13 protein-coding genes, 1 tRNA gene and 1 pseudogene are annotated in these 47,969 nt (G+C 73.0%); 1 reads left to right on the forward strand and 14 read right to left on the reverse strand.

The window, feature by feature from the left end:
- From ACFPZN_RS44200 to ACFPZN_RS44260, 13 genes are all read right to left on the reverse strand, one after another.
- Positions 1–8,353, reverse strand: an 8,353-nt coding sequence (locus tag ACFPZN_RS44200; protein ID WP_378288864.1) for a non-ribosomal peptide synthetase, incomplete at its 3' end; no start/stop codon positions are given.
- Positions 8,350–13,014: an amino acid adenylation domain-containing protein gene (locus tag ACFPZN_RS44205; protein ID WP_378288866.1), complete on the reverse strand. Its 4,665-nt coding sequence runs from the start codon at positions 13,012–13,014 to the stop codon at positions 8,350–8,352. The genes ACFPZN_RS44200 and ACFPZN_RS44205, both read right to left, overlap by 4 nt.
- 5 nt (positions 13,015–13,019) lie before the next feature.
- Complete coding sequence (locus tag ACFPZN_RS44210) at positions 13,020–31,418, reverse strand: non-ribosomal peptide synthase/polyketide synthase (protein ID WP_378288868.1); 18,399 nt, start codon at positions 31,416–31,418, stop codon at positions 13,020–13,022.
- Between the two features lie 14 nt (positions 31,419–31,432).
- Entirely contained in the window at positions 31,433–33,496 is a 2,064-nt protein-coding gene (locus tag ACFPZN_RS44215; RefSeq protein WP_378288871.1) for an ABC transporter ATP-binding protein, read from the reverse strand.
- Positions 33,497–33,543: 47 nt separating this feature from the next.
- On the reverse strand, positions 33,544–33,768 hold the full coding sequence (locus ACFPZN_RS44220) for an MbtH family protein (protein WP_378288873.1): 225 nt from the start codon (positions 33,766–33,768) through the stop codon (positions 33,544–33,546).
- 198 nt (positions 33,769–33,966) lie between these two features.
- The gene (locus ACFPZN_RS44225) at positions 33,967–34,251 is read right to left on the reverse strand and encodes a hypothetical protein (protein ID WP_378288876.1); all 285 of its coding nucleotides are present in this window, start codon (positions 34,249–34,251) and stop codon (positions 33,967–33,969) included.
- A gap of 11 nt (positions 34,252–34,262) precedes the next feature.
- Positions 34,263–35,093: an enoyl-CoA-hydratase DpgD gene (gene dpgD, locus ACFPZN_RS44230; protein WP_378288878.1), complete on the reverse strand. Its 831-nt coding sequence runs from the start codon at positions 35,091–35,093 to the stop codon at positions 34,263–34,265.
- Complete coding sequence (gene dpgC / locus ACFPZN_RS44235) at positions 35,090–36,391, reverse strand: (3,5-dihydroxyphenyl)acetyl-CoA 1,2-dioxygenase DpgC (protein ID WP_378288880.1); 1,302 nt, start codon at positions 36,389–36,391, stop codon at positions 35,090–35,092. Before dpgC ends, dpgD begins: the two co-directional genes overlap by 4 nt.
- 59 nt (positions 36,392–36,450) lie before the next feature.
- On the reverse strand, positions 36,451–37,197 hold the full coding sequence (gene dpgB, locus ACFPZN_RS44240) for an enoyl-CoA-hydratase DpgB (RefSeq protein WP_378288882.1): 747 nt from the start codon (positions 37,195–37,197) through the stop codon (positions 36,451–36,453).
- Between the two features lie 9 nt (positions 37,198–37,206).
- Positions 37,207–38,397, reverse strand: coding sequence for a 3,5-dihydroxyphenylacetyl-CoA synthase DpgA (gene dpgA / locus ACFPZN_RS44245; protein WP_378288884.1), 1,191 nt, complete (start codon positions 38,395–38,397; stop codon positions 37,207–37,209).
- 144 nt (positions 38,398–38,541) lie between these two features.
- Positions 38,542–40,827: an aminotransferase class I/II-fold pyridoxal phosphate-dependent enzyme gene (locus ACFPZN_RS44250; RefSeq protein ID WP_378288886.1), complete on the reverse strand. Its 2,286-nt coding sequence runs from the start codon at positions 40,825–40,827 to the stop codon at positions 38,542–38,544.
- Between the two features lie 417 nt (positions 40,828–41,244).
- Positions 41,245–41,319, reverse strand: a tRNA-Leu gene (locus ACFPZN_RS44255).
- Between the two features lie 95 nt (positions 41,320–41,414).
- The gene (locus tag ACFPZN_RS44260; RefSeq protein WP_378288888.1) at positions 41,415–44,234 is read right to left on the reverse strand and encodes a helix-turn-helix transcriptional regulator; all 2,820 of its coding nucleotides are present in this window, start codon (positions 44,232–44,234) and stop codon (positions 41,415–41,417) included.
- A 734-nt stretch (positions 44,235–44,968) separates the two neighbouring features.
- Here ACFPZN_RS44260 and ACFPZN_RS44265 point away from each other — a divergent pair.
- Entirely contained in the window at positions 44,969–47,638 is a 2,670-nt protein-coding gene (locus ACFPZN_RS44265; RefSeq protein ID WP_378288890.1) for an AAA family ATPase, read from the forward strand.
- Between the two features lie 64 nt (positions 47,639–47,702).
- Here ACFPZN_RS44265 and ACFPZN_RS44270 read toward each other — a convergent pair.
- Positions 47,703–47,969: pseudogene (locus ACFPZN_RS44270) on the reverse strand (hypothetical protein); the annotation flags it as partial.

Genomic DNA, 47,969 nt, shown 5'->3' on the forward strand with positions numbered 1-47,969 from the left:
CCACCACCACGCCCGCACCCACGATCAACGGCCAGAACAGCTCCCACACCGAGACGTCGAACCCCAGCGGAGTCTTCTGCACCGACCGGTCATCGGCCGCGAGCCCGTACCGGCCCTGCATCCAGAGCAGCTGGTTGACGACCGCCGCATGACCGACCGCGACTCCCTTGGGACGTCCCGTCGAGCCCGAGGTGTAGATCACGTACGCGAGGGCGTCGGCGTGCAGCGGCACGGACGGCGCGGTCGCCGGACGGTCCGCCACAGGCGAGTCGTCCAGCACCAGCAACTCTTGCCCCGCCGCTCCGGGCAGCAGTTCCCGGGTCGCGGTCGTGCACACCGTCACGCCCGGCGACGCGTCCTCGATCACGTAGGCGATGCGGTCGGCCGGATACTCCGGGTCGATCGGAACGTACGCGGCGCCCGCCTTCATGACCCCCAGCAGCACCGCCGGAAGATCCGCCGACCGGTCCAGCATGACGCCGACCAGGCCGCCCGGTCCGGCGCCGCGCGCGATCAGCTCGTGCGCCATCCGGTTCGCCCGCGCGTCCAGCTCCGCGTACGACCAGGGCTCCCCCTCGTACACCACCGCCACCGCATCGGGGGAACGCGCGACCTGCGCCTCGAACAAGCCCGCCAGCGAATCGCGCGGCACCTCCCGGGCCGTGTCGTTCCACTCCTCGACGACACGGCGCCGCTCCTCGCCGGACAGGACGTCCAGGTCGCCCAGGCCGGTCTCCGGGTCGGCGGCCACCTGCTCCAGGACCCGCACCAGCCGTCCGGCCAGCTCCCGGACGGTGCCCTCGTCGAACAGGTCGACGGCGTACTCGATCTCACCGCCGATACCGGCCGGAGAGCCGTCCTCGTCCCGGTGCTCCTCCAGCGTCACCGAGAGGTCGAACTTGGCCGACATCGATCCGCCGGGCATGGGGGCCACCTGCGCGCCCGGGAAGTCCCAGTCCACCGGCGGGATGTTGTGGACGGCCAGCATCACCTGGAACAGCGGGTGCCGGCTCATCGAGCGGGCGGGGTTGAGGTCCTCGACCAGCCGCTCGAACGGCAGGTCCTGGTGCGCGTACGCCGCCAGGTCGGTCTCGCGCACCCGCTCCAGCACCTCGGTGAACGACGGGTCGCCGCTCACGTCCGTCCGCAGCACCAGCGTGTTCACGAAGAAGCCCGCCAGGTTCTCCAGGGCCGCGTCGCCGCGTCCGGCCACCACCGTCCCCACCGGGATGTCGGTGCCGGCACCGACCCGGGCCAGCAGCATCGCCAGCGCCGCCTGCGCCACCATGAACATCGTGACGCCCCTCTGCCGGGCCACCTCCACCAGCAGCGCGTGCAGGCGTGCGTCGAGTTCGACGGGGACGGTCCCTGCCTCGTACGAGGCCACCGCCGGACGCGGCCGGTCCCAGGGCAGCACCAGTTCCTCCGGCGCCCCTCGCAGGGCCCGCCGCCAGTAGTCGAGCTGCCCCGAGATGAGGCTGCCGGAGTCGTCGGGGTCGCCCAGGGTCTCGCGCTGCCACAGCGCATAGTCGATGTACTGCACCGGCAGCGGTTCCCACCCCGGCGCCCTCCCGGACCGGCGGGCCGCGTACGCGGCGCCCAGGTCGCGGGCCAGCACGCCCATCGACCAGCCGTCCACCGCGATGTGGTGCGCGACCATGACCAGGACGAACTCGGACGGTGACACGACGAGCAGCCGGACCCGCCACGGCGGCCGCCGGGCCAGGTCGAAGCCCCCGGTCATCTCGGCGCCGATCACCTCCCGCAGATCCCGCTCGGCCACCTTCCCGACCACCAGGCGCGGCCGCCCCGCCGCGCCCGTCAGGACCTCCTGGCGGGGCACGCCGCCGGCGTCCGGGAACAGGGTGCGCAGGCTCTCGTGCCGGTCGGCCACATCGCCGAGCGCCGCCTCCAGCGCCGCGACGTCCAGATCGCCGATCAGCCTCAACGCCATCGGCACGTTGTAGGCGGCGACCGCGAGGGGGTCTCCGTCCTCCTCCAGCCGGTTGAGGAACCACATGCGCTGCTGCGCGTACGACAGCGGCACGGTCTCCGGCCGCTGCCGCGCCACCAGCTCGGCCCGCGCGCCCTCGGGGTCGCCGGCCACCAGCCGCGCGACGCCCGCGACCGAGGGCGCGGCGAACAGCTCGCGAATGCCGATCTCGGCGCCCAGCACCGCCCGGACCCGCGCGATCAGCCGCATCGCCAGCAGCGAGTCGCCGCCGAGCGCGAAGAACGACGCCTGCGCGCCGACCCGCTCCAGCCCCAGGACCTCGGCGAACAGCCCGCACAGCACTTCCTCGACCGGCGTCGCCGGGCCCCGGCCGCTCGCCGCGCCCGCGAAGTCGGGGGCGGGCAGCGCGGCCTTGTCCAGCTTCCCGTTCACGGTCACCGGCAGCGTGTCCCGCATCACCACCGCGGCCGGGACCATGTGCTCGGGCAGCCGCGCCGCCGCGTACTCCCGCAGCGCCGGTCCGTCGACGCCGCCGGCCACCGCGTACGCGACCAGGCGCGTGACGCCGGGCCGGTCCTCGCGGGCGACCACCGCGACCTGGGAGACCCTCGGGTGCGCGGCCAGGACGGACTCGATCTCGCCCGGCTCGACCCGGAAGCCGCGCAGCTGGATCTGCTGGTCGGCGCGGCCGAGGTGCTCGAGCGTGCCGTCCGGGCGCCGCCGCGCCAGGTCGCCGGACCGGTACATGCGGGCGCCTCCGGAGCCGCCCGGCTCCGCGACGAACCGCGCGGCGGTCAGCTCCGGGCGGCCCAGGTAGCCGCGGGCGAGCCCGCGACCCGCCACGTAGATCTCGCCGGTCACTCCGGGCGGCACGGGCCGCAGCCAGTCGTCCAGGACGTGCACCCGCAGGTCCGGGATCGGCACGCCGATGACGCTCGCCCTCTCCTCCGCGCAGGTCCGCGCGTCCAGCGGCGCGTGGGTGACGTGCACGGTGGTCTCGGTGATGCCGTACATGTTCACCGGCACCGCCTCGGGGCGCCGGGCGCACCAGCCCGCCAGCCGCGCCGGTTCCAGTGCCTCGCCGCCGAACACCACGAACCGCAGCGCCAGACCGGCCGCGGGCGCCTCCGTGTCGGCCGCCATGAGCTGGTAGAACGCCGACGGCGTCTGGTTCAGCACGGTGACGCGCTCGGCGGCCAGCAACGCCAGGAAGTCGCGCGGCGACCGCGACACCGGATAGGGCACCACGACCAGCCGCCCGCCGTACGCCAGCGCCCCCCACAGCTCCCACACCGAGAAGTCGAAGGCGTAGGAGTGGAACAGCGTCCACACGTCGTCGGGCCCGAACCCGAACCAGTGCTCCGTCTCGGTCAGCAGCCGGACCACGCCGGCGTGCGGGACCACCACGCCCTTGGGCCGGCCGGTCGAGCCCGACGTGTAGATCACGTAGGCCGGGTGCCCGGGGCGCGGCGCCACGGCCCGGCCGGCATCGGCGGGCGGCGTGCCGGGACGTGCGGCGAGCGCCGCGGCGACCGCGGGATCATCCAGCACCAGCCGCCCGTCCCCGCCACCGCCGGCCGCCGCCGCGCCCGCGGTCGCGTTCGTGCACACGACGACGGCGGGAGCCGCGTCGGCCAGCATGTAGGCGATGCGGCCGTCCGGATATCCGGGGTCGACCGGAACGTAGGCGGCGCCCGCCTTCACCACGGCGAGCACCGTCATGACCAGCTCGGCCGAACGCTCCAGGACGACGCCCACCAGCGTCTCCGGCCCCGCGCCGCGATCGATCAGCTCGTGCGCGAGCCGGTTCGCCCGCTCGTCCAGTTCCGCGTACGTCCAGGAGACCTCACCGGACACCACCGCCACCGCGTCAGGGGTCTCGGCCGCGCGCCGCTCGAACAACTCGGGCAGCGTCACCTCCGGCGCCGGCCGGTCCGAAACGGCGGCCTGGTGCGCGGCGAGCCGCCGCCGTTCGGCCTCGTCGAGCAGGTCGAGCTGGCCGACGCGCAGCTTCGGGTCCGCAGCGACCTGCTCGAAGACCCGTTCCAGCCGCTCGGCGAGCGCCCGCGCCGTCGGCTCGTCGAACAGGTCGGTGGCGTACTGGATGTCCCCGGTGATCCCGGCGGGGGCGCCCGCCTCGTCCCGCTGCTCGGCCAGCGCGAGCGACAGGTCGAACTTGGCCGTCACCGTCTCCTCCAGCGGCGGCAGGGGCCGTACGCGCACGCCGGGAAGGTCCCACGGGGTCCGGGCCTGCGGGATGTTGTGGAAGGCCAGCATCACCTGGAACAGCGGATGCCGCGCCAGGGAACGGACCGGGTTGAGGTCCTCGACCAGCCGCTCGAACGGCAGCTCCCGATGCGCGTACGCGGCCAGGTCGGTCTCCCGTACGCGCGCCAGCAGCTCGGTGAAGGTCGGGTCGCCGCTCACGTCGGTGCGCAGCACGAGCGTGTTGGTGAAGAACCCGGCCAGGTCCTCAAGCGCCGCGTCGCCGCGCCCGGCCACCACCGCCCCCACCGGGACGTCGGTGCCCGCGCCCATCCGGGCCAGCAGCGCCGCCAGCGCGGCCTGGGCCACCATGAACGTCGTGGTCCTGGTCCGCTGCGCCACCTCCACCAGCCGGGCGTGCACCCGCGGCCCCACGCGCACCGGCACCGAGGCCCCGTCGAACGACGCCTCCGCGGGCCGCGGGCGATCCGCCGGGAGGGCGATCTCCTCGGGGACGCCGGCCAGAGCCGCGCGCCAGTACGCGAGCTGAGCCGAGAGCAGGCTGCCGGAGTCATCGGCGTCGCCCAGGACCTCGCGCTCCCACAGCGCGTAGTCGGCGTACTGCACCGGCAGCGGCTCCCACCCGGGCGCGCTCCCGGACCGCCGTGCCGCGTACGCGGTGCTCAGATCGCGGGCCAGCACGCCCATCGACCACCCGTCCACCGCGATGTGGTGCGCGACCACGACCAGGACGTGGTCCGTCGGCGACAACGCCAGCAGCGTGGTCCGCCAGGGCAGATCCCGGGCCAGGTCGAAGCCCCGGCGCATCTCGGCGGCCAGCGCCTCCGGCAGCCCGTCCTCGGCGATCTCGGAGACGGCGAGCCGGGGACGGCCGACCGCGCCTTCCAGGATCTCCTGGTGCGGGACGCCGTGCACGGCCGGAAAGATCGTCCGCAGGCTCTCGTGCCGGTCGGCGACGTCGCCGAGCGCGGCCTCCAGCGCGGCGATGTCCAGGTCACCCGTCAGCCGCAGCGGAAGGGGGATGTTGTAGGCGGCTCCGGCTCCCGCCGCCTCCAGCCGGTTCACGAACCACATGCGCTGCTGCGCGTACGACAGCGGCAGAACCTCCGGCCGCTCCCGCACCACCAGTTCCGCGCGCGCGCCGCCGGGCCGCTCCCCGTCGATGAGCCCGGCCATACCGGCGACCGTCGGGGCGGCGAACATCTGCCTGATGCTCACCTCCGCCTCCAGCACCGCCCGCACGCGGGCGACCAGCCGCATGGCCAGCAGCGAGTCACCGCCGAGCTCGAAGAACGAGGACTCGGCGCCCACCGTCTCCAGGCCGAGGACCTCGGCGAACAGCCCGCACAGCACCTCTTCGGTCGGCGTCGCGGGGCCCCGGCCGTCGCGCGGCCCGGCGAGGTCGGGCGCGGGCAGAGCCGCCCGGTCGAGTTTGCCGTTGACCGTGACAGGAAGCCGGTCCAGCGCCACGACGGCCGCCGGGACCAGGTACTCCGGCAGCCCTTCCGCCATGTACTCGCGCAGGACGCCCTCATCGCACCTGCCGTTGGCGGGGACGACGTAGGCGACCAGCCGCTTCACGCCCGGCTGATCCTCACGAGCGATCACCGCGACCTGGCCGACCTGCTCGTGGGCGGCGAGGAACGCCTCGATCTCGCCGGGCTCGATCCGGAACCCCCGGATCTTGACCTGCTCATCGAGCCGGCCGGCGAACTCCAGGACTCCGGCGAAGTTCCACCGCGCCAGATCACCCGTCCGATACATGCGTCCGGAGGAGAAAGGGCACGCCACGAACCGCTCGGCCGTCAGACCGGCCCGGCCCACATAGCCGCGCGCCAGCCCCGCGCCCGCGAGGTAGAGCTCCCCGACCACACCCGGCGGGACAGGCCGCAGGAACTCGTCCAGGACATACGCCCGGGTGTTGTCCATCGGCACACCGATCGGTACCGAGGCGGGAACCGACTCGGCGTCAGTGAACGCGAGTTGGGTGGTGAACGCGGTGTTCTCCGTCGGGCCATAGGTGGTCCGCACCACCATGCCCGGGTGCTCTTGCAGCAGCGCCCGGATCGCGGCGGACGAGACCACGTCGCCGCCGGTCGAGACCTCCCGGACCCCGGCGAAGATCTCCGGAGACTGCTCGGCCAGCACCCGGAACAACCCGGCCGTGGCATGCACGTTGGTCACCCCGTGCTCAGCGATCAACCGACCACGCTCGACCGCATCCACCTCACCCGGAGGAACGACCACCAGCCGCCCGCCCCGCAGCAACGGCACCCACAGCTCATAGGTCGAGGCGTCAAAGGCGTGGTTGGCCTGGACCAGGACCCGCTCGACCACCTCATCGGTCCAGCTTCCGTCCTCGCAGAACGCGACCACATTGGCGTGAGTGACGGCGACGCCCTTCGGCACACCGGTCGACCCCGACGTGTACATCACATACGCCAGGGAGTCCGCCGAGACGTGCACGTCCGGGCCGTCCGGACGCGGCTCCTCGATCAAGTCCTCGCCGGTCAGGACCACCGAGACGCCCGTTTCGGCGGCGACCGCCCGCCGCCGTTCCTCCAGTGGCACATACGCCGCACCGGCCTTCAACACCGCCAGCAACGCGACGATCAGATCGGCCGACCGCTCCATGAGCACACCGACCAGATCCCCGGGCCGCACACCCCGCCGGACCAGCGCATGCGCCAGACCGTTGGCCCGGTCGTTGAGCTCGGCATAGGTCAGTTCCACATCCCCGGACACCACCGCGACCGCGTCCGGAGACTCCGCCGCACGCCGCTCGAACAACCCCGCCACCGACACATCCGGCAGCGGACGAGCCGTGTCGTTCCACTCCACCAGGACCTGGTGACGCTCGGCCTCGCCGAGCACCTCCAGATCGCCCACCCGGACCTCCGGGTCGGCGGCCATCTGGGCCAGGACGCGCGTCAGACGACCGGCCAGGGCCTGTGCCGTGGCCGCGTCGAACATGTCGGGCCGGTAGTCGATCTGCAGTTCGAGCCGGTCGCCCGGGGTGGCCACCAGCGTGAGCGGATAGTGGGAGGCGTCCACGCTGCCGGCTCCGCCGAGCTCGACGTCACCGAGCCTCGGCGGGCCGTCCGGGCTGCGCGGATAGCTCTCATAGACCACGAGGGTGTCGAACGTGGCGCCGGGACCGGCCGCGCGCTGGATGTCGGCCAGCCCCAGGTACTGGTGGTCGAACAGCTCGGCCTGCCGGATCTGGACCTCGGCCAGCATCTCCGCCACCGGCCGTGACGGGTCCAGCCCGACCCGTACGGGCACGGTGTTGATGAACAGGCCGAGCATGTGCTCCACACCGGGCAGATCCGCCGGCCGTCCGGCCACCGTCGCGCCGAAGACGACGTCGCGGCGGCCCGCGAGCAGGCCCACCAGGACCGCCCACGCGCCCTGGACCACCGTGTTCAACGTCAACGCGTGCCTGCGGGCGGTCTCGCGCAGCGCCTCGGTCAGGGCGGCGTCGACCGGCGCGATGACGTGGTGGGGCAGAACCGGCTCCCGCCCGGGGTCGGCCGGGGCGACCAGGGTCGGCCCGGTCACGCCCGCGAGCTCCTCGCTCCAGGCCCGCCGCGCCGCGTCCTTGTCCTGGCGGGCCAGCCACGCCAGGTAGTCCCGGTACGGCGTGACCGGCGGCAGGCCGCCCGCGTCACCGCCCGCCGCGTAGACTTGGGTGAGCTCCCTGACCAGGACGGGCATCGACCAGCCGTCCATCACCAGATGGTGCGTGGTGATCACCAGCCGGTGCCGCCGGGGTCCGAAGCCGATGAGCAGCAACCGCAGCAGCGGTGGCGCCGCGAGATCGAAGCGCCGGTCCCGCTCCTCCGCGGCGAGCCGCCGGGCCTCCCGTTCGGCGGCCTCCTCGTCCAGGTCCGACAGGTCCTCCGCCCGCCACGGCAGGGCCACGCCCCGGACGACGACCTGGACGGGGACGCCCGAGCCGCGGCGCTGGAAACCCGCGCGCAGGCTCGCGTGCCGGTCCAGCAGCGCCTCCCACGAAGCCCGCAGTACGGCGGCGTCCAGGGGGCCGGTCAGGTCGAGCGCCCGCTGCCCCACATAGACGTCGCGGGCGCCCTCGTCGTACCGGGCGTGGAACAGCAGCCCTTCCTGTAACGGCGACAGCGGCCAGACCTCGGCCAGCGCGGAACCTGTCACGACGCGATCCCCCTTTGCCCCAGGTCTTCCGCCAGTGCCGCGAACTCGTCGAGCTCGTCCTGGCTGATCTCCGTCAGCGGGACGTCGGAAGGGGTGAGGCCGCCGCCGCCCGTCCGGGTGACGTGGGCGGCGATGCCGTGCAGCATGGCCGCCCATCCGGCCGTCAGCTCCTGGAGCTCGCCGGCGTCCAGCAGACCGGCCGGGCAGGTCAGCGACACTTCCAGCTCGGGCCCGCCGGGCAGGTCCCGTACCAGCGCGGACGCCGCCAGCGCGTGCGTGGCGGCCATCCGCGGGTCGGGGGCCCCACCGAGGACCGCCTCCCCCGCGGGCCGCCAGCCGTCTCCGGCGGCGGACGAGGAGGCGGTGAAGCGGCCCAGGTAGTTGAAGGCGATCTGAGGCACCGGCAGCGCGGCGAGGGCGGGCGCCGTGGCCTCGTTGACGTGGCGGAGCAACCCGTAGCCCAGCCCGTCGCCGGGAACCGCCCGCAGCTGCTCCTTGATCCGTTTGACCAGCAGCCCGGCCCCCGGGCCTCCGGCCCGCACGTCGGCGTAGCCGGTTCCGCCGGGGTCCAGCCGTACCGGGTGCTGCGCGGTGAACCAGCCGACCGTCCGGGTCAGGTCCATGCCCTCGGCCAGCGGCTCACGGCCGTGGCCCTCCACATCGACCAGCATTCCGCCGGGCGCGCGGCGGCCCTGGCGGCGGCGCCGTTCGTCCACCGCCGCGACCAGTCCGGCCAGGAGGGCGTCGTCGACCCCCGCGTTGAACGCCGCCGGAACACCGGTCAGCAGCGCCGAGGTCACCTCGCCCTTGAGGCGTAGCGCCTCGCGCCGGGTTTCCGCGGCGGTGTCCGTCTCCTTATCCAGGGGCCGCCCGCCGAGCAGCGGGTCGGGCCCGGCCAGCATCCGGGTCCACTGCGGCAGCTCTCCGACGCGCTCCTGACCGACCGCCTGCTCCGCGAGCGCGATCGCCCACCGCCGGAAGGACGTCCGGACCGGCTCCAGCGCGTTCCCCGCATACGCCGCCGCCAGATCGGGCATCAGCACGCGCCACGAGACCCCGTCCACGGCCAGGTGGTGGGCCACCACCAGCAGCCGCCCCGGCACCTCCGGACCGGCGTCGAACCACACCGCCTGCACCAGCACGCCGCCGGACGGGTCCAGGCGGGCGACCGCGTCGCGTCGATGCCCGGCCACGGTTTCGGCCAGCGCTTCATCCCGCAGCCCGACGGCGTCGACCCGCCGCACGCAGGCCCGCGCGGAGAGCGCCTCGGCGGCGCCGGGCGGCGGCACCACCAGGCACCGGGCGTCCGCGTCCAGCCGGGCCCGCAGCGCGTCGTGGTGGTCGAGGACGGTCTGAAAGGCGGTGATCAGGGGCTCCAGTCGTGTCCCCGACGGGACGGAGACGAGCATCGACTGGCAGAACCGGCCCGTGAGCGCGGCCGGACCCGCGCGTTCGGCCAGTTCGCGCATCACGGGGGTCAGCGGTACCCGTCCAGTGGCCACGTCCTCGGCCGCTTCGGATGCGGAGGCGTCAGCGTCGGCGACCGTCTCGGCCACGCGCGCCAGCCCCGCGGGGGTGCGTTCCTGGAAGATCTGCCGCGCGCTGATGACCACCCCGGCCCGGCGGGCCCGGGACACCACCAGCATCGACATGATCGAGTCGCCGCCGAGCTCGAAGAACGAGTCCTCGGCGCCCACCCGCTCCAGCCCGAGGACGTCGGCGAACAGGCCGCACAGCAGTTCCTCGGTGGCGGTGGCGGGGGCGCGCCCGGTGACCGCCCCCGCGAAGTCGGGTACGGGCAGCGCGGCCCTGTCGAGCTTGCCGTTCACCGTGACCGGTAACGCGTCCAGCACGACCACCGCGGCCGGGACCATGTGATCGGGAAGGCGGGCCGCGACGTGCTCCCGCAACGCCCGCCCGTCGACTCTGGAGGGCTGGTCGGCGGGGACGGCGTAAGCGACCAGCCGCTTGACGCCGGGCCGGTCCTCGCGGGCGATCACCACCGCCTGGCCGACCCGCTCGTGGGCGGTCAGGACCGCCTCGATCTCGCCGGGCTCGATCCGGAATCCGCGGATCTTCACCTGGTCGTCGGCGCGGCCCGCGAACACCAGTTCCCCGGCCCCGGTCCACCGCGCACGGTCGCCGGTCCGGTACATGCGCTCGCCGCCACCGGTGAACGGGCACGCCACGAACCGCTCGGCCGTCAGACCGGCCCGGCCTGCATACCCGCGTGCCAGCCCTGCGCCGGCGACGTACAGCTCCCCGGTCACACCCGGCGGGACGGGCCGCAGGAAGTCGTCCAGCACGAATACCCGCATGTTCCAGATCGGCTCGCCGATCGGGACCGTGCCGCCGTCCACGGCCCCGGGTGCCAGGGGCGGGCTCATCGTGGCGCACACGGTCGTCTCGGTCGGCCCGTACGCATTGATCATCCGGCGCCCGGCCGACCACCGCTCCACCAGCGCCGGAGGACACGCCTCACCCGCCACCACGACGGTCCGCAGCCCCTCCGGCAGCGACTCGGCCGCGCCCAGCACGGACGGCGGCAGCGTCACGTGCGTCACGCCGAACTCGGCGACGAGGTCCTCGAGGGCGCCCTGCGGCGGCAGGCGGTCGGCGGCGGCGAGCACCAGCCCGGCCCCGGCGAGCAGCGCCGTGCACAGCTCGGAAACGGAGGCGTCGAAGCTCAGCGCCGCGAACTGCAGCACGCGGGACTCCGGCCCCACCGCGAACCGGTCGATCTGCGCCGCGGCCAGATTCCCGATCCCCCGGTGCGGGACCGCCACGCCCTTGGGCGTCCCGGTCGAACCGGACGTGTAGATCACATAGGCCGGGTGGCCGGGACGCAGCGGCGCCGCCCGATCGGCGTCGGTCGGCGGGGTGGCGGGACGGGCCGCGAGCAGGGCGGACGTCGCGGGATCGTCCCACACCAACCGGCCGACCCCGGCATCATCGCCCACCAGGCCCGCGGTCGTGCTCGTGCACACGATCAGGGCCGGACGGGCGTCGGCGAGCATGAACCCGATCCGCTCCGCCGGGTACTCGGGATCGACGGGCAGGTAGGCGGCGCCCGCCTTCGTGATCCCCAGGAGCACCACCGGCGACTCGGCCGACCGTTCCATGACGACGCCGACCAGGTCCTCCGGGCCCAGTCCCCTGGCGATCAGCTCGTGCGCGAACCGGTTGGCCCGCTCGTCCAGCTCCGCATAGCTCAACTCCACCCCGTCGCCCACCACCGCGACGGCGTCCGGGGTCCGCGCCGCCTGCGCCTCGAACAGTTCCGGCAGGGGCCTGTCCGCCACGGCCCGGGTCGTGGTGTTCCACCCGGTCACCACCTGCCGCCGTTCCTCGCCGGACAGGAGGTCCAGGTCGCGGACGCTCAGCTCCGGGTCGGCGGCGACGCGATCGAGGACCCGCGCCAGCCGGTGCAGGAGCGCCCGCGCGTCCTCCTCGCCGAACAGGTCGGGGCGGTGGTCCAGGCGCAGTTCGAGACCGTCGTCCGGGGTCGGGGTCACGATCAGCGTGAGCGGGTAGTGGGAGGCGTCCTCGCTGTGGCCGCCGGTGACCGTCACCCCGCCGAACCGCAGCGGCCCGGACGGGTCGCGCGGGAAGTTCTGGTAGACCAGCAGGGTGTCGAAGGAGGCGCCCGCCCCGGCGACGCGCCGGATCTCCGCGAGCCCGAGGTGCTGGTGATCGATCAGCGCCGTCCGCTGGTCCTGGAGCTCCGCCAGCATCCGCGCGAACGGCTTCGACGGGTCGAGCACGACCCGTACCGGGACGGTGTTGATGAACAGGCCCAGCATCCGCTCCACGCCGGGCAACTCGGCCGGACGGCCCGCGACCGTGGTGCCGAACACAGTGTCGGAGCGGCCCGCCAGCAGGCCGACCAGCACCGCCCACGCGCCCTGCACCACCGTGTTCACGGTCAGGCCCCGCGCGCGGGCCGTCGCCGCGAGCGCGCGTGCCGCGTCCGCACCCGTCGTCACGATCACGTGGCCGGGCTTCGCCGGGTCGTCGTCGGCCGGGCCCGCGGGGGCCACGAGCGTGGGTTCGTCCGCGCCCGCCAGCGCCTCGCGCCATGCCGTCCGCGCCGCGTCCCTGTCTTGACGGTCCACCCATGCCAGATAGTCCCGGTACGGAGTCACCGGCGGCAGGCCGCCCGCGTCGCCGCCCGCCGCGTACACCTCGGACAGTTCCTCCAGGAGCACCGACAGCGACCAGCCGTCCAGCGCGATGTGGTGCGAGGCGAACACCATGCGGTGCCGCGCCTCGCCCATCCTGATCAGCGTCAGCCGCAGCAGCGGCGGTGCCGCCAGGTCGAACCGCCGGGCGCGGTCGCGCTCCACCAGCCGCCGGGCCTCCGCCTCGGCCTCCGGCCCGGCCAGGCCGGACAGGTCCTCCTCCCGCCACGGCAGCGGCACGCCTTCGGCGATCACCTGGACCGGCGCGCCCGAGGCGCGGTGCTGGAAACTCGCGCGCAGGCTCGCGTGGCGGGCCAGCAGCGCCTCCCAGGACGCGCGCAGCACCGCCACGTCCAGCGTCCCGGTCAGCTCCACCACGCCCTGGACCACGTACAGGTCCTGGGCGTCCCCGTCGTATCCGGCGTGGAACAACAGCCCTTCCTGCAGCGGGGACAGCGGCCACACGTCCTCGATCCGCATCTGGGTCACCGTGTTCGCCTCTCGTCTGCGAGCCTGATCTCGAATTCGTCGATCTCGTCCTGGGCGAGCGTCACCAGGGTGAAGTCGGACGGGGTGCGGCCGCCGCTGCCGGGTTCTGCGGTGTGGGCGGCCAGTCCGCCGAGCATGGCGGCCCAGCTCTCGGCCAGCCCGTCCAGCGCGGCCTCCTCCAGCAGTCCGGCCGGAGACATCAGGGTCACCGTCAGCTCCGGCCCCTCGGGCAGGTCCCGCACCAGGCCGCCCGCCTCGATCAGGTGCGCGGCCGCCATCTCCGGGTCGGCCGCGCCTCCCACGGCGGTCTCCCCGGCGGGCTCCCAGAGCGCGAGGGCCGTACCGTCCGCCGGCGAGGGCGCGGGGAAGCGTCCCAGGTAGTTGAACCCGATCTGCGGCACGGGCAGTGCGGCCAGGGCCGCCGCGGTGCCGGGGTTGAGGTGGCGCAGCATCCCGAAGCCCAGCCCGTCACCGGGTACGACACGGAGCCGCTCCTTGACGCGTTTGACCGCCCGGCCGGCGGCGGGCCCGCCGGAGCGCAGCTCGGCGAAGTCCGTCTCGCCGGGGTCGAGCCGCACCGGATACGCGCTGGTGAACCAGCCGACCGTACGGGTCAGGTCCATGTCGCCGGTCAGCGGCTCGCGGCCGTGCCCCTCGACGTCGACCAGCGTGCCGCCCTCGGCGTCCCGGCCCCGCCCCTGCCGCCACTCGGCGACCGCCAGGACGAGCGCGGTCAGCAGGACGTCGTCGATTCCGGCGTGGAAGGCCGCCGGGACGCGGGTCAGCAGGTCCCTGGTGATCTGAACGGGTACGGTCCGGGCGACGTGGTTCATGCCCGCGGCGACGGTGTCGCGGCGCGGGTCCAGGGGACGGTGGGCGAGCGGGGGTTCGTCGCCCGCCAGCAGCTCCGTCCAGGCCGCCGCCTCCCCGGCGCGTCCGCGGTCGCCCGCCTGGGCCTCCAGCTCGGTCGCCCACCGCCGGAACGACGTCCCCGCCGGCGCCGGCGCGGCCCCCTCGTACGCCGCGGCCAGGTCGGGGATCAGCACCCGCCACGACACGCCGTCCACGGCCAGGTGGTGCACGACCAGGAGGAGCCGTCCGGGCGCGTCCGGTCCCGCGTCGAACCACACCACCTGGACGAGCATTCCGGCAGGCGAGTCCAGCCGCCCGACGGCCTCGTCCTCCTGCGCCGCCACGGCGTCCGCGAGGGCCGCGCCGTCAAGCCCCGTCACGTCGGCCCTGCGCACGCAGGCCACCGCCGAGAGCGCCTCGGGGGCACCGGCGGGCGGCACGTGCAGGCGCCACCCTCCGGTCGGCGACGGTGCCTCCAGCCGGGCTCGCAGCATGTCGTGCCGGTCAAGCAGCGCCTGTACGGCAGCGGTGAGGGGTTCGAGCCGCATCCCGGCGGGCACGGACACCAGCATCGACTGGCAGAACCGCCCGGCCAGGGCCGCCGGGCCGGACCGCGCGACCAGCTCGCGCATCACCGGAGTCAGCGGCACCGGGCCGGTCGCGACGTCCTCGGCCCCCGCCGGTGCGGTGCCCTCGTCTCCGGTGGCCACGCCCGCGATCCGGGCGAGCCCGGCCGGGGTGCGCTGCTCGAAGACCTGCCGCGCGGTGAGCACCAGGCCCGCGCGGCGCGCCCGCGCCACCACCAGCATCGACATGATCGAGTCGCCGCCGAGCTCGAAGAACGAGTCGTCCGCGCCCACCTTCTCCAGCCCGAGGACCTCGGCGAACAGCTCGCAGAGCAGCCGTTCCGCCGAGGTCGCGGGGGCGCGGCTCCCGGCCTGCCCGGCGAAGTCGGGGGCGGGCAGCGCGGCCCTGTCCAGCTTGCCGTGCACGGTCACCGGGATCGCGTCCAGCACCATCACGGCCGCGGGCACCATGTGGTCCGGCAGCCGTTCGGCCGCGTACGCGCGCAGCTCCGCGGGGTCCAGGCCGTCCCCCGCCACGTAGGCCACCAGGCGCTTGACGCCCGGCCGGTCCTGCCGGGCGATCACGGCGGCCCGCCCGACCCGCTCGTGACCGGACAGCACCGCCTCGATCTCGCCCGGCTCCACCCGGAAACCGCGGATCTTCACCTGGTCGTCCGCGCGGCCCGCGAACAGCAGCTCGCCGTCCGGCGTCCAGCTCGCCAGGTCCCCGGTCCGGTACATCCGGCCGCCGGAGCCGTCGGCCGGGTCGCCGTACGGGCAGGCCACGAACCGCGCGGCCGTCGGCCCCGGCCTGTGCACATAGCCCCGCGCCACCCCGGCGCCCGTCACGTACAGCTCGCCGATCACGCCGGGCGGCACCGGGCGCAGGAACCCGTCCAGCACGAACACCCGCACGTTGCCGATCGGCGGCCCCAGCGAAACCCTGTCCGGAATCTCGGGCGGGCAGGTCCAGCAGGTGACGTCGACGGTGCCTTCGGTCGGGCCGTACTCGTTGTAGAACGCCCGGCCCGGTGCCCACCGCCGCACCAGCTCGGGACCGCACTCCTCGCCCGCCGTGACGATGCTCCGGATGTTCCGCAGCGCCGGCGACTCGGCTCCGCCGTCGCGGGCGAGCGAGTCGAGCACCGACGGGGTGAAGGTGGCGACCGTGACCGCCAGTTCCTCAAGTTCGAGCCGCAGGTCGGTGTCGCGGCGGGCCACGCACAGGGTGGCGCCCACCGCCAGCGCCGGGTAGATCTCCGCGACCGAGGTGTCGAACGACACCGACGCGAACTGCAGCACCCGGTCTCCGGGGCGCCAGCCGTACGCGCCGGCCCGCCACGTCACGTAGTTCACCACGCCCCGGTGCGGGACCACCACGCCCTTGGGAGCGCCGGTCGACCCGGACGTGTAGATCACATAGGCGGGGTGGCGGGGGTGGAGCGGCGCCACCCGGTCCGCGTCGGTGGGCGCGGTGACGGGGCGGGCCGCCAGGACGGCCGCCGTCGCGGGGTCGTCCCAGACGATCTGTGCGAGGCCCGCGTCCGCGTCCGCCACCAGGCCAGCGGTCGCGCGCGTGCTCACCACGAGGGCCGGGCGGGCGTCCCCCAGCATGAACGCCACCCGTTCGCCCGGATAGCCCGGGTCCACCGGCACGTACGCCGCGCCCGCCTTCATCACGCCCAGCAGCACCGCGAACAACCCGGCCGAGCGTTCCATGACGACCCCGACCAGGTCCTCCGGGCCCACTCCCCTGGCGATCAGCTCGTGCGCGAGCCGGTTGGCCCGTTCGTCCAGCTCGGCATAGGTCAGCTCCACACCGCCGCCGACGACCGCGGTCGCGTCCGGTGTCCGGGCGGCCTGCCGCTCGACCAGGTCCACCAGCGTTCCGTCCGGGAACGGCCGGGCGGTGTCGTTCCACTCGTGCAGGATCCGGCGGCGCTCGGCGGGCTCCAGCACGTCGATGTCGCCCATCCGGAGCCCGGGGTCGTCCGCGATCCGTTCCAGCAGCCGAACGAGGCGCCCGGCGAGATCGGTGATCGTCTCCTCGGTGAAGAGGTCCGGGCGGTACTCCAGCCGGACCTCGAACCCCTCGGCCGGCGCCACCACCAGCGTGATCGGGTAGTGCGCCATGTCCTCGCCGCCCGCCCAGGCGACCTGGGGCCCGCCGAAACGCGGCGGTGTGGCGGGATAGTTCTGGAACACCACCAGGGTGTCGAAGGAGGCGCCCGCCCCGGCGACGCGCTGGATCTCCGCGAGCCCGAGGTGCTGATGGTCGATCAACGCGGTCTGCCGATCCTGAAGGTCGGCGAGCGTCCGCGCGAACGGCTTCGACGGGTCCAGTACGACCCGCACCGGGACGGTGTTGAGGAACAGTCCCAGCATCCGCTCCACGCCGGGCAGCTCGGCCGGACGACCGGCGACCGTCGCGCCGAAGACGACGTCGCGGCGGCCGGTCAGCATCCTGACGAGCACCGCCCACGCGCCCTGGACCACCGTGTTCACGGTCAGTCCCCGCGCACGGGCCGTCTCCTGGAGCGTCTCGGCGAGCCGCTCGCCCGCCCGGATCGTCACCTGGCGCGGCATGGCGGCGCTCCCGGCGGAGTCGGCGGGGCCGACCAGCGTCGGTTCACCGGCGTCCGCGAGCGCCCCGGCCCATGCCGTACGGGCCGCGTCCTTGTCCTGGCGGGACAGCCACGCAAGGTACTCGCGGTATGGGGTCACCGGCGCCAGGCCGCTCGCGTCGCCGCCCGCCCCGTACACCTCGGACAGCTCCTCGAACAGCACCGGCAGGGACCAGCCGTCCAGCACGACGTGATGCATCGTGATCACCAGCCGGTGGCGGCGCTCCCCGAGCTTGATCAGCAGGAGCCGGATGAGGGGCGGCACCGCCGGGTCGAAGCCGCGCCCCCGCTCCTCGTTCGCCAGCCGCCCGGCCTCGGCCTCGGCGGCGGTGCCGTCCGGTGCCGAGGACAGGTCGATCTCGCGCCAGGGCGGTGCCACGTCCCGGCGGACCACCTGAACGAACTGTTCCAGCCCGGCCGGCTGCAGGAACGCGGCCCGCAGGCCGGCGTGCCGGTCCAGCAACGCCTGCCACGAAGCCCGCAACCTTCCTGTATCCAGGGCCCCCGTAAAGTCCAGAGCACGTTGCCAGATGTAAACGTCACCGGCGTCGGCGTCGTAGCGGGCGTGGAACAGGAGCCCTTCCTGCAGCGGCGACAGCGGCCACACGTCGCTGAGGTCCGGAGCGAGGTCTTGGAGTTCGTCGACCTGGTCCTGCGAGAGGGCCACCAACGGGAAGTCGGAGGGGGAATGACCGCGGGAGTCCGGCTCGGCGGAGTGCGCGACCAGATGCGTGAGCATGTCCGCCCAGCTCGCCGCCAGCTCGCGCAGCTGCGCGACGTCCAGCAGACCGGCCGGGGAGACCAGTGACAGGGTGAGCTCGGGCCCGGTGGGCAGGTCGAGCACCAGCCCGCCCGCCTCAAGGGCATGGGAGGCCGCCGTGTCCGCGTCCGCCGCCCCGCCCAGCGCCGCGTCACCGGCGGGCTGCCAGGCGGCCCCGGCGGGAGCCGAAGCGGAGAAGCGGCCAAGGTAGTTGAACCCGATCTGCGGCGTCGGGATGCCGGTGAGGTGGCGCAGCAGGCCGTAGCCCAGGCCGTCACCGGGAACGGCGTGGAGCTGCTCCTTGATCCGCTTGACCACGCGGCCGGGGGGCAGCCCGGTGCCGGGGTCGAGGCGAACCGGATAGGAGTTGGTGAACCAGCCGACCGTACGAGTCAGGTCCATGTCACCGGTCAACGGCTCCCGGCCATGCCCTTCGACATCGACCAGGATGCCGCCCGAGACATCCCGCCGCTCACCGACCGACGCCACCAGCCCGGCGAGCAGAACGGTCTCGACATCGGTGTGCAGAGCCGCCGGAACACGCGTCAGCAGGGCCGAAGTCACCGAAGCCGACACCGGGAGCTCCACGCGGTGCATGCCCGCGGCGACGGTGTCCCGGCGGGGATCCAGCGGCCGATCGGTCAGCGGCGGGTCGGAGCCCTCCAGCATCCGGGTCCAGGCAGGCAGCTCGTCACGACGGTCCTGCGCCGCCAGCTCGGTCGCCCAGCGCCGGAACGACGTGCCGACCGGCTCCAGCGCGACACCCTCGTACGCCGCCGCCAGATCCGGCACCAGCACCCGCCACGAGACCCCGTCGATCACCAGGTGATGAGCCACCAGCAGCAGGCGTCCCGGCTCGTCCGACTCCGTATCGAGCCAGACCACCTGCAGCATCACACCGGCCCGAGGGTCGAGGCGCCCGGCGGCCTCGTCGGCCACGGTCACCGGATCCTGCCCGGTCCAGACGACGCGACGTACGCAGATCGCGGCCGCGCGCGTACCGGGAGGCGGTACGTTCAGCCGCCACTCGCCGTCGACCTGCTCCAGCCGCGCCCGCAGTACGTCATGGTGGTCCAGGACCGTCTGGAGGGCCTGTGTCAGCCTGGGAAGGTCCAGCCCGGCCGGAGCCGTGATCAGCATCGACTGGGAGAAGCGGTCCGTCCGCGCCGCCGGCTCGCGCATCACCGGGGTCAGCGGTACGGGGCCGGTCGCCTCGTCGCGTTCGGTCGGACCGTCGGTCGAGTCGGCCTGGTCGGCGACGCGTGCGAGCCCGGCCGGGGTCTTGTGCTCGAACACCTGCCGCGCGGTGAGCACCAGGCCCGCGCGGCGCGCCCGCGCCACCACCAGCATCGACATGATCGAGTCGCCGCCGAGCTCGAAGAACGAGTCGTCCGCACCGACCGCCTCCAGCCCCAGGACCTCGGCGAACAGACCGCACACGATCTCCTCGGCCTCCGTCGCCGGGGCCCTGCCGGTGACCTGCCCGGCGAAATCGGGGGCCGGAAGCGCCGCACGATCGAGCTTGCCGTTGACGGTGACCGGAAGCCCGTCCAGCACGACCACGGCAGCGGGAACCATATAGTCCGGCAGACGATCGGCGACATGCGCTCGCAGCGCCGACTCGTCCACACCGTCCACACCGGCGGGGACGACGTAGGCGACCAGAAGCCTGACGCCCGGCTGATCCTCGCGAGCGATCACCGCTGCCTGGCGGACCTGCTCGTGCTCGGCCAGTACGGCCTCGATCTCGGCGGGCTCGATCCGGAACCCCCGGATCTTCACCTGTTCGTCCACCCGGCCCGCGAACTCCAGGACTCCGGCGAAGGTCCACCGCGCCAGATCACCCGTCCGGTACATCCGCCCGCCCGCGAAAGGGCACGCCACGAACCGCTCGGCCGTCAGCCCGGCCCGGCACACATAGCCGCGCGCCAGCCCCGCGCCCGCGAGGTAGAGTTCCCCGACCACACCTGGCGGGCAAGGGCGCAGGCACTCGTCCAGGACATACGCCCGGGTGTTGTCCATCGGCACACCGATCGGCACCGGAACCGGAATCGACTCGGCGTCAGTGAACGCGAGCTGGGTGGTGAACGCGGTGTTCTCCGTCGGGCCGTACGTCGTCCGCACGACCATGCCCGGATGGGCCTCCAACAGCGCGCGGACGGCATTGGCCGACACCACGTCGCCGCCGGTCGAGACCTCCCGGACTCCGGCGAAGATCTCCGGAGACTGTTCGGCCAGTACCCGGAACAACCCAGCCGTGGCATGCACGTTGGTCACCCCGTGTTCAGCGATCAACCGGCCACGCTCGACCGCGTCCACCTCACCCGGAGGCACGATGACAAGCCGTCCGCCCCGCAGCAACGGCGCCCACACCTCATACGTCGAGGCGTCGAAAGCATGGTTGGCCTGCACCAACACGACCCGCAGCACATCATCACGCCACTGCCCATCCGAGCAGAACGCGACCACGTTGGCGTGAGTGACGGCGACGCCCTTCGGCACACCGGTCGACCCCGATGTGAACATCACATACGCCAGCGAATCCCCGGACACGCGGACGCCCGGGTTGTCCGCACGAGACTCCCCGGTCAGATCCGCATCCGTCAGGACCAGCGAGACGCCCGCTTCGGCTGCGACCGCCCGCCGCCGCTCCTCCAGCGGCACATACGCCCCACCGGCCTTCAGGACGGCGAGCAACGCGACGATCAGATCGGCCGAACGGTTCATCCTCAGGCCGACTAGATGTCCGGGCCGCACACCCCGTCCGATCAACGCATGCGCCAACCCGTTCGCCCGCTCGTTCAGCTCGGCGTACGACCACGTGACATCCCCGGACACCACCGCGACCGCGTCCGGAGTCCGGACCGCCTGCCGCTCGAACAACTCGGCCACGGACGCATCCGGCACGGGACGGGCCGTGTCGTTCCAGTCGAGCACCACCTGGCGCCGTTCGGCCTCGTCCAGGATCTCCAGCTCGCCCACCCGTACGCTCGGGTCGGCGGCGACCTGCTCCAGAAGCCGGACCCACCGGGCGACCAGGCCCTCGGCCATCCGCTCGTCGAACAGGTCGGGCCGGTAGTCCAGCCGCACTCGCAGGCCCTCGGCCGGCAGGACGCCCAGGATCAGTGGATAGTGCGCGGCGTCCTCTCCGGTCATCCCGACGATGTTCAGGTGGCCGGGGTCCGAGGACCCGGACGGGTCACGCGGGAAGCTCTCGTACACAAGGAGGGAGTCGAACGTGGCTCCGGGACCGGCCACCCGCTGGATCTCCGCCAGCCCCAGGTACTGGTGGTCGAACAGCTCGGTCTGGCGAGCCTGCAACTCGGTCAGCATCTCCACGACAGGCTTCGCCGCGTCCGGTTCGACCCGCACGGGCACGGTGTTGAGGAACAACCCCACCATGCGTTCCACGCCCGGCAACTCGGCCGGACGTCCGGCCACCGAAGTGCCGAACACGACATCGCGGCGGCCCGTGAGCAGGCCCACCAGCACCGCCCAGGCGCCCTGGACCACCGTGTTCAGTGTCAGGCCGTGCCCGCGTGCCAGTTCGCGAAGCGTCTCGGTCAGCTGCTCGTCGACCTGCGCGTACACATAGCGGGGCAGCACCTCTGCCCCGCCATGCTCGGCCGGGCCGACCAGCGTCGGCTCCGTCGTACCGGCCAGCGCACCGGCCCATGCCGTACGGGCAGCGTCCTTGTCCTGGCGGGCCAGCCACGCGAGGTACTCGCGGTACGGGGTCACCGGCGGCAGAGCGCTCGCGTCGCCGCCCGCGGCATAGATCCGCGCCAGTTCGTCGAACAGGATCGGCAGCGACCAGCCGTCCATCAGGATGTGGTGCATCGTGAGCACCAGCCGGTACCGCGTGTCGTCCAGCCTTATCAGCAGCAGCCGCAACAGAGGCGGGACCTCGAGGTCGAATCCCCGGGCCCGCTCGTCGGCCGCCAGCCTGTCCGCACGTGCCTCGGCCTCCGCCGTGCCGGACAGATCCAGCTCGCGCCAGGGCACCGCCACCTCGTGCGCGATCACCTGGACGAGCTGCCGGAATCCGGCCCGCAGATTGGCATGCCGATCCAGGAGCGCGTCCCACGAGGCCCGCAGCACGTCTGCGTTCAGAGGCCCCGCCAGTTCCAGTACGCGCTGCTCCACATACAGGTCGTGCGCCTGGTCGTCGTAGCGGGCGTGGAACAACAGCCCTTCCTGCAACGGTGACAGCGGCCACACATCGGCCAGGTCGGGCTCGACGGCCTGGAGCTCGTCGACCTGGTCCTGCGTGAGCGCCACCAGCGGGAAGTCCGATGGAGTGTGGCCTCCGCCGTCCAGATCGGCGGCCAGAGCCTCCAGTACTTCCACCCAGCCGTCGGCCAGCTCGGCCAGTGCCTCCCGCGTGATCCGGCCTTCGGGACAGGCGAGTGAAACCGTGAGCTCGGGCCCGGTGGGCAAGTCCTGGACGAGCGCGGCGGCCTCAAGGACATGTGCGGCGGGCACATCGCCGCCGGACGTCCGCCCGAGCCCCTCCTCGATCGGGGACCACTCCGCTCGGGCGGCAGTGAAGCGGCCCATGTAGGTGAATCCGATCTGCGGCCTGGGCAGATCGGTGAGGTGGCGCAGGAGGCCGTAGCCCAGGCCGTCACCGGGAACGGCGTGGAGCTGCTCCTTGATCCGCTTGACCACGCGGCCGGGAGGCAGCCCGGTGCCGGGGTCGAGGCGGACCGGGTAGGAGTTGGTGAACCAGCCGACCGTACGGGTCAGATCCATGTCGCCGGTCAACGGCTCGCGGCCATGCCCTTCGACATCGACCAGGATGCCGCCCGAAACGTCCCGCCGCTCACCGACCGACGCCACCAGCCCGGCGAGCAGAACGGTCTCGACACTCGTGTGGAAGGCCGCCGGAACGCGCGCGAGCAGTTCGGCGGTGACCTGGGTGGGGAGGGTCAGCGCCGCCAGCCGCTCCCCGCCGGGCTCCGTGTTCTCCAGCCGGACATCGGGACCCTCCAGAATCCGGGTCCAGGCAGGCAGCTCGTCACGACGGTCCTGCGCCGCCAGCTCGGTCGCCCAGCGCCGGAACGACGTGCCGACCGGCTCCAGCACGACACCCTCGTACGCCGCCGCCAGATCCGGCACCAGCACCCGCCACGAGACCCCGTCGATCACCAGGTGATGAGCCACCAGCACCAGCCGCCCCGGCTCGTCCGGCCCCGCATCCAGCCAGACCACCTGCAGCATCACACCGGCCCGAGGATCAAGCCGGCCGGCGGCCTCATCGATTGCCAGCATCGGATCCTGAGCGGCCGACTCCACACGGCGCACGCAGCCGACTGCCGCACACGCACCGGCGGGCGGCAGGTTCAGCCGCCAGTCCCCCTCGTCCTCCTCCAGCCGCGCCCTCAACACGTCATGGTGATCCAGGACGACCTGGACCGCGTCTACAAGCCGGTCCAGGTCGAGAGTGGGCGGCACCGCCACCGTCATCGACTGGCCGACCTTGCCCGCCAGTCCTGCTCGCTCGGCCAGCTCACGCATGACGGGGGTCAGCGGTACGGAGCCGGTCGCCTCGTCGCGTTCGGTGGTGCGGTCGGTGGAATCGACCTGGTCGGCGACGCGTGCGAGCCCGGCCGGGGTCTTGTGCTCGAACACCTGCCGCGCCGACAGCACCAGGCCCGCACGACGAGCCCGCGACACCACCAGCATCGACAGGATCGAGTCGCCGCCGAGCTCGAAGAACGAGTCGTCCGCACCGACCGAATCCAACCCCAGGACCTCGGCGAACAACCCGCACACGATCTCCTCGGCCACCGACGCCGGGGCCCGGCCGGTGACCTGCCCGGCGAAATCGGGGGCCGGAAGCGCCGCACGATCGAGCTTGCCGTTGACGGTGACCGGAAGCCCGTCCAGCACGACCACGGCGGCGGGAACCATATAGTCCGGCAGACGCTCGGCGGCATGCGCCCGCAGCGCCGACTCGTCCACACCGTTCACACCGGCGGGAACGACGTAGGCGACCAGCCGCTTCACGCCGGGCCTGTCTTCGCGAGCGACCACCGCGACCTGACCGACCCGCTCATGAGCGGCAAGCACCGCCTCCACTTCGGCAGGCTCGATCCGGAACCCCCGGATCTTCACCTGCTCGTCAGCCCGGCCCGCGAACTCCAGGACTCCGGCGGACGTCCACCGGCCCAGGTCACCGGTCCGGTACATGCGCCCGGAAGAGAAGGGGCACGCCACGAACCGCTCCGCGGTCAGACCCGCCCGGCCCATGTAGCCGCGCGCCAGCCCCGCGCCCGCGATGTAGAGCTCGCCGACCACACCAGGCGGAACCGGCCGCAGGAACTCATCCAGCACGAAGACCTGGGTGTTGTCCATCGGCACACCGATCGGCACCGGGGCCGGGACGGCCCCCGCGTCAGTGAACGCGAGCTGGGTGGTGAACGCGGTGTTCTCGGTCGGCCCATAGGTCGTCCGCACGACCATGCCCGGATGGGTCTCCAGCAGCACGCGGATGGCATTGGCCGACACCACGTCCCCGCCGGTCAGCACCTCCCGGACCCCGGCGAAGATCTCCGGCGACTGCTCGGCCAGCACCCGGAACAACCCCGCCGCCGCAACCACATGCGTGACCCGCTGCTCAGCGATCAGCCGACCACGCTCAACCGCATCCACCTCACCCGCAGGCACGACGACTAGCCGTCCGCCGCGCAGCAACGGCGCCCACACCTCATACGTCGACGCATCGAAAGCATGGTTGGCCTGCACCAACACGACCCGCAACACGTCATCACGCCACTGCCCATCCGAGCAGAACGCGACCACATTGCGATGCGTGACCGCCACGCCCTTCGGCACACCGGTCGACCCCGACGTGAACATCACATACGCCAGCGAATCCCCCGACACCCGCACGCCCGGGTTGTCAGCACGAGACTCCCCGGTCAGATCCGCATCCGTCAGGACCAGCGAGACGCCCGCCTCGGCTGCGACCGCCCGCCGCCGCTCCTCCAGCGGCACATACGCCCCACCAGCCTTCAACACCGCCAGCAACGCGACGATCAGATCGGCCGAGCGGCTCATCCTCAGACCGACCAGATGTCCGGGCCGCACACCCCGGGCGATCAACGTGTGCGCCAGACCGTTCGCCCGCTCGTTCAGCTCGGCGTAGGTCAGCTCCACACCGTCGAACACCACCGCCACCGCATCGGGAGACTCGGCCACCTGCCGCTCGAACAACTCGGCCAGAGACGCCTCCGGCACCGGACGAGCCGTGTCGTTCCAGCCGGTGAGCACCGTGGTCCGCTCGTCGGGCTCCAAGAGCTCAAGGTCGCCCAGCCGCGCCCGCGGGTCGGCGGCCACCTGTTCCAGGACCCGCACCAGCCGCCGTGCAAGTGACCTCGCCGTGGCCTCATCGAACAGATCGGCGGCGTATTCGAGGACACCGGTCATCCCCGCCCGGTCGGGCTCCTCGGCCAGGGTGACGGCGAGATCGACCTTGGCGGGCAGCGTCTCGACCGGCAGCTCGGTCACGCACAGGCCGGGCAGATCCCAGCTCGCCGGCGGAATGTTCCGCAGCGTCAGCATCACCTGGAACAGCGGGTGCCGCGACAGCGAACGCGCCGGATTCAGGTCCTCCACCAGCCGCTCGAACGGCAGATCCCGATGCGCGTACGCCGCCAGGTCGGTCTCCCGCACCCGCTCCAGCAGCTCGGCGAACGACGGGTCGCCGCTCACATCCGTCCGCAACACCACCGTGTTCAGGAACAGCCCGGCCAGGTCCTCCAGCGCCGCCTCGCCCCGGCCCGCCACGGGCGTGCCCATCGGAACGTCGGTGCCCGCGCCCATCCGGGCCAGCAGAGCGGCGAACGCGGCCTGCACGACCATGAACATCGTGACACCGTTCCGACGGGCGGCCTCCGCCAGCCCGGCGTGGACACGCGCGTCCAACCGGATCGGTGCCGTACCACCCCGGAAAGAGGCGGCCGCGGGCCTGGGACGATCCGCCGGGAGGGCGATCTCCTCAGGGAGGCCCGCCAGGGCTTCGCGCCAGTACGCGAGCTGTGCCGGAAGCACGCTGTCCAGAACCTCACGCTGCCACAACGCATAGTCCGCGTACTGGACCGGCAGCGGCTCCCACCCGGGAACGCCGCCCGCGCTCCGCGCCGCGTAGGCGGTGCCCAGGTCGCGGGCCAGGACGTCCATCGACCAGCCGTCGACCGCGATGTGGTGCGCCACCACGGACAGCACGAACTCCGAGTCCGGCAGTACCAGCAGCCGAGCCCGCCACGGCAGCTCCCGCGCCAGCTCGAACCCTTGCCCGGTCTCGGCGGCCAGCGCGCTCGCGAAGTCCCGTTCACCGGCTTCGGCGATGGCCAGCCGGGGCCGGCCCGCCTCACCGTGCAGGATCTCCTGACGCGGCAGCCCGTCGCTCTCGGGGAAGACCGTGCGCAGGCTCTCGTGCCGGTCCGCGACATCCCCCAGCGCCGCCTCCAACGCCGCGACGTCCAGATCACCCGACAGCCGCAGCGCGAGCGCGATGTTGTAGGCGGCGCGCGCGCCGTCCTCCTCGATGCGGTTCAGCAGCCACATCCGGTGCTGGGCGAACGACAGCGGAAGCACCGGCGGCCGTTCCCGCGGCGTCGGTCCCGTCCAGGCCGCGGAGCCGTCGCGGCCGCTCACCAGTTCGGCCACGCGCTCGACGGTCGGCGCGGCGAACAGCTCGCGGACGCTCACCTCGGCGTCCAGAACGGCCCGCATCCGCGCGATCAACCGCATCGCCATCAGCGAGTCGCCGCCGAGTTCGAAGAAGGAGACGTTCGCGGCGACCCGCTCCAGGCCCAGGACCTCGGCGAACAGTCCGCACAGCAGTTCCTCGGCCACGGTGACGGGGCCTCGGCCCGGCGCGAGCGCCCCGAAGTCCGGTACGGGCAGCGCGGCCCTGTCCAGCTTGCCGTTCACCGTGACCGGCAACGCGTCGAGCACCACCACCGCGGCCGGGACCATGTGGTCGGGCAGACGGGCCGCCGCATGCTCGCGCAGCGCGCCGCCGTCCAGCGTCGCCCCCTCGGCGGGGACGGCGTAGGCGACCAGCCGTCTGAGGCCGGGCCGGTCCTCGCGCACGATCACGGCCACCGGGCCCACCTGGTCGTGACCGGCCAGCACCTGCTCGATCTCGCCGGGCTCGATCCGGAATCCGCGGATCTTCACCTGGTCGTCGGCCCGGCCCGCGAACACCAACTCCCCGGATCTGGTCCACCGCGCACGGTCGCCGGTCCGGTACATGCGCTCGCCGCCATCGGTGAACGGGCACGCCACGAACCGCTCCGCCGTCAAAGCGGCCCGGCCCACATACCCGCGCGCCAGCCCCGCGCCCGCCACGTACAACTCCCCGGTCACACCCGGCGGGACGGGCCGCAGGAAGTCGTCCAGCACGAATACCCGCGTGTTCCAGATCGGCCCGCCGATCGGGACCGCGCCGCCGTCCGCGCCCCCGGGCGCCAGGGGCAGGCTCATCGTGGCGCACACGGTCGTCTCGGTCGGCCCATACGCATTGATCAACCGACGACCGGCCGACCACCGCTCCACCAGCGCCGGAGGACACGCCTCACCCGCCACCACCACCGTGCGCAGCCCTTCGGGCAGCCGGCCGACCGCGGCCAGTATCGAGGGCGGCACCGTCACGTGCGTCACGCCGAATTCCGCCACCAGGTCTTCCAGGCGGCCACGCGGCGGCATGCGGTCGGCGCCGGCCAGCACCAGCGCCGCTCCCGGCAACAGCGCCGTGCACAGTTCCGAGACCGAGGCGTCGAAGCTCAGCGCCGCGAACTGCAGGACCCGCGCGTCCGCGCCGACCGCGAACCGGTCGATCTGCGCCGCCGCCAGGTTCCCGATCCCCCGGTGCGAGACGGACACACCCTTGGGCGTCCCGGTCGACCCGGACGTGTAGATCACGTAGGCCGGGTGGTCGGGAAGCAGCGGCGCCGCCCGATCGGCGTCGGTCGGCGCGGTGGCGGGACGGGCCGCGAGCAGGCCGGACGTCGCGGGATCGTCCCACACCAACCGGCCGACCCCGGCATCATCGCCCACCAGGTCCGCGGTCTCCTGGCCGCACACCACGATCACCGGTCCGGCGTCGGCGAGCATGAACCCGATACGGTCCGCCGGGTAGGCGGGATCGACCGGCAGATAGGCGGCGCCCGCCTTCATGATCCCGAGCAGGACGACGGGCAGGTCGGCCGACCGCTCCATCACCACGCCGACGAGGCTTTCGGGGCCCGCTCCCCTGGCGATCAGCTCGTGCGCGAACCGGTTGGCCCGCTCGTCCAGCTCCGCGTAGCTCAGCTCCACACCGTCGCCCACCACCGCCACGGCGTCCGGGGTCCGCGCCACCTGCGCCTCGAACAGTTCCGGCAGCGGCCGTTCCGGCACAGGCCGGGACGTGGCGTTCCAGTCCTCGGCCACCCGCCGCCGCTCCCCGGCGTCCAGCACGTCGAGTTCGTCGATCCGCACGTCCGGATCGGCCGCGACCTGCTCCAGCACCCGCAGCAGCCGGTCGGCCAGAGACCGGGCGGTCGGCTCCTCGAACAGGTCGCGGGCATATTCGAGCCCGCCGTCGATCCCGGCCGGGGCGCCCGTCGCGTCGCGGCGCTCGGTGAGGATGAACGACAGGTCGAACCGGGCCGCCGCGGTCGCGCCCGACGGCGCCTGCGGGCTCACCCGCAGGCCGGACAGGTCCCAGGGCGTCTGCGCCTCGGGGACGTTCTGCAGGGTCAGCATCACCTGGAACAGCGGATGCCGTGCCAGCGAACGCGCCGGGTTGAGGTCCTCCACCAGCCGCTCGAACGGCAGGTCCTGGTGCGCGAAAGCCGCCAGATCGGTCTCCCGGACCCGGGCGAGCATCTCACCGAAGGAAGGGGTGCCGCTCACATCCGTGCGCAAGACCACGGTGTTGACGAAGAACCCGGCGAGATCCTCCAGCGCCGCGTCATCGCGCCCGGCCAACGCGGTGCCCAGCGGAACGTCGGTTCCCGCGCCCATGCGGGTCAGCAGCATCGCCAGGGCCGCATGGATCGCCATGAACGTCGTCGCGCCGTGGCCCTGCGCCACCTCCGCGAGCCGGGCGTGCACCATCGGCGCGACCCGTACCGGAACCGCCCCGCCCTCGTGCGTCGCCTCCGCGGGCCGCGGGTGGTCGGTCGGCAGGGCGATCTCCTCGGGAAGCCCGGCCAGCGCCTCGCGCCAATGGCCGAGCCGGGTGGAGATCAGGCTGCCCGGGTCGTCGGGTTCGCCGAGCACTTCGCGCTGCCAGAGCGTGTAGTCGGCGTACTGGACGGGCAGCGGCTCCCACTCGGGCACGCCGCCCGAACACCGCGCCGCGAACGCGATGCCGAGGTCGCGCGCCAGCACGCCGGTGGACCAGGCGTCCACCGCGATGTGGTGCGCCATCACGACCAGGACGGAATCGGTGGGCGAGGCGACCAGGAGCCGGACGCGCCAGGGCAGCTCTTGTTCCACGTCGAAGCCGCGCCGCATCTCGGCGGCGACGATCTCGGCGACGTCCCGGTCGCCGAGGTCGTCCACGACCAGCTGCGGACGGCCGGCGGCGCCCCGCAGAACCTCTTGGCGCGGCACTCCGTCGCTGTCGCCGGGGAAGATGGTCCGCAGGCTCTCGTGCCGGTCCGCGACGTCGCCCAGCGCGGCTCCGAGCGCGCCGACGTCCAGTTCGCCCGACAGCCGCAGGATCAGGGGCACGTTGTAAGTGGCCCCGGCTCCCGCCGCCTCCAGCCGGTTCACGAACCACATGCGCTGCTGGGCGTACGACAGCGGGACGACCTCGGGCCGGTTTCGCACGGTGAGCGCCGCCCGGGTCCCGCCGTCCCGCCCGCTCTCGATCAGCGCGGCCAGCTCGGCCACGGTCGGGGTGGCGAACAGCTCGCCGATGCCGACCTCGGCGTCCAGCCCGGCCCGGATGCGGGCGATCAGCAGCATCGCCAGCAGCGAGTCTCCGCCGAGTTCGAGAAAGGAACTGTCCGCTCCCACCGCCGTCTCCAGGCCCAGCACCTCGGCGAACAGCGCGCACAACGCTTCCTCGGTGGGAGTCTCGGGTGCACGGCCGATGGCCCGCGCGGCGAAGTCGGGAGCGGGGAGGGCGGCGCGGTCGAGCTTGCCGTTGACGGTGACGGGCAGGGTTTCCAGGGCCACGAACGCGGCGGGCACCATGTAGTCCGGCAGCCGATCGGCCACGAAGTCACGGAGCTCGCCCTCCTCGCATCGGCCGTTGGCCGGGACGACGTAGGCGACGAGCCGCTTCACGCCTGGCCGGTCCTCACGAGCGATCACCGCCGCCTGGCCGACCCGCTCGTGAGCGGCCAGCACGGCCTCCACCTCGGCGGGCTCGATCCGGAAGCCCCGGATCTTCACCTGCTCGTCGGCCCGCCCGGCGAACTCCAGGACGTCCGCGTCGTTCCATCTGGCCAGGTCGCCCGTGCGATACATCCGTCCCTCGGCGAAGGGACACGCCACAAAGCGTTCGGCCGTCAGACCCGCCCGCCGCACATAGCCTCGGGCCAGCCCGGCACCGGCCACGTACAGGTCGCCGACCACGCCCGGTCGAACGGGCCGCAGAAGCTCGTCCAGGACGTAGACGCGCGTGTTGTCCATCGGCAGGCCGATCGGGACCGACGCCGGAATCGACTCCGGCTCGGTGAAGGAGAACTGAGTGGTGAACGCCGTCGTCTCGGTCGGCCCGTAGGTGGTCCGCACGACCATGCCCGGGTGCTCTTCGAGCAGCGCCCGGATCGCGGCGGACGACACCACGTCGCCGCCGGTCGAGACCTCCCGGACCCCGGCGAAGATCTCCGGAGACTGCTCGGCCAGCACCCGGAACAACCCCGCCGTGGCATGCACGTTGGTCACCCCGTGCTCAGCGATCAACCGACCACGCTCGACCGCGTCCACCTCACCAGGCGGAACGACGACAAGCCGACCGCCCCGCAGCAACGGCACCCACAGCTCATAGGTTGAGGCGTCGAACGCGTGGTTCGCCTGGACCAGGACCCGCTCCACCACGTCATCACGCCAGCACCGGTCCAGGCAGAAGGCGACGACGTTGCGATGCGTGACCGCGACGCCCTTCGGCACACCCGTCGACCCCGACGTGTACATCACGTACGCCAGGTCTTCCGCGGACACCCGCACGTCCGGGCCGTCCGGACGCGGCTCCTCGATCAAGTCCTCGCCGGTCAGGACTACCGACACACCGGCCTCGGCCACGATCGCCCGCCGCCGCTCCACCGGATGCCCCGCATCCAGCGGCACATACGCCGCACCCGCCTTCAACACCGCCAGCAACGCCACGACCAGATCGGCCGACCGGTCCATCACCACACCGACCAGATCACCCGGCCGCACCCCACGGCCGACCAGCGCATGCGCCAGACCATTCGCACGCCCGTCCAGCTCGGCGTACGACAGGGCGACATCCCCGGACACCACCGCGATCGCGTCCGGGGACTGCGGGACCCGCCGCTCGAACAGTTCCGCCAATGACGCGTCCGGCACCGGCTGGGCCGTGTCGTTCCGCTCCATCTCGACCTGAGGCCCTTTCATTCGGTTCCGCACCTTCACCGTCCGGGCGGCGGGCCCGGCGGGGGCCCTGGAGGCATTCCCGGTGGCGGGCCGAACGGCGGCGGCCCCATCGGCGGGCCCATCGGCGGGCCGCCGACGTGCATGGGCGGCGGGCCGCCGGGGAAGCCGGCGGGAGCACCGTTCCGGGGGGACGGACGGGCGGCCGCGAACTGGGTGCGGCACAGCTCGGCGTAGAGGCCCTCGTGCTCCAGCAGTTCCTCGTGGGTGCCGCGTTCGCCGATCTCACCGGCGTCGAGCACCAGGATCTGGTCTGCCTCACGGATGGTGGACAGCCGGTGCGCGATGACCAGTGAGGTGCGGCCGGCCAGCGCGGCCTTCAGCGCGCGCTGCACGGCCGCCTCGGACTCGGAGTCCAGGTGCGCCGTGGCCTCGTCGAGGATGACGATCGGCGGGGCCTTGAGCAGCAGCCGGGCGATGGCGACGCGCTGTTTCTCTCCGCCGGACAGGCGGTGGCCGCGGTCGCCCACGACCGTGTCGAGGCCGTCCGGCAGCGAGGAGATCAGCTCCCAGATCCGCGCCGCCCGGCAGGCCTCGATCAGTTCCTCCTCGGTGGCGCCGGGACGCGCGTACTCCAGGTTCGACCGGATGGTCTCGTGGAAGAGGTAGGCGTCCTGGGTGACCACGCCGACCGTCTCGCGCAGCGAGTCGAGCGTGACGTCGCGGAGGTCGTGACCGGCGATCCGCACGGCGCCCGAGTCCGGGTCGTACAGCCGCGTCACCAGGTGGGTGAGCGTGGTCTTGCCGGCGCCCGAGGGGCCGACCAGGGCGGTGAGCTTCCCTTCGGGCGCGCGGAAGCTCACCTCGCGCAGGGTCATGGCGTTCTGGGCGCGTTCGGGTACGGGCAGCGCGAACGACTCGAGCGAGGCCAGCGACACCTCGGCGGCGGACGGGTACCGGAACGACACCCTCTCGAACTCGATCTCCGGCGCCGTTCCGTTCTCGGGCACGGGGGACGCGGCGGACAGGACGGGCAGGGCGCGGGCGTCGGGGCGCTCGGCGATCAGCGGCTTCAGGTCGAGGATCTCGAAGACCCGGTCGAAGCTGACGAGCGCGGTCATCACGTGGGTCAGCATGCTCGACAGCTGGTTGATCGGGGCGAACAGCCGGGTCAGCAGGGTCGCCAGGGCCACCAGCGTGCCGATCTGGATCGCGCCGTCGATGACCAGGACGCCGCCGAGGCCGTACACCATCGCGGTGGCCAGCGAGGTCAGCAGCATCACCGTGATCAGCAGCAGCTCGCCGTAGACGGAGGTGATGACGCCGATGTCGCGGACCCGGGCCGCGCGGGCGGCGAACAGCCGGGCCTCGGCCTTCGGGTGCCCGTAGAGCTTGGTGTGCAGCGCCCCGGCCGCGTTGAACCGCTCGTGCATCACCGAGGCCATCGCGGCGTCCTGCTGCATCGACTCCCGCACCAGCCGCTGCAGCCGGCGCCCGACGAGCCTGCCGGGCAGCAGGAAGAACGGCAGCACGGCCAGGGCGACGAGCGTGATCTGCCAGGAGAGGTAGAACATCGTGCCGAGCACCAGCACCAGGGTCAGCAGGCTGGACAGCGCGCTCGACAGCAGCGAGGTGACCGCCTGCTGCGCCTGGAGCACGTCGGTGTTCAGCCGGCTGATCAGCGACCCGGTCTGCGCGCGGGTGAAGAACGCCAGCGGCTGCCGCTGGACATGGTCGAACACCTCGGTGCGCAGGTCGTAGATGAGCCCCTCGCCGATCCGCCCCGACAGCAGGCTCTGGGCGAGCCTGGAGCCCGCCTCCAGCAGTGCCAGCCCGGCGACCGCGAGCGCGAGGATCACGACCATGCCGGTGTCACGGGGCATGACGCCCTGGTCGAGGATGTACTTGAACAGCAGCGGAATCGACACCGCGATGAACGCCGTGAGCGCGGTCAGCGTCAGATGACCGGCGATGCGCACGCGGTACGGCCTCGCGTAAGGGAGGATCCGCCGGACGGTGCCCGGCTTTATCCGCTGCCGGGTCGGCGGCTCTTCGTCATCGCCGAACCCGTTGATGATTATCGGCCCCGGACCGCCGATCATGGCACGGAAACCTCCTTTCGCTCACTGTGGCCGCTGGCGGGGACGGGTCACCGCGCGGTCTCGTACTCGCGCATCTCCTCGATGAGGCTCTTGGGCCGCATGTCCGTCCAGTTCTGCTCGATGAACTCCAGGCAGGCCTGCCGGGTTTCCTCGCCGTGCGCGACGGTCCAGCCGGCGGGCACGTCGGCGAACGACGGCCAGAGCGAGTACTGGCCCTCGTCGTTGACGAGGGCCAGGAAGGTGCCGTTCTCGTCATCGAAAGGATTCGCCATGATCACTCCTTTGACAAAGGAAAGCACTTGTTCTTGCACATTCCTTCGCAAAGATAGCGGCGACCCCGAGAACCCTGCAACGCCGCATAAATGGACACTTACCCGCACCGTCCAACTGTTCAGAAAAACACTTGGACAAAAGAGAGGGGCCCGCCGAATTCATCGGCGAGCCCCTCTCCACGGGGTTTCCGGAAAAGGTCAGGCGCCGGACCAGCCGTGCGCGCGGGCCAGGTCCAGCAGGCTCTGCCGGACCCGCACGACCTGCTCGCCCGGCAGCTCGGGCGCCTGCGCCAGCAGGATCTCGGTGATCTCGTGGGCGAGTGCGGACCGCGGAGTGCTCCCCCGTTCCGGCCCGTCTTCCAGCCCGCCTTCCGCTCCGCTCCGGACCTGCCCCTGCTCGTCCGGCCGGCCGGAATCGCTCACCCGGGCCGCGTGCGACCGCCCGGATCCGCTCTCGTAGTTCTCCCCAGGACTGGTCGTCATCGCCGTCCTCCTCAGTGTCCGGACCATTCGGGGTCCCGTTTCTCGGCGAAGGCCCGCGGGCCCTCCACCGCGTCCCGGCTGCGCATCCGGCGCTCCTCCCACACGTAACGCGTGGCGAACGCCTGCTCCAGAGGCATGTCGACGGACCGCAGCACCGCCTCCTTGATCGCCCGCACCGACAGCGGAGCGCCGCGGACCAGGTCACCGGTCCACCGGTCCACGCACTCGTCCAGGGCGTCGTGCGGGACGACCTCGTTCACCAGCCCGAACCGCAGTGCCTCCGCGGCGGACATGCGGCGGCCCGTGAGCAGGTGCCCCATCGCCGCCTTCAGCGGCAGCTGCCGGGCGAGCCGGAACGCGCCGCCCGCGCCGGGGACCAGGCCGAGCCGCACCTCCGGCAGGCCGAAGACGGCGTGTTCGGACGCGACGATGATGTCGCAGGCCAGGGCCAGCTCGAAGCCGCCGCCGAGCGCGTAGCCGTTCACGCGCGCGAGCACCGGCTTGGACAGGGTGGTGAAGCGTTCGGTGAGCCGCGGCCAGCCGGGCAGGCCGCGGCTGCCGAACGTGGTGGGGGGCGCGTCCTCGGCGTTGAGCCGGGCGCGTTCCTTCAGGTCCTGCCCGACCGAGAAGGAACGGTCGCCCGCACCGGTCAGGACCGCCACCCGCACCTCGTCGTCCGCCTCCACGTCGTCCCAGATGAGGGCGAGCTCCTCGTGCGTGCGGAGGTCCATCGCGTTCAGCACCGCCGGACGGTCCAGGGTGATGCGGGCGACATGGTCCTTCTTCTCGTACCGCACCCGGACGTCGTCGTCCGCGGACCCGGTGCCGGCTTCGCCGGTCATGACGGCCCGGTCGAGAAGCGGCCGACCTTGTCGATGACGTCCTCCCCGTAGATCCGCAGCGCCTGCTGCAGCGCGAACTCGGCCATGTAGCGGCGGAACTCCTCCGGCGGTTCCTCGGCGAGGTTCAGCATCCGGCGGTTGGTGACCACCGCCGGGCCGCGCAGCCGTCCCACGGCGCGTTCGATGGCCGCGTCGAGGTCGCGCGGCTCCACGACCTCGTCGACCAGCGTCCGGGCGTCGGGCTCGGTCGCCCAGATGCGGCGGCCCGAGAGGATGACCTGGCGCGCCACCCGCGGTCCGGTGAGGCGGCCGAGCCGGTAGTTGCCGGCGCCCGGGATGATCCCCTCCTGCGCGGCCGGCAGGCTGAGGTAGGCGTCGGCCGCGGCGATCACGTGGTCGAAGACCAGCAGGAGCTGGCCTCCGCCGCCGATCGCGAAGGCGTCCACGGCGGCGACCCACGGCTTGTCCGCCGTCGGCCACTGCCACGCCCCGTCCCCTCCGGTACCGCCCTCCGCGCCGCCTTCGCCCTCGACGCGCAGGCCCCGTACGAGCTTGCTGATGTAGCCGAGCTCGCGCCTCAGCAGGAAGCCGACCAGCGAGATGTCACCGGAGTGCAGGCGCTTGAGGTTGATGCCCGCGCTGAACACCCGCCTGCCGCGGTAGCGGGGATGGGTCATCTCCCCTCCGCGCAGCATGCCGACGCCGACCGCCGGGTCCAGCAGCGCCAGGTCGACGGCGGTCTCCATGTCGTCGACCTGGATGTCGTCCTCGGCGTTCAGGCAGTCGTCGCGGCACATGGTCAGGTACGCCACGCCGTCGCGGCGTTCCAGCCGTACGGCCTCCATCTCGACCAGGCCGGTCCGGGTGAACTCCGGCAGCAGCCGCAGCGCCCGCGGGGTCGGCCGGAGCATCGCGTCGACCAGGTGCGGGCCCGCGACCGGGGAACGCAGCACGGCCCGCAGGAAGATGCCCTGGTCGATCTCCCGGCCGTCCTTGCCCGCCTGCGGGCGGGCCCGTTCGACGGCGAGCTGCTCCGCCGTGGGGACGAGCCCGGGGTAGGCGTTCGCGGCGGCCTCGACCAGTTCCCCGATCCGCAGGTGGGCGGTGCGGCCCCCGGTCAGGTCGTCGTAGACCGCGTCGGCGTGCGCGTCCATGAACCGGGTGCGCAGCCTCCGGGCCTCCGCGGCGGCCGCCGCGATCGCCGAGCGCTGCTCGGGCGAGCGTTCCACGGGCTCCGGCGCCGCCGACACCAGGTCCTCGAAGCGACGCACCGCGTCCGCGAGGACTGTCCACTGCACGGTTCGCCTGGACGCCGCGCCTCCTACGGCCTCGCTCGGCGGCGCGGTGGCGGGCGCCGTCACGACGCCGTCCCCGCCTCGGCGAGCTGCCGCAGCGCGCGGTCGCAGGCGGCCAGGTGGGCGCCGAGCGCGTCCTCGAAGCTCATGGTGGCCGCGTCGAACATCAGCCGCCGCCGGATCGCCAGCTCGCTGCCCGAGAAGCCGCCGAACCGCCCGGCCGCCGCGGTGAGCGCGGCGGCCGGGTCGTCGGCCACCTCGGTGAGCAGGCCGAGGCCCAGCGCCCGCGACGCCTCGACGGGCACGCCGAACAGCAGCGCCGAACGGATCGCCGCGGCTCCCGCCTGCTGGACCAGCCGGAACACCGCCATGCCGGGCCAGGTCGCCACGCCGTCGCCCGCGACCAGCAGCCGCACGTCCGGGCCGGCGATGCGCAGGTCGGTGGCCAGCAGCGCGTCCAGGGCCGGACCGCCGACATCGCCGGCGGCGACCGCGACCGTGGTCATGGGCAGCCTCTCCAGCCGCCGCAGCACGCGCTCCCACTTGGTGACCAGCGGCGTGTCGAGGGCGCCGGTCCACGCGCCCTCGGGCGCACCCGTGACCTGGACGACCACGACGCCGGGACCCGCGTGGTCCTCGGCCCGGTCGCAGACCGCGCCGAGCGCCCTGACCGTCCCGGCCGAGAACGCGGCCGCCCCGTCGACCCGGACCGTCAGCCCCTCATCGATGCCCGCCGGAGTACCCGCCTCGAACATGTCAGCCCCGCCCTTTCCCGTCTGCTCCGCCATCACCACTGGATCGGTGTTCATCAGGTCCGCTCACCACCGGACCAGGGCGGTCTCGAGCGTGGAGCCGGGACCCATCGTCATGAGGACGCCGTACTCGCCCGGCCTCGTCACGCCCTCGTCGAGCAGCCGCTCGTAGGAGAACAGGAACGAGCCGCTGGAAACGTTGCCGTGGTCGCGCAGCACGCTGGTGGTGTGCCGCACGTCGTGCCTGCTCAGCTCGAGGTTGACCACGACGGCGTCGATGACCTTCTTGCCGCCGGAGTGCACCACCCAGTGCCGTACGTCGCTGCGCCGCAGGCCGGTGCCCGCCAGCAGCCGGTCGGCGACGATCTCGGCGTGCGCGCCGACCACGTACGGGATCTGCGGGTCGAGGAAGAAGCTGAACCGGCCCTGGTCGCGGTCCCAGTCGTAGCGCATCGCGTCCACGGCCTCGGGGATGATGCAGCTGGCGAACTTCAGGATGCGCGGGCCCCGCTCGGCGCCCGCGGCGGGCCCGCCGGCGTCCACCGCGGGTTCGGCGATCAGCGCGAGCGCGGCGGCACCGTCGCCGAACAGGCTGTTGACGACCGCGGTCCGCATGGTGGAGTCCATCGCGTACGCGGCGGAGCAGACCTCCGCGCACAGCACGACGGCGAGCCGGCCGGGGTGCGCCACGGCCCAGCCGTTGACGACGTTGAGGGCGTTCAGCCCGGCGTTACAACCCATTCCGACGATGTCGGCGCGGCTGCAGTGCCGGTCGATGCCCAGTTCGCGGATGAGCAGGGCGCTGAGCCCCGGGGTGAGGAATCCGGTGGAGGTGACGCAGCACAGGTGCCCGAGGTCGGAGAGCTCGGCGCCCGCCCGCTTCAGGCAGGCGTGGAGCGCCTCGGCGCCCATCTCGACCGCCAGCCGCCTGTGCTTGTCGAGCAGGTCGCCCTGCGGTTCGGAGACCCGCGCACCGGACGCGCCGGGCTCGGGCAGGGCGAGGTTGCGCCGGTCGATCGCGCTGTTGAGGAAGACCGAGCGCACCTTGGGATCGGTGATCCCGAACGCGGCGAGCACCTCCTGCTGGGAGTAGGAGGTCGCGGTCACGGCCGTCCCGACCCCCACCATCCGGGCGAGGTGGGGGCCGGGCGGTAAGAAGGCGGGCTCGGCGTCGAGGAACGCGGCGTCCGGTCCCGCGTTCGGTACGGCCTCCGGTACGGCGCCGAGGTTCTCCGGGGTTTCGAGGTTCAAGGTCATCGGAAGGTCCATCCCCACATTCGTGGCTTGCTCCTGATCGGTGTGACTCCGCGTTCGATCACGGAAAGCGCCTTTCTCTCGCGTCCCGTCACAGTGGGACGTTCCCGTGCTTGCGCCTGTGGTCTCGCTGCTCATGGAGGGCCGTCATGCCTGCGCCTCGTTGCTCTGCGCCTCGATGAAGTGGGCGAGCCGGGCGGTGCCCTCCTCGATCTCCGCGGAGGTCAGGTAGCTGGTGGACAGCCGCAGGGCGTGGTGGCCCCCTCCTTCGGGATGGAAGTAGGTCATGGGCGTCCAGATGACCCCGAACTCCTGGGCGGAGCGGTTCAGCGCGGCGTTGCCGGTCCGGAACGGCACCTCGACCGTGAGGAAGAACCCCCCGGCGGGCTTGTTCCACCGCACGCCGAGCGCGGCGCGGCGGCCGGCCGGGAGACGCCGGTCCAGGTGCTCCAGCGTGGCCCGCATGGTTCCCGCGTAGTGGGCGGCCGCCGGGGCGTTGAACTCCGAGAGCCGGCCGCCGGCGCTGAGCAGGGCGCCCGCCACGGCCGCCTGGCTGAGCGAGCTGGTGTTCACGGTCACCATGCTCTTGATCTTGGCGAGCTCGTCCGCCAGCAGCCCGGTCCGGCCGGTCTCGTCCTCGACCCGCTGGTCGGCGATGACGAAGCCGACCCGGGCGCCGGGGAACACCGTCTTGGAGTAGGAGCCCAGGTGCACGACCCGGCGCTCGCGGTCCAGGGACTTCAGGGTCGGCGGCGGCGGGCCGGGGCTGACCAGCCGGTAGGGGTTGTCCTCCAGAACGAGGATGTCGTGCCTGGCCGCAACGGCGAGCAGCTCGCGCCGCGAGCGCAGGTCCATCGTGGTCCCCGACGGGTTGGAATGGTCGGGCACCACGTAGAAGGCGCGGGGGCGGCGGCCGCGGGCACGCTCGGCCAGGATCGCCGCCTCCAGGTCGGCGCAGCTGACGCCGCCCGCCCGCTCCTCGACCCCGGTCACGGCGATGTCCAGCAGCCGGGCGGCGCCGGTGATGCCCACGTAGCAGGGGCTGGACACCAGCAGCACGTCGTCGGGACCGGCGATGAGCGCGCGCAGCACCAGCAGCATCGCCTCCTGCGCTCCGACCGTCACCACGATGGACTCGGGCGGGACGTCGATGTCCTCGTCGATCCGCAGCGAGTCGGCGATGACGTCCTGGATCTGCCCGGCGGTGGGCCCGTACTGGAACAGGTTGGTGCGCAGCGCGTGCGGAGAGCGGCCCTGGGCGGCCAGGTGGTCGAGGTAGCGCCGCAGGTAGCCGAAGATCTGCTCGTTCTGGAACAGGTCGTCGTAGGGGCGGCCGGGCGCGAACGAGATCGCGTCCGGATAGCGCAGGGTGATCTCGTTGAGGAAGGTCATCGTGTCCAGCACCGGGCTGGACACGCTGCCGTGCAGCTCCCTTTTGCGGAGGTCGGCCCCGGCGGGCCGGGGCGCCGGCTCCACCGGGCCGGAGCCCGGCGGGTCCGAGGCGACCGGGCCCGGCTGCGTCCGTACGAGACCGGGACCGATGTCGGCGACCGAGCCCGCCCCGGTGAACGTCATCGCCTCCTTCAGCTCCGTGACGACCACGTCCAGCACGCGCGCCGCTCCGGACTCCCCGTCCGCCGCCAGCCCGTCGAGCACCGGACGGCCGAGGCACACCGCGTCGGCGCCCGCGGCGAGCGCGATCAGGACGTCGGCTCCACCGCGGACCCCGCCGTCGAGCAGCACCGGGCAGCGACCGGCCACGGCCGCCGCGACCTCGGGCAGGACGTCGATCGCTCCCCGCCCCCCGGGGCGGCCGGTGACCACGATCCCCGCGGCGCCCGCGTCGACGGCGCGCGAGGCGTCCGCCGCGCTCAGCGGCCCGGCGACGAACACGGGCAGCGAGCAGGCCGAACGCAGCCACTCGACCTCCACCGGATCGGCGGGGTCGCCGTGGGCATCGGACGGGCCGGCCAGGTGCGCGGGCGCCGCGGCCACCGTCAGGCAGGGCACGTCCGCCGCCACCATCAGCGCCTCGAAGCCCGCCCGCTCGGCCCGCTCGACGAGCCGCCGGGTCACCGCGCGGTCCTTGTACGGCGGGAGCCGCAGCCAGCAGGTCGTGTCGGCGGTCGCGGCGAGCTCGGCGAAGGTCCGGCCGGTGTACGCGCTCACCACGACCGGGACACCGGCCGCGGCGGCGGCCCGCACCATGGCGGGTTCGCCGTTCGGGCAGGCCAGGTCCGGCCCGGCGAGCGGGGCGACGGCCAGCGGAGCCGCCCAGGTACGGCCGAGGATCTTGGTGGCGGGGTCGGGCGGGCCGATGCCCGCCGGCCGTCCCGCCCCGCGGGGCCGCAGGCCCGTCCGGCCGAAGCCCGCGATATCGGCCGCGTTCCGCCGCTCCCGCTCCGCGACGAACCCGCGCAGCACGGGGTTCATGCCCTCTTCCACCGGTCGCGCGAAATCGCCGGGTGCGCCTTTCATAAGGCGACCGTCCGCGCACGTGCCCTGTTCGCTGCCTCGTCCGGCCATGAAGATCCCCCGGGCATTGATGGTGGAGCGCTTCCTGAGCCCGGCCAAGGATTACACGACGGCATCCGCCCGACAAGGAGCGTCCATGTCCAAGCGGGAATCCTCCACGGTTGGACAGCCCAATAGGGCCGGACCGTCCGCAACGTGACGGTGGTGCACAGTTTCCGCACGCCATATTCTTTGTTCATTCTCTTGCTCGTCCGGCCGGTGCCGGTCGGGCCCGGCCGTCCGACCGTGATCGCGGGGCCGTGCGCGGTCGAGACGCCGGAAGCGAACGCGGGGCCCCGGAGGAGGGCCCCGCGTTCGGCCGGGCGGCGGGTGCGGTACCCCCGATCGGAATTGAACCGACAACCAGAACCCTTTTAAGGGGTTTGCCTCTGCCATTTGGGCTACGGGGGCGAATTGATCGTAACGCCCTCGTACGGGTGACCGCCAGATCGGAGGTGTCCATTGAAAGGCCCCGGGAGCCGCGTGTGACGAATGCCACTCTCGGCCTAGCCGGTGGAATCCCGTGACAGGGGCATGAGAAACAGCGGCAGATCGGTTCGCCGGCCGATCTTCAGCTTGCGGTACACGCGGGTCAGATGCTGTTCCACGGTGCTCATCGTGACGTGCAGGCTGCGTGCGATCTGCCGGTTGGTGTAGCCGTCGGCCGCCAGTTCGGCCACCCGCCGCTCCGCCTCGCTCAGCCCGTACAACGGATCGGAGCCCGGGTCGGCTCCATCGCCCTCCGCGACGTCCGCCGGGTCCGCCGCACTCGCCGGGCCCATGCTCACCGGCAACTCGGCCCCGCACTCGGCCGCGAGCGAGCGAGCCCGCCGTTCCAGCGCCGTGGCGCGGCACGACCGGCCCTCACTCCGGTAGGACGCGCTCAGGTCCAGCAGCGCGCGGGCCAGTTCAAGCCGGTCGCCCGAGCTCTCCTGCGCCTCCACCGCTTCGGTGAGCAGTGCCGTGCGCCGGTCGGCGTCGGCCGCCGCGGCCAGCACGCGCAGGGTCATCCCGCGCGTCCTCAGCTGGGCGCCGGCCTGCCGCCCTTGGCCGTCGGGCAGCCGCTTCAGCTGGTCGGCCGCGAGCCTGCCGGCCTCCTCGCGCTCCCCCAGCGCGAGATGGGCCTCCGCCTGGTCGATCCGCCACGCGACGAACCCCGGCACGTCGCACTCCCAGAAGGTCATCAGCTCGCCGCACGCCCTGAACTCCGCGAGCGCCGCGTGCGGGCGATCGGTCGCGAGGTAGTAGCGGCCGCGTGCCTGCAGGTAGGGCAGAACCAGCGGGCTGCGGAACAGCGGGCCCGGCAGCGGCACGTCCAGGTGCTCCTCGACTTCCTTGAACCTCCCCATCGCCGTCAGGGCCAGCACCAGGATGGCCAGCGGGAACCCGACGAGCACGCCCCAGCCCTTGGGCGTCAGGTCCGTGAGGGCCCCCCGCGCGCATGTCACGGCCGCTTCCAGATCGCCGTGGCGCTGATGGATCAGTGCCCGCAGGACACTGGCGAACGCGTTGACCAGAGGCGTCGATCGTGCCGCGGACCCGTCGAAGGAGTCGAGCCATCGGACCGCCTCACCGGGCTCGTCGGCATAGACCAGAGCCGCGATGGCGACGACCGGGGCCAGCGTCCGCAACGTCTGGCCCGCGGCGCCGAGGATCTCCTCCGCTTCGACGAGCGTCTCCTCGTGGGCGCCGCGCACCAGTGTCCCGGCCAGCCTGGCCTCGCACCCGAAGGACGGCGCCAGAGGGGTGGGAAGCGCTTTCTCTCGTGGGCCGCAGGGCAGGGACGGCAGATCGTCGAGAATCTCCTGCCGGAACAACCCCGGGTAGGCGTGGCGCAGCCACCACAGCGGCACGTCGAACGTCGTGCCGTACGTCACCGTCGGCGCGTCGGCGGGGCCGGCCCCCTCGTGCATGAGCTCGAGCGCCTCGTCGATCCGCCCGAGCCAGAACAGCCAGGCGACCAGGACCGCCGCCGCGTGGGCGGGGAGCCGCCCCTCCCGCAGGCCGCGGATCAGCTCGGGCAGGTGGCGGGCCGCGGTCGCCGGGCCGAGCTGCCACTCGGCGCCGGCCAGTTCCAGATGGATCGCCGGCCGCTGGTCGTCGTCGGCGCACTCCCGCAGGGCCAGCCTGAGGTAGCCGACCGCCTCGGTCACCCCGCCGGCGGCCAGCGCCTGCCCCGCCGCTTCCCGGAGCACGGCGCCGGCCCACGGGGCCCGTGCCCGGTCGGCGGCGATGAGGCTGCCGGCGACGACCTCCGCGGAGGCACCGTGGGCGTGCAGCACCTCCGCCGCCCGGAGGTAGAGGGCCGTGCGCTCGTCGGGGCGCATACCGCTCAGCACCGCCGCGCGGACGGCCTCATGAATCCGGCCGCCGCCGTCGATGAGACCGGTGGCCCGCAGCACCTCGCGGGTCAGGCCGAGGGATTCGGCGTCGAGCCGGACCAGCTCGCCGAGCAGCCCCGGGGAGGGATGGTCGGGAAGCACCGCCAGCCCCCGGGCGAGCGCCGTGGAATCCGACCGGTGGACGCAGGTCAGGACCGCCTGCCGGAACGCCTCCCCGAAGACGAAGCAGGCGGGGCGGGCCGGGCCCGACATCCGCAGGTCCTCGACGAGCGCCTGGACGAGCAGCGGGTTGCCGCCGCTGACCTCGTGGCACTCCGGCGCGAGCCGCCGGGCGGGCAGGGGACCGAGATGCTCGGCGAGCATCTCGGCGACTCCCTGCCCGGTGAGGGGCCTGACCCTGACCCGCTGGGCGTACGGCTGGCGGAGCAGATCGGTGAGCAGCGGCGAGTGCGGCCGGGTGGGGCGCAGGCACTCGGTGAGCAGCATCAGCACGGAGGTCGTTCTCAGCCGGTGGCCGAGGTACAGCAGGAACTGCAGGGACGGCTCGTCGGCGTGGTGGATGTCATCGATCCCGATCACCAGCGGACCGCGTCCGGCCACCTCGAGGAGGATGGCGCTCAGGCCGTTGAAGATCGTCGCCGGCACCCGGGCGACCGCACCGGAGTCCGCGTCGCCGTCGGGGCCGGGCTCCGCGCCGATCCGGTGCGCCATCGCGGCGAGCGTGCCGTCGCCCAGCAGGCGTTCGGCCCGTTCGCTCTCGGCGGCCGTCAGCGCGGGGTGCTGGAAGAGCTGGCTCACCGAGCTCAGCGGCAGGTTGCGCTCGACGCTCGACGCCGAGGCGCTGAGGAAGGTCGAGCCGGCCGCCGCCTCGCGCCCGGCGAGGATGTGCATCAGCCGCGTCTTTCCCGTGGCGGCCGCCCCCTCGATCAGGATCACCCTTCCGGTGACCGGGCGCCTGGTAGGAGAAATATCGGCGACCCCCATTGACCAATCACCCCCGTGGACTCCGTCATCGCGTGCGACGTCTCGAAGCCGGCAGAACTACGGCCGATCATTGACCGGCCGTGGCCGTGCCGGTGTGCGGCACGGCATGATCTTGACTCGCTCCGCTGCCGACCACCCCGTTACGACGCTTCGACTCCCCCGTGATGAATCCGTGATCATTATTTCCTGATCAACGGCTCTGTAGCCATAGCCCCACCTTGACCGCTTTCTGCCATTTGAATCTCTCTAAGGTCTATGATCAGTTGACACCGTTCGAGCGCCGCGTCAAGAACCCCCTTCGGCCTCCGGTGGACAGCGTGCGGACGGTTCCCGGCCCGCGCCGGGTTCCGGGGTCGGCGCCTCTCGGGAACACCCCGCACCGCCACCCTTTCGCGTGGCCGGGAAGCCCTCTGGCGGACCCACTCCGGTTCGACCGCCGCCTCGCCGCGGAGGTTCGCGGGCGCGACCCGGATCTAACCCCGGCGGCGGGTGAGACTCACCGGCCGGGGGCGGCGGAAACGTCTTCTGACCAGGAGTCTCGGGTGCACGGGGGCACCGCCGCGGCTCGTTACGTCCTTGTGACTCGATGCGTGATCTACTCCTGGCGTCGTCGCCCCACGGGACGGGCGACCTGCGACGCGAGGGAGTCGGGGATGGCAGCGACGGTGGTTTCGGCACTGGCGACGGCGCCCGCCGCCGGGGTCGGCATGCCTCCATCCTCGGGGAGCAGGGGCATGAATCTGATCGAGCGCGAACGAGAACTGACCAGGCTCACGAACCTTTTCAGCGAATCGCAGGCCGGCCGGGGCAGAGTCGCCGTCGTCAGCGGCACGGTGGGCGCCGGGAAAACCGCACTGCTGCACACATTCGCCGAGACCGCGACGGCGTCCGACGCGTTCTTCCTCAGCGCGGCGGCCACACCGGGGCGGCGGAAGATCCCGCTCGGGGTGGTGCGGCAGATATTCCGCGGCATCGCCTCCCTGCCGTGCGGCGGATCGGATGTGACGCGGCTCCTCGACGAGGCAATGGGCGCGGCATTCGCCGGAGACGACTTCTCCCCGATCGACATCACCGAGACCACCGGAGCCGTCCTCCAGAAGTTGAATGATGTACTACTCACCGCCTCTCGGCACGCCCCTCTGGTGATCGGTATTGACGATGCGCACCACGCCGACACCGCCTCACTGCAATTCCTGCTCTACGCCGCCCACCGGGTGCGATCGGCCCGCGTCCTGATGGTCCTCAACGAGCCGGCCGGGCCGTGGCAGGAGCACCCCGCGTTCAACGCCGAGCTGCTGAGCCTGCCGCACAGCCGGCACATCCGCCTGCGCCCGCTCTCGCGACGCGGCCAGGCCCGGCTGCTGGCACCCCGGTTCGGCGACCCGGCCGGCCATCGGCTGGCCATGACATGGCAGGCGATCACGGGCGGCAATCCGCTGCTCGCCCACGCCCTGCTCGAGGACAACAGGCACCTGGTCCGGCCACCGGACCAGCCCCTGGTGGACGCCGCGTACACCCAGGCCCTGCTGACCTGCCTGCGGCGGGGCGGGCCGGCGATGGTCGCGGTCGCCCGCGCCCTGGCCGTCCTGGAGGAGCCGGCACCCTCGCGCGCTCTGCTCGGCCGCCTGCTGGACATGGACGCGGAGCATGTCCGTGACACGATCGAGCTGATGAACCGGGCCGGGCTCCTCGGTGGCGGCCGGTGGCGGCACCCCGCCGCCCGGGCCGGAGTGCTCGACAGCATCGCCCCCGGCGAGCGCTCCGCGCTGCACGGCCGGGCGGCCCGGCTGCTGCACGAGCACGGCGCGGCCCCCGCGGTCGTGGCCGGCCAGCTCGTCGCGGTGGGCGACACCGAGGCCGCGTGGGCGGTGCCCGTGCTGGAGGAGGCGGCCGAACAGGCGCTGGCCGCCAGGGAGACGCACACCGCGCTGTCCTGCCTGCGGCTGGCCCACCGGACCGACTCCGACGAGCGGCAGCGGGCACGGATCACGAGCGCGCTGGCCGGCACCGAGTGGCGGATCGATCCGTCCGCCGCGGGCCGGCTGCTGCCCGCGCTGGTCTCCGCCGCATGCGACGGCCTGCTCACCGGCCGGCACACGGCCCGGCTCCTGGGCCACCTCATGTGGTGCGGGCGCGTGAAGGAGGCCGCCGGGCTGCTGGTGCGGCTGACCGCTCCCGGGACACCGCGCCCCATCGGGGCCTCGGCCCACCTCGAAGCCGTGACGCTGTTGATGTCGTGCGTCTACCCGGACGTGGTGCGCCGCGCGGCGCCCCGGTCGACGGCGACCGCCGGCAGGCGGGACGCCGCCGCCTCCGCGGACCGTCGGGTGCGGGCCGCCTCGGCACTGTCGGCGGTGCTGACCGGCGCGTCCGACCGCGACGTGATCGCCACCGCCGAACAGGTCCTGCAGGGAACCCGGCTCGGCGAGCAGCTCTCGGAGTCGCCCCTCGCCGCGCTGGCGGCGCTGGTCTACGCCGACCGGCCGGATCAGGCGGCGACGTGGTGCGACCCGCTCCTGACCGAGGCCGCGACCCGGCGCGAACCGGTCGCCCATGCCGTCCTGGCCGCCGCCCGCGCGGTGATCTCCATTCGCCAGGGGGATCCTGCCGGGGCCGAGCGGCACGCCCGGACCGCCCTGACCCGGATCTCCCCGGCGAGCTGGGGCGTGGCCATCGGCCTGCCGCTGTCGGTGATGGTGCTCGCCGCCACCGCGCTCGGCCGGTTCGAGGACGCCGCCACCTACCTGGACGTCCCGGTGCCGGAGGCCACGTTCCAGTCCCCGTGCGGGCTGCACTACCTGCAGGCCCGCGGGCGGTACCACCTGGCGACCGGGCATCCGGCCGCGGCCCTGGCCGACTTCGAGCACTGCGGCGGGCTCATGACCGCCTGGGGATTCGACCGGCCCGGGCTGATCACCTGGCGGAGCGACGCCGCTCAGGCGCTCATCGCCCTCGGCGACGCCGGACGCGCCGTCGAGCTGATCGAGGCGCAACTGGCCCTCGTCCCGCCGGGCCCCTCCAGGACGCGCGGCATCTCGTTGCGGGTGCGGGGGATGGCCGCCGAGGGAGACGAGCGGAACGCGTGGCTCCAGGAGGCCGTCGACGTCCTGGAGCAGAGCGGCGACCGGTACGAGTCGGCGCTCGCGGCCGGAGAGCTCGGCCGCACCCGGAACCCGGGCGCACCCGGCGACCGGGCCCCCGACCCCGAGCCCGATGCCCGCGACCTGACCGAGGCGGAGAGCCGGATCGCCACGCTGGCGGCCGAGGGATGGACCAACCGCCAGATCGCCGACAAGCTGCTCATCACGGTCAGCACCGTGGAGCAGCACCTCACCCGGGTCTACCGCAAACTCCAGGTGAACCGCCGCACCGATCTGCGGGCGAGGCTGCGCGGCGATGGCTGACCGGCGGGGAGGGCGAACGGTGGCCTCCCCCGGAAGGGAAGACCACCGCGGTTCGGGCCCGCCGTCAGACGATGCCGGCGACCTGCCGTTCGACCTTCGCCGCGAAATCGGCCCAGACGTCCGCGCAGTCCCTGGCCAGCCGGGCGACGATGTCCCCGCAGTGCGGAGGGACATTGCTGATGATGTCGTCCCAGTCCGCCGACTTCATCGTGTGGATGTTCAGCAGTATCAGCAGGTTCCGGCCGGTCTCGCTGAACCGCAGGGCCGGATCCGCCTTGAGCCTCTCCACCACCGCCGTGCGGTCGGCCGGCACGCGGGCCGGCACGGCCGC

This window comes from Actinomadura rugatobispora, assembly GCF_042656285.1.
Classification (GTDB): domain Bacteria; phylum Actinomycetota; class Actinomycetes; order Streptosporangiales; family Streptosporangiaceae; genus Spirillospora; species Spirillospora rugatobispora.

Excerpts from the sequence above, each read along its gene's own strand:
- ACFPZN_RS44205 (WP_378288866.1), bottom strand. The coding sequence starts at position 13,014 with ATGCGGATCGAGGACGTGTGGCCGCTGTCCCCGCTGCAGGAAGGGCTG.
- ACFPZN_RS44210 (WP_378288868.1), bottom strand. The coding sequence starts at position 31,418 with ATGAAAGGGCCTCAGGTCGAGATGGAGCGGAACGACACGGCCCAGCCG.
- ACFPZN_RS44215 (WP_378288871.1), bottom strand. The coding sequence starts at position 33,496 with ATGATCGGCGGTCCGGGGCCGATAATCATCAACGGGTTCGGCGATGAC.
- ACFPZN_RS44220 (WP_378288873.1), bottom strand. The coding sequence starts at position 33,768 with ATGGCGAATCCTTTCGATGACGAGAACGGCACCTTCCTGGCCCTCGTC.
- ACFPZN_RS44225 (WP_378288876.1), bottom strand. The coding sequence starts at position 34,251 with ATGACGACCAGTCCTGGGGAGAACTACGAGAGCGGATCCGGGCGGTCG.
- dpgD (WP_378288878.1), bottom strand. The coding sequence starts at position 35,093 with ATGACCGGCGAAGCCGGCACCGGGTCCGCGGACGACGACGTCCGGGTG.
- dpgB (WP_378288882.1), bottom strand. The coding sequence starts at position 37,197 with ATGAACACCGATCCAGTGGTGATGGCGGAGCAGACGGGAAAGGGCGGG.
- dpgA (WP_378288884.1), bottom strand. The coding sequence starts at position 38,397 with ATGACCTTGAACCTCGAAACCCCGGAGAACCTCGGCGCCGTACCGGAG.
- ACFPZN_RS44250 (WP_378288886.1), bottom strand. The coding sequence starts at position 40,827 with ATGAACCCCGTGCTGCGCGGGTTCGTCGCGGAGCGGGAGCGGCGGAAC.
- ACFPZN_RS44260 (WP_378288888.1), bottom strand. The coding sequence starts at position 44,234 with ATGGGGGTCGCCGATATTTCTCCTACCAGGCGCCCGGTCACCGGAAGG.
- ACFPZN_RS44265 (WP_378288890.1), top strand. The coding sequence starts at position 44,969 with ATGAATCTGATCGAGCGCGAACGAGAACTGACCAGGCTCACGAACCTT.